This window comes from Streptomyces sp. NPDC093544, assembly GCF_040683495.1.
In the GTDB taxonomy this organism is placed as follows: Bacteria; Actinomycetota; Actinomycetes; order Streptomycetales; family Streptomycetaceae; genus Streptomyces.
Genome location: NZ_JBFBEA010000035.1, coordinates 1 through 57,671, shown reverse-complemented (window position 1 = coordinate 57,671; position 57,671 = coordinate 1). Strand labels below are relative to the sequence as shown.

The 57,671-nt window shown below is 67.9% G+C and carries 49 protein-coding genes and 7 pseudogenes (1 of these 56 running past the window's edge); 33 read left to right on the top strand and 23 right to left on the bottom strand.

Annotated features, from left to right (window positions below):
* The 4 genes from AB0N66_RS37395 to AB0N66_RS37380 all read left to right on the top strand — a co-directional run.
* Positions 1–689, top strand: partial view of an aromatic prenyltransferase gene (locus tag AB0N66_RS37395; protein WP_365443562.1) — the 3' portion only. Its footprint begins 226 nt before the window's first position; only the last 689 of its 915 coding nucleotides appear in the window; its start codon lies off the left edge, out of view; the stop codon is at positions 687–689.
* Positions 690–702: 13 nt separating this feature from the next.
* Positions 703–1,989 carry a cytochrome P450 gene (locus AB0N66_RS37390; protein WP_365443559.1) on the top strand — a complete coding sequence of 429 codons (1,287 nt, stop codon included), beginning with the start codon at positions 703–705 and terminating at the stop codon, positions 1,987–1,989.
* Between the two features lie 42 nt (positions 1,990–2,031).
* Positions 2,032–2,286 (top strand): hypothetical protein, encoded by a 255-nt coding sequence (locus AB0N66_RS37385; protein ID WP_365443556.1) that lies wholly within the window; start codon positions 2,032–2,034, stop codon positions 2,284–2,286.
* 384 nt (positions 2,287–2,670) lie between these two features.
* The gene (locus AB0N66_RS37380; protein ID WP_365443553.1) at positions 2,671–3,390 is read left to right on the top strand and encodes an RNA polymerase subunit sigma-24; all 720 of its coding nucleotides are present in this window, start codon (positions 2,671–2,673) and stop codon (positions 3,388–3,390) included.
* 236 nt (positions 3,391–3,626) lie between these two features.
* On the opposite strand, the gene AB0N66_RS37375 is transcribed toward AB0N66_RS37380, so the two are convergent.
* Positions 3,627–4,643: an alpha/beta hydrolase gene (locus AB0N66_RS37375; protein WP_365443550.1), complete on the bottom strand. Its 1,017-nt coding sequence runs from the start codon at positions 4,641–4,643 to the stop codon at positions 3,627–3,629.
* 412 nt (positions 4,644–5,055) lie between these two features.
* Between AB0N66_RS37375 and AB0N66_RS37370 the strand changes: the two genes are divergently transcribed.
* The 7 genes and pseudogenes from AB0N66_RS37370 (at position 5,056) to AB0N66_RS37340 (ending at position 9,232) form a co-directional block, all read left to right on the top strand.
* Entirely contained in the window at positions 5,056–5,505 is a 450-nt protein-coding gene (locus AB0N66_RS37370) for a helix-turn-helix domain-containing protein (protein ID WP_365443547.1), read from the top strand.
* A gap of 22 nt (positions 5,506–5,527) precedes the next feature.
* Positions 5,528–5,830: a hypothetical protein gene (locus AB0N66_RS37365; RefSeq protein WP_365443544.1), complete on the top strand. Its 303-nt coding sequence runs from the start codon at positions 5,528–5,530 to the stop codon at positions 5,828–5,830.
* A gap of 62 nt (positions 5,831–5,892) precedes the next feature.
* Entirely contained in the window at positions 5,893–6,462 is a 570-nt protein-coding gene (locus AB0N66_RS37360; protein ID WP_365443541.1) for an NUDIX hydrolase, read from the top strand.
* A 200-nt stretch (positions 6,463–6,662) separates the two neighbouring features.
* Positions 6,663–7,325: a haloacid dehalogenase-like hydrolase gene (locus tag AB0N66_RS37355; RefSeq protein ID WP_365443538.1), complete on the top strand. Its 663-nt coding sequence runs from the start codon at positions 6,663–6,665 to the stop codon at positions 7,323–7,325.
* A gap of 331 nt (positions 7,326–7,656) precedes the next feature.
* Positions 7,657–8,097 carry a hypothetical protein gene (locus AB0N66_RS37350; protein WP_365443535.1) on the top strand — a complete coding sequence of 147 codons (441 nt, stop codon included), beginning with the start codon at positions 7,657–7,659 and terminating at the stop codon, positions 8,095–8,097.
* A 28-nt stretch (positions 8,098–8,125) separates the two neighbouring features.
* Positions 8,126–8,530: pseudogene (locus AB0N66_RS37345) on the top strand (transposase); the annotation flags it as partial.
* A 36-nt stretch (positions 8,531–8,566) separates the two neighbouring features.
* Entirely contained in the window at positions 8,567–9,232 is a 666-nt protein-coding gene (locus AB0N66_RS37340; RefSeq protein WP_365443532.1) for a class I SAM-dependent methyltransferase, read from the top strand.
* Positions 9,233–9,913: 681 nt separating this feature from the next.
* On the opposite strand, the gene AB0N66_RS37335 is transcribed toward AB0N66_RS37340, so the two are convergent.
* Entirely contained in the window at positions 9,914–10,132 is a 219-nt protein-coding gene (locus AB0N66_RS37335) for a DUF397 domain-containing protein (protein ID WP_365443529.1), read from the bottom strand.
* A pseudogene (locus AB0N66_RS37330) lies at positions 10,116–10,618 on the bottom strand (DUF5753 domain-containing protein). Before AB0N66_RS37330 ends, AB0N66_RS37335 begins: the two are co-directional and overlap by 17 nt.
* Positions 10,619–11,073: 455 nt before the next feature.
* Between AB0N66_RS37330 and AB0N66_RS37325 the strand changes: the two are divergent.
* Entirely contained in the window at positions 11,074–11,250 is a 177-nt protein-coding gene (locus tag AB0N66_RS37325) for a hypothetical protein (protein WP_365443526.1), read from the top strand.
* Positions 11,251–11,845: 595 nt separating this feature from the next.
* Here the strand turns inward: AB0N66_RS37325 and AB0N66_RS37320 are convergent.
* Positions 11,846–12,454 carry a TetR/AcrR family transcriptional regulator gene (locus AB0N66_RS37320; protein ID WP_365443523.1) on the bottom strand — a complete coding sequence of 203 codons (609 nt, stop codon included), beginning with the start codon at positions 12,452–12,454 and terminating at the stop codon, positions 11,846–11,848.
* Between the two features lie 57 nt (positions 12,455–12,511).
* On the opposite strand from AB0N66_RS37320, the gene AB0N66_RS37315 reads away from it, so the two are divergent.
* The 7 genes and pseudogenes from AB0N66_RS37315 (at position 12,512) to AB0N66_RS37285 (ending at position 16,851) form a co-directional block, all read left to right on the top strand.
* Entirely contained in the window at positions 12,512–13,411 is a 900-nt protein-coding gene (locus AB0N66_RS37315) for an alpha/beta hydrolase (protein ID WP_365443520.1), read from the top strand.
* A gap of 48 nt (positions 13,412–13,459) precedes the next feature.
* Positions 13,460–13,615: pseudogene (locus tag AB0N66_RS37310) on the top strand (IS5/IS1182 family transposase); the annotation flags it as partial.
* Positions 13,616–13,700: 85 nt separating this feature from the next.
* On the top strand, positions 13,701–14,252 hold the full coding sequence (locus AB0N66_RS37305) for a methyltransferase domain-containing protein (protein ID WP_365443517.1): 552 nt from the start codon (positions 13,701–13,703) through the stop codon (positions 14,250–14,252).
* A gap of 52 nt (positions 14,253–14,304) precedes the next feature.
* Positions 14,305–15,477, top strand: a complete 1,173-nt coding sequence (locus tag AB0N66_RS37300) for a serine hydrolase domain-containing protein (protein WP_365443514.1) — start codon at positions 14,305–14,307, stop codon at positions 15,475–15,477.
* A 387-nt stretch (positions 15,478–15,864) separates the two neighbouring features.
* Positions 15,865–16,122, top strand: coding sequence for a hypothetical protein (locus AB0N66_RS37295; protein ID WP_365443511.1), 258 nt, complete (start codon positions 15,865–15,867; stop codon positions 16,120–16,122).
* Positions 16,119–16,496: a PIN domain-containing protein gene (locus tag AB0N66_RS37290; RefSeq protein ID WP_365443509.1), complete on the top strand. Its 378-nt coding sequence runs from the start codon at positions 16,119–16,121 to the stop codon at positions 16,494–16,496. The genes AB0N66_RS37295 and AB0N66_RS37290 overlap by 4 nt, the downstream gene beginning before the upstream one ends.
* Positions 16,497–16,659: 163 nt before the next feature.
* Complete coding sequence (locus AB0N66_RS37285) at positions 16,660–16,851, top strand: hypothetical protein (protein ID WP_365443619.1); 192 nt, start codon at positions 16,660–16,662, stop codon at positions 16,849–16,851.
* Between the two features lie 128 nt (positions 16,852–16,979).
* On the opposite strand, the gene AB0N66_RS37280 is transcribed toward AB0N66_RS37285, so the two are convergent.
* Entirely contained in the window at positions 16,980–17,237 is a 258-nt protein-coding gene (locus tag AB0N66_RS37280) for a hypothetical protein (RefSeq protein WP_365443506.1), read from the bottom strand.
* Between the two features lie 178 nt (positions 17,238–17,415).
* On the opposite strand from AB0N66_RS37280, the gene AB0N66_RS37275 reads away from it, so the two are divergent.
* Positions 17,416–17,664: a hypothetical protein gene (locus tag AB0N66_RS37275; RefSeq protein WP_365443613.1), complete on the top strand. Its 249-nt coding sequence runs from the start codon at positions 17,416–17,418 to the stop codon at positions 17,662–17,664.
* Positions 17,665–18,102: 438 nt separating this feature from the next.
* On the opposite strand, the pseudogene AB0N66_RS37270 reads toward AB0N66_RS37275, so the two are convergent.
* The 7 genes and pseudogenes from AB0N66_RS37270 to AB0N66_RS37240 form a co-directional block, all read right to left on the bottom strand.
* A pseudogene (locus tag AB0N66_RS37270) lies at positions 18,103–18,678 on the bottom strand (replication-relaxation family protein); the annotation flags it as partial.
* A 392-nt stretch (positions 18,679–19,070) separates the two neighbouring features.
* Positions 19,071–19,196 (bottom strand): ATP-dependent DNA ligase, encoded by a 126-nt coding sequence (locus tag AB0N66_RS37265; protein WP_365443503.1) that lies wholly within the window; start codon positions 19,194–19,196, stop codon positions 19,071–19,073.
* Between the two features lie 274 nt (positions 19,197–19,470).
* Positions 19,471–21,072: a hypothetical protein gene (locus tag AB0N66_RS37260; protein WP_365443500.1), complete on the bottom strand. Its 1,602-nt coding sequence runs from the start codon at positions 21,070–21,072 to the stop codon at positions 19,471–19,473.
* 25 nt (positions 21,073–21,097) lie between these two features.
* Positions 21,098–22,183, bottom strand: a complete 1,086-nt coding sequence (locus AB0N66_RS37255; RefSeq protein WP_365443497.1) for a hypothetical protein — start codon at positions 22,181–22,183, stop codon at positions 21,098–21,100.
* 229 nt (positions 22,184–22,412) lie between these two features.
* Positions 22,413–23,690, bottom strand: coding sequence for a hypothetical protein (locus tag AB0N66_RS37250; protein WP_365443494.1), 1,278 nt, complete (start codon positions 23,688–23,690; stop codon positions 22,413–22,415).
* Complete coding sequence (locus AB0N66_RS37245) at positions 23,683–26,025, bottom strand: hypothetical protein (protein ID WP_365443491.1); 2,343 nt, start codon at positions 26,023–26,025, stop codon at positions 23,683–23,685. The genes AB0N66_RS37250 and AB0N66_RS37245 overlap by 8 nt, the downstream gene beginning before the upstream one ends.
* Before the next feature lie 494 nt (positions 26,026–26,519).
* Positions 26,520–27,845: a pentapeptide repeat-containing protein gene (locus tag AB0N66_RS37240; protein ID WP_365443488.1), complete on the bottom strand. Its 1,326-nt coding sequence runs from the start codon at positions 27,843–27,845 to the stop codon at positions 26,520–26,522.
* Positions 27,846–28,293: 448 nt separating this feature from the next.
* Between AB0N66_RS37240 and AB0N66_RS37235 the strand changes: the two genes are divergently transcribed.
* A complete protein-coding gene (locus tag AB0N66_RS37235; protein ID WP_365443485.1) occupies positions 28,294–29,679 on the top strand; it encodes a hypothetical protein in 1,386 nt (461 codons plus the stop codon).
* 55 nt (positions 29,680–29,734) lie between these two features.
* Here AB0N66_RS37235 and AB0N66_RS37230 read toward each other — a convergent pair whose 3' ends face one another.
* Positions 29,735–29,869, bottom strand: a complete 135-nt coding sequence (locus tag AB0N66_RS37230) for a hypothetical protein (protein ID WP_365443482.1) — start codon at positions 29,867–29,869, stop codon at positions 29,735–29,737.
* 321 nt (positions 29,870–30,190) lie between these two features.
* On the opposite strand from AB0N66_RS37230, the gene AB0N66_RS37225 reads away from it, so the two are divergent.
* Positions 30,191–30,460, top strand: a complete 270-nt coding sequence (locus AB0N66_RS37225; RefSeq protein ID WP_365443479.1) for a hypothetical protein — start codon at positions 30,191–30,193, stop codon at positions 30,458–30,460.
* 315 nt (positions 30,461–30,775) lie between these two features.
* On the opposite strand, the gene AB0N66_RS37220 is transcribed toward AB0N66_RS37225, so the two are convergent.
* Positions 30,776–30,931, bottom strand: coding sequence for a hypothetical protein (locus tag AB0N66_RS37220; protein ID WP_365443476.1), 156 nt, complete (start codon positions 30,929–30,931; stop codon positions 30,776–30,778).
* 227 nt (positions 30,932–31,158) lie between these two features.
* Here AB0N66_RS37220 and AB0N66_RS37215 point away from each other — a divergent pair, with 227 nt between their 5' ends.
* The 5 genes and pseudogenes from AB0N66_RS37215 to AB0N66_RS37195 all read left to right on the top strand — a co-directional run bounded on the left by AB0N66_RS37215 (position 31,159) and on the right by AB0N66_RS37195 (position 35,978).
* Positions 31,159–32,316 (top strand): hypothetical protein, encoded by a 1,158-nt coding sequence (locus AB0N66_RS37215; RefSeq protein ID WP_365443473.1) that lies wholly within the window; start codon positions 31,159–31,161, stop codon positions 32,314–32,316.
* 202 nt (positions 32,317–32,518) lie between these two features.
* Entirely contained in the window at positions 32,519–33,301 is a 783-nt protein-coding gene (locus AB0N66_RS37210) for a DUF6083 domain-containing protein (protein WP_365443470.1), read from the top strand.
* A 3-nt stretch (positions 33,302–33,304) separates the two neighbouring features.
* Positions 33,305–33,781: a hypothetical protein gene (locus AB0N66_RS37205; protein WP_365443467.1), complete on the top strand. Its 477-nt coding sequence runs from the start codon at positions 33,305–33,307 to the stop codon at positions 33,779–33,781.
* Positions 33,778–35,270 (top strand): annotated as a pseudogene (locus tag AB0N66_RS37200) (UvrD-helicase domain-containing protein). The gene AB0N66_RS37205 and the pseudogene AB0N66_RS37200 overlap by 4 nt, the downstream one beginning before the upstream one ends.
* 333 nt (positions 35,271–35,603) lie before the next feature.
* Positions 35,604–35,978 carry a hypothetical protein gene (locus tag AB0N66_RS37195; protein ID WP_365443464.1) on the top strand — a complete coding sequence of 125 codons (375 nt, stop codon included), beginning with the start codon at positions 35,604–35,606 and terminating at the stop codon, positions 35,976–35,978.
* A gap of 191 nt (positions 35,979–36,169) precedes the next feature.
* Here AB0N66_RS37195 and AB0N66_RS37190 read toward each other — a convergent pair whose 3' ends face one another.
* Complete coding sequence (locus tag AB0N66_RS37190; protein WP_365443461.1) at positions 36,170–36,385, bottom strand: KTSC domain-containing protein; 216 nt, start codon at positions 36,383–36,385, stop codon at positions 36,170–36,172.
* Positions 36,386–36,747: 362 nt separating this feature from the next.
* Here AB0N66_RS37190 and AB0N66_RS37185 point away from each other — a divergent pair, with 362 nt between their 5' ends.
* A complete protein-coding gene (locus tag AB0N66_RS37185; RefSeq protein WP_365443458.1) occupies positions 36,748–39,315 on the top strand; it encodes a DnaB-like helicase C-terminal domain-containing protein in 2,568 nt (855 codons plus the stop codon).
* Positions 39,315–39,887 carry a hypothetical protein gene (locus AB0N66_RS37180; protein ID WP_365443455.1) on the top strand — a complete coding sequence of 191 codons (573 nt, stop codon included), beginning with the start codon at positions 39,315–39,317 and terminating at the stop codon, positions 39,885–39,887. Before AB0N66_RS37185 ends, AB0N66_RS37180 begins: the two co-directional genes overlap by 1 nt.
* 215 nt (positions 39,888–40,102) lie before the next feature.
* Here the strand turns inward: AB0N66_RS37180 and AB0N66_RS37175 are convergent, their stop codons facing one another.
* On the bottom strand, positions 40,103–40,876 hold the full coding sequence (locus tag AB0N66_RS37175) for a hypothetical protein (protein WP_365443452.1): 774 nt from the start codon (positions 40,874–40,876) through the stop codon (positions 40,103–40,105).
* A gap of 1,299 nt (positions 40,877–42,175) precedes the next feature.
* On the opposite strand from AB0N66_RS37175, the gene AB0N66_RS37170 reads away from it, so the two are divergent.
* Positions 42,176–42,952 (top strand): class I SAM-dependent methyltransferase, encoded by a 777-nt coding sequence (locus AB0N66_RS37170; RefSeq protein WP_365443449.1) that lies wholly within the window; start codon positions 42,176–42,178, stop codon positions 42,950–42,952.
* Between the two features lie 33 nt (positions 42,953–42,985).
* Here AB0N66_RS37170 and istB read toward each other — a convergent pair.
* From istB to AB0N66_RS37150, 4 genes and pseudogenes are all read right to left on the bottom strand, one after another.
* Positions 42,986–43,782, bottom strand: a pseudogene (istB, locus tag AB0N66_RS37165) (IS21-like element helper ATPase IstB).
* Between the two features lie 8 nt (positions 43,783–43,790).
* A pseudogene (gene istA, locus AB0N66_RS37160) lies at positions 43,791–45,414 on the bottom strand (IS21 family transposase).
* 580 nt (positions 45,415–45,994) lie between these two features.
* The gene (locus tag AB0N66_RS37155; RefSeq protein WP_365443446.1) at positions 45,995–46,915 is read right to left on the bottom strand and encodes a hypothetical protein; all 921 of its coding nucleotides are present in this window, start codon (positions 46,913–46,915) and stop codon (positions 45,995–45,997) included.
* Between the two features lie 303 nt (positions 46,916–47,218).
* A complete protein-coding gene (locus AB0N66_RS37150) occupies positions 47,219–47,761 on the bottom strand; it encodes a winged helix-turn-helix domain-containing protein (RefSeq protein WP_365443443.1) in 543 nt (180 codons plus the stop codon).
* Between the two features lie 57 nt (positions 47,762–47,818).
* Here AB0N66_RS37150 and AB0N66_RS37145 point away from each other — a divergent pair, with 57 nt between their 5' ends.
* Entirely contained in the window at positions 47,819–48,724 is a 906-nt protein-coding gene (locus AB0N66_RS37145; protein WP_365443441.1) for a S41 family peptidase, read from the top strand.
* 284 nt (positions 48,725–49,008) lie between these two features.
* On the opposite strand, the gene AB0N66_RS37140 is transcribed toward AB0N66_RS37145, so the two are convergent.
* The 3 genes from AB0N66_RS37140 to AB0N66_RS37130 are packed head-to-tail and all read right to left on the bottom strand — an operon-like array spanning position 49,009 to position 51,427.
* Positions 49,009–50,451 (bottom strand): M48 family metallopeptidase, encoded by a 1,443-nt coding sequence (locus tag AB0N66_RS37140; protein ID WP_365443439.1) that lies wholly within the window; start codon positions 50,449–50,451, stop codon positions 49,009–49,011.
* Positions 50,448–51,194, bottom strand: a complete 747-nt coding sequence (locus tag AB0N66_RS37135) for a sigma-70 family RNA polymerase sigma factor (protein WP_365443437.1) — start codon at positions 51,192–51,194, stop codon at positions 50,448–50,450. The genes AB0N66_RS37140 and AB0N66_RS37135 overlap by 4 nt, the downstream gene beginning before the upstream one ends.
* Positions 51,191–51,427: a hypothetical protein gene (locus tag AB0N66_RS37130; protein ID WP_365443435.1), complete on the bottom strand. Its 237-nt coding sequence runs from the start codon at positions 51,425–51,427 to the stop codon at positions 51,191–51,193. The genes AB0N66_RS37135 and AB0N66_RS37130 overlap by 4 nt, the downstream gene beginning before the upstream one ends.
* Before the next feature lie 595 nt (positions 51,428–52,022).
* Between AB0N66_RS37130 and AB0N66_RS37125 the strand changes: the two genes are divergently transcribed.
* Together AB0N66_RS37125 and AB0N66_RS37120 are read left to right on the top strand one after the other, a co-directional pair.
* On the top strand, positions 52,023–52,535 hold the full coding sequence (locus AB0N66_RS37125) for a hypothetical protein (RefSeq protein WP_365443433.1): 513 nt from the start codon (positions 52,023–52,025) through the stop codon (positions 52,533–52,535).
* Between the two features lie 1,627 nt (positions 52,536–54,162).
* Positions 54,163–56,844, top strand: a complete 2,682-nt coding sequence (locus AB0N66_RS37120) for an NACHT domain-containing protein (RefSeq protein WP_365443431.1) — start codon at positions 54,163–54,165, stop codon at positions 56,842–56,844.
* Positions 56,845–57,671 lie beyond the last annotated feature (827 nt).

Here is a 57,671-nt window from a genome sequence, read left to right as displayed (position 1 = left end):
CCCGCTCCCACGGCCTGATCACCGAGACCGGCCACCCCGCGGAATCCCTGCTCTCCGACATCCAGCAGCACTGCCCCATCGACAGCTACGGCATCGACTTCGGGATCGTCGGCGGATTCAGGAAGATCTGGGTCTACTTCCCCGGAGACGACCCCCAGAGCCTCACAAAACTCCGCGACCTCCCCTCGATGCCCCCCAGCCTCGCCCAGAACTTCGCCTTCTTCGCCGACCGGGGCCTGGACGAAAAAGCGGACGTCGTCGCGATCGACTACCGCAACGGCACCGCCAACCTGTACTTCACCGGATTCCCCGAACACCTGCGCCGGCCGGCCTCGGTCCTGGAGATGCACCACGCCCTGGGACTGCCCGCCCCGAGCGAACAGATGCTCAGGTTCTGCGAGAACGCCTTCGGCCTCTACGCCACGCTGAGCTGGAACTCCCCGAACGTCGAACGTATCGCCTTCAGCGTCAAGACACACGACCCGCTGTCACTTCCCGCCCGCCTCGGCCCCAAGATCGAGCACTTTCTGAAGAGCGTCCCCTACGGCACCGGCGACCCCAAAATGGTGTACGCGGCCATGACATCGTCCGGCGAGGAGTACTACAAACTCCAGTCCTACTACCGCTTCCGCACACGCAGCCGACTGGACCAGATGCCCTCGATCGACCATGCCGCCAGCGTCGCGTAGCGCGAGCGGGCCCATGGAATTCCGGTTCAGCCGGATGGAGAAACTGCTGCGAGGCCACCGGGTCCGCACAGTGTCGGTGGACGGCACCCCCGCCGAATTCGTCAACGATCCAGCCCTCGTCCGCCGCATCCTCGTCAAGGACGGCCAGAACTACGGCAAGGGCGACCTCTTCCAGAAGGCCAGGGTCCTCAGCAAAGCAGGGCTCCTCGCACAGGACGACACCCTGCACCGTCACTACCGCCGCCTGGCACACCCCTACCTGCGCCCGGCGGCGGTCACCGACCACACCCCGGCCATGGCGCAGATCGCCCGGAACGCGGTGGCCTCCTGGCGCCCCGGACAGGCCGTCGACATCCAGGCCCAGATGTGCCGGACAGCGAGCGCCATCGCCCTGAGCACCCTCTTCGGCGGCCTGCCGCACACGGTGTCCAGCGTGCTCGGCGAACACCTCGCCACCCTGTCCTGGGAGATGATCAGAAAACCGCTGCACGGCAAGGCGGCCTCACGCGCACAACAACAGACAACGTCCCAACGGCTGGTGAAGGCCCTCGCGGACTTCCGCTCGCTCCTCGCCTCATACATCGCCGACGCCGACCAGCTGAACCCCCCGGACCCCACGACGGATTACCTCTCGGCACTCCTGTCGGACACCGGACGGAACGGCACCCCTGACCTGAGCACCGACCAGATCTGCGGCGAGGCCGTCATGATGCTGACCGCAGCCACCGTCACCACGGCGTCCGTGATGTCCTGGGCCCTCTACGTGCTCTCCTCCCACCCCCTGATCGAGGAAAAAGTCCTCAAGGACCTGGCACAGACGACAGGCACAGACACCCCGCCCGCCCAGGCACACGGACATGAGCACGGACATGGGCCGCCCGGATACACCATGCGGTTCCTGACGGAAGTCCTGCGGCTCTACCCACCCGTGTGGATCACCTGCCGGAAAACCCTCTCGAACGCCACGCTGGGCGACCACACCCTCCCCACGGGCACACATGTGCTGTTCAGCTCCTACCTGCTGCACAGAGACCCCGACCGCTATCCGGACCCGCACCGCTTCGACCCGGATCGCTGGCTCTCCCTCAGACCGACCACACAGGACGCGTCCTACATCCCCTTCGGCACCGGAGCCAGAGGATGCGTCGGGGAATCGTTCGCCTGGAAGGAACTCCAGATCCTCCTCGGCGCGGTGACACAGGAATGGCAACTGGCCATCCAGCCCGGCACCAAAGTCCGCGCAGCAGCAGACACCACACTCCACCCGCGCCGACTCCTCATGATCCCCCAACCGCGGTAGCCCTCCACGACTTCGCACCCCGACAAGACAAGGAGCACCGCCATGCCGACCCCGACAACCCACGCACAGAAAACCGACATCACCTCTCAAGCCACGGCCCAGGCCCGCTCCATGGCAGGCCTCGACCCAACCCACAGCCAGCCCGGTTGCCCGGCAGCCGCCGCGCTGCGAGCACACAGCACGCTGTCCGCCGCCCTCGGACACAGCATCCCGTTCACCGCCCTCGGACCGACCGGCGCCGAAGTGCACGGACTCGCCGCCTTCCTCGCGGTCTACGCCACCCAAGCCCGACACTGACGCCCAGCCGGAGCCCGCCCCGCCTCACGTACACGACGCAACCGTGCGCGCTCGACCCCCACGCCAGCCACGCTCGAACTTCCCTAACACGCACGGGACATGCCCCCACACCACCCCTACGGTGGGAATGCAAGTCATCCCGCCCGCCTCCCTCCCCCCGGAGGCGGGCGGGCGTGTCGGCATACGCCCGCCCCGCGGCAGCCCACCCGCTTCCGCCCCTTCGCGACGACACCCCCGCTCCGGCCGCCGAACGGCCGCCCCGACCGACAACGCGGACAGAGCAGTCCTCGCGGCGCACCCGGCAAGCCGACCCCGCCACCACCCCGGAGACACGCGACTTCACCGGCGGCCCGACACCCGCTTCGGATCCAAGGAGGGGCATGCATGAGCCGGACCGAAGAGTTCGAGGAGGCACGGCCCCTGCTGCTCTCGATCGCCCACCGGATACTGGGCAGCACAGGCCGGCCCGAAGACGCGGTGCACCAGGCCTGGCTGCACTACGAGGCCACGCCCGAGGAACCCGCGTCGGGCCGCGAGTTCCTCACAGCCGCCGTCACCCGGATCTGCATCGACGCCCTGCACCAGGTCCACCCACGGCGGGACAAGCACCCCGAGCCATGGCTCCCCGGACCACTGCCGGACGACCCGGAGCGGCCGGCGGAACCGCCCTCGGCGGCGACCCTGTCACTGCTGGAACGGCTCTCCCCGCTGGAGTGCGCAGCATTCGTGCTGCGGGAGCTCTTCGAGTGCGGCCCCTCCCAGATCGCGTCCGCCGTAGGCTGCTCGGAAGAGGCGTGCCACCAGCTCACCACCGCCGCATCGAAAGCGAGCGACGACGACGACAAGGCCCCACCCTGGCCGCGACGCATCACCGGCGCGGACCACGTCGCCCGGGCCTTCGCCACAATCGTCCCGGCACTGGTCCGCATCGGCGTCACCATGGAGCCCCAACAAGTGAGCCACCGCCCAGGCGCAGTCTTCCGCGACCGCAACGGCACGCTCCTCGGCGCCCTGGCACTCGACATACGCGACGGGCGAATCCAGACAATCCGCTGGCTGATCAACCCCGACCTGCCCGCCACAGACACCCCCACACCGGCCTGACCCGACAACGACACGACACCCGCCCGGCCGCCCCCACTCCGCCCGTGGCCGCGACCCGGCCGGACAGGACCATGGAAAAAAGGAGCAGCCGGCGCGACACCGCCGCTATGGCCACGCGGGAACTCGACCAGCATCACCACACCGATCGGGCCGCGCCAGGGCCCGTTGCGAAAGCGAATCCCAGTCCTAGGCGATCACGTACCGTGAGGCGTGGTGATCTGACGAACAGCCAGGTTTTACGGAACGAGCACGGCCAGTGCGCTCGCCACCGGTGCCGGGTCCAGGGGGCCGATGTGCGGAGCGGCCGGGAAGTCATGGACCCGGAAGAGATTGTGAGGCGTCAGCGCATCGGCCTCCGCGATCATCCGGTCCTGGAGCTCCGTGGCGATCGTCCGGTCCTTGCCGAAGCGGAGATACGTGCGGGGCAGCCGTCCCCAGGTCTCCACCCTGCCAACGGCCCACCCCGCATAAGCCGTGGTCGACTCGTCCGTTTGCATGCTGCCGAGCCGCTGCCGGAACACATCGTCCGGATAGCCCGCGCACATCATTTCCCGGAGCGCCTTGAGGTCCCCCAAGTCACCCGTGCGGGGATTGAGCCGCATCACACCGAGCCGTTCCGGATCCCCGATGATCTGATCGAACGGTATGAGCGCGTTCTCGTTCTCCGGCGCCGCAGTGCAGGCGTCGGGGGTCGGCAGGGCGGGGCTGGGGCAGAAAGCCGCCATATAGCAGATGTGGTGGAGCAGTTCCGGTACGGCGTTGCTCACCCGGCTCACGGTCGCGCCGCCCAGGCTATGGCCAACCAAGATCACGGGGCCGTGCGCCGCCGCGCGGCGCACGATACGCGTCACGTGCTTCTCGTAATCGTCCAGAGAGAGGGCGGCGACAGGTGAGGACTCGGTGGCCATGGCCGCCAGATCCTGCCTCTGGTACGACTCCGGCACGAACGCCTGCGAGCCGTGCAACGGCAGATCCACCGCGACGACGCGATGACCGCGAAGCGTCAACTCCTGCGCGACGGGCAGCCAATACGCTCCCGCACTGTGCGTGCCATGCACCAGCACATACGTACACGGCCCTCTCCCGCTCCGGCTGTTGCCGTCACGCCCGGACGCGGCAGCAGACGCGGTCGCGACCGGGCCCACGCCCAAGGCAGTGCCACCCGCGGCGAGGCCAAGCCCCAGCAACACACCCCTGCGCGTCGTGCTCCCACGCCCAACACCGTCATCGCCCACCACATAGTCCTTCGTCATGCCTTGACGCTATGGGCGGCCGACGGCCTCCGGAATGAGGTTGAGTGCCGGAACGGGCTGCGCCAGACCCCCGGACGCGCACTCTGGTTACCCCCCCGGTCAGGTGAAATCGCGTTCTTCCTGGGCGGGTTCAGGGGCGCAGAACAGGGGTGGCGGCAAAGACGGGCCGCATCGTTCCGTATGGGACTTTGCGCCGCGTCTTTCCGCGCCTCCCCCATTGAGGCGGATACGGAACTGCCGTTGCCGACAGACGGGCCCGCGTTAAGTCCCTGATCCGGCCGACGCCGGACAGCCTCGCCGCCCTCACAGCTTCAGGAAGGCGACCAGGACGACGAACGCAGCGAGAACGATCGTCATCGCTGGTATCAGCGCCGGGTACGCCACGGCGATCAGTCCAGCGAGCGCCGACGCCGTGACCGTGCGGAATCAGGAAACAGTCCTCGTCCTGGACCGCGTCCCCATCCGCCTGCCCGCCCCTCTGCCCCGCCTCCTGAGCGAGTTCGCCAACCAGCCGCGGCCACCGGGCTGGGTAACGAACTACCCCAACCGCTGGCTCTTCCCCGCAGCCGAGCCAGGCCGTCATATCACCGGCAGCGCGCTGGCCCGCCGCCTCACCGACCACGGAATCCCCAGTCGTCCCGCCCGAGCAACCGCCCTGGTCCAGCTCGCTCAGGACATGCCTGCGGCCGTCCTCTCAGCCCTGCTCGGCCTCCACCTCAGCACCGTAACGCGATGGCGTTCCCGCGCGGTTACCGACTGGACTGCGTACCTGGAGGCCCGCACCTTCAGCCGGGCGGCGCCGGGCCGTGAACCCGGCGCTCGGGCGGTTCTCGGTAATGAACCCTCGGCCAGGGGCAGCTGATCGACTGCCATATTGTTCTGCCGTGGCGAACAGGTGGCGGTCCCTGAGCGAGGCGTTCTGGGCTCTGGATCGGGCCATGGGTGGGCAGCGGCGTCCAACTCGGGTGCAGAAATGGGTGGCCCGGCATCCGATCGGCGCCGGTCTCTGCGTCGCCGTTCCCTTCACGCTCTTCCTTTTGATGGTGTCGCGCGAGGAGGAGCCCGACGATCCCCTGTTCGCTGTGGTCTTCGGGCTGCTCATCGGACTTGTCTTCAGCCTCACGGCAGTCTCGGAGCGGCGCCGGCAGCGCAGGCTCAAGCGACTGGGGATATGGGACGGATCTTGAGGACCGGGGCGGGGGCGATCTCGTCGAACAGGTCGTCAACGAGTCTCGGCTAACGTCACGGCATGATCTCCGACGCATCGTTACCCGAGCATGAGCTCACAGCCGCCAGCTCGACCGTGGTCTACCAGAACCGCTGGATGACCGTTCGCGAGGACAGGACGGTGCGCCACGACGGCGCAGAGGGCTTGTACGGCGTGGTACACAAACCGGACTTTTCGTTGATCATTCCGCATGAGGACGGGGGCTTCCACCTCGTTGAGCAGTACCGGTATCCGGTGAAAGCCCGCTATTGGGAGTTCCCTCAGGGCACCTGGGAAGACAGACCGGACGCAGACCCGCTGGACTTGGCGCGCGGTGAACTTGCGGAGGAGACGGGCCTGGCCGCTCGAACGATGACGCCCCTGGGGCACCTCTTCGAGGCCTACGGATACTGTGACCAGGGGTTTCACGTCGTTCTTGCCACGGATCTCACCCGTGGCGAGCCTCACCTGGACGACGAAGAAGCCGGCTTGATCAGCCGCTGGTTTTCTGAGGCGGAGGTGTGGCAGCTGATCGCCGAAGGCCGATTCAAGGACGCTCCGTCAGTAGCGGCCCTGGCACTGTTCCAGCACTACCGCAAGGACAGCGGCTGAGACCGAGCGGCAGCAAACAGCACCTCGAGCGGTGTGCCGCCGGATCGCCGCGCGGTCAGCGCCATGACCCCACCAGGCGGACAGCGAACGCGCGATCTTGATCTCTCGTGATGGCTGGGTGGCGACGTTAGGGCGTGTATCGGAAGTGCGCGGGGACGCCCGCGATCCGTCGTCTCGCGTGCTGGTGACATCCTTGGCCGGTGTTCTCATCCGATCATGTGGGCGCTGTGTTCTTCGATGTCGACGGCACCCTCGTCCCAGGTACGAGTTCGTCGGTTTTCCTGGCTGGCTTCCTTGGCCATCGAGACGAGTTGGCCAAGGCCGAGGACGCCTACGCCTCCGGCGCCCTGGACAATCGGCAAGTTTCCGAGCTGGATGCCGCAGGTTGGACGGGCATGCCCGAAGGACAAGTCTCTGGCTGGCTCGACGGGCTTCCCTTGGTCTCGGGCATCACGGAGACCGTGGCCTGGTGCTGGCGGAACAAATTGGTACCCGTGCTGGCAACCCTCGCCTGGTCGCCGGTCGGCAGCTACCTGACCGACCGATTCGGCTTCCACGCGTTCAGCGGACCTCGGCTGGAGACCACGGACGGCCGGTTCACGGGCCGGGTCGCCCGCCACTTCGATGAGTACGGCAAACGAGATTTCGCCCTCGCCCAGGCGCGAGAGTTGGGGTTGGCTCTCCGCTCGTGCGGAGCCGTTGGGGACAGCCGCTCCGATCTGCCACTGTTCGCATCCGTGGGGTTGAGCGTGGCATTCAACGCCTCGGCAGGAGCGCGGGCGGCGGCGACCGCCACGGTGGACGACAGCGACCTGCGAGGCGTGCTTCCCGTATTGAGTCGCTTGGTCACAGCCACTCGTTGATGGCCGCAATGAAGACAGTCGCCTCGTAGCGCCCGTGGGGTCTGCCGGCTGCAGTCGTTTCCAGACCGGTGCATCTGAGCGGTGAAGCCGACCTCGCCCCTGGACCCGGACTCCGCCGCCCGCCCTGCTGCGCCGCCACGCTCACGGTGAAGGCCCGCCGGGCCCGTGCGGCCGGGCCGTCGGTCCGGTGGTGTCCTGGCCTGGGTGCCACCGTCGTGGAGCGGGCAGCCGAGAGATCAGGGCGTGGTGCCGGTGCCGGGTGCTGGCAGGCTGCCCCGTTCCTCGAGCACCTGGTGTGCGGGGTGGTGGCCGGGCAGGCTAGTTTGCTCGGGTGAGTCTCCTTGATGATGTGGCCGAGCGTGACGGCTGGCGCTGCTGGGTGTGTGACGAATCGGTCGACCCCGACGAATCGGTGAACGACCCGCGGGGGCCCAGCGTCGACGGCCGGACCGCCGACCGCAAGGCCAAGGTCGCCGAGCGGCTCGCGCACCGTGGGTGCAACACCCGTAAGGGCGCGGTCAAGGTGGTCATCGCCTGGCCGGACCGCCTGTACGTGGTCGAACCCGCGCCGCTGATCACCGTTGCCGGGAGGCTGGAGCGCAAGGGGGGCCGCGAGATGGTGGGCCGTTGTCCGACCAGGCGGGACGCCCAAGAGACGGCGGATTGGCTGGTGGACCGGTTCTCCCGACTGGTACCGGGGCTGCCGGTGACCGCCGACATCGAGGCGGGCGGCGGCCAGTTCCTCGTCATCCTGGCCACCGGCCGCCGCTGATCGCCTGCGGGGGCGGCCCGAAATCTCCAGCGCGCTGCAGGACATCTACAACGCCGAGGACCGCGAGCACGCGGTCAAGGCCGTCGCCGCATTCGAGAAGACCTACCGCGCGAAGTGGCCCAAGGCCGTCAAGAAGAACACCGACGACGTCGACGAACTGCTGGCGTTCTACGACTTCCCGGCCGAGCACCGGGTTCACCTACGCACGACGAATCCCATCGAATCGACCCTCGCGACAGTACGGCTGAGGACCAAGGTCACCAAGGGCGCCGGCAGCGCGGCCGCCGCGCTTGCCATGGTCTTCAAGCTCGTCGAATCCGCCCAGGCGCGCTGGAGGGCGGTCAACGCGCCCCACCTCGTGGCCCTCGTCCGCGCCGGAGCCCGCTTCGAACGCGGACACCTCGCCGAACGCCCCGAGACCGTGGAAGCGTGACCACTTTCCCCGAAACGCCCATGGGAGGCATCCGCCGTGTCCGACCTCGACAGCCAGACCGCCTACTGGGACGCCGCCGCGACGACGAAGCGATTCACGCACCCGCTGCGCACACCGTGGCTGGACAACGTCGAACGAAACGCCGCGATCCTCGACTACGGCTGCGGCCGAACCCTGGACGCGCTGGAACAGCAGGGCTTTGACAACCTCTCCGGCGTCGACACCTCACCGGGGATGATCGCCCGGGCCCGCAGCATGCATCCCGCGATGCGCTTCGCGGTGCTGGACACGCCGCCGACTGTGGCCTGCCCGGACGCGAGCATCGACGTGGTCGTGCTCTTCGCGGTGCTGACCTGCATCCCAAGCGACGGCGCACAGCGGCTGCTGATGGGCGAGCTGCACCGCGTGCTCAAGCCCGGCGCGCTGCTCTACCTCAGCGATCTGCTGCTACAAGACGACCAGCGCAACCGCGACCGCTACGCGAGGTTCGCCGAGCCCTACGGCAATTACGGGGTGTTCGAGACCGGCGACGGCGCAGTATGCCGCCACCATCCGAGCGGCTGGTTCACCTCCCTGCTCGCCGGTTTCGAGACCATCGACACCCGACGAACCACCGTGACCACCATGAACGGCAACACATCGGCGGGCCTTCAGATCCTGGCCCGCAAGCCGGCCCCACGTCACCAGACCCCTACCCACTGACGCTGCGGCCGGACAACACACCCACAGGTACTGACAATTACTCCCATCCCCCCGGGGACATCAAGGAAATGGTCCGCCTCGAGTGGCTCGTCTCTCACGGCGAAGCCCGGGGAAGGTACTACACAGCGGGACCCCGCATTGATGTGGTGCGGCAGCAGGCCGGGCAGACGACCACGCCTTACACAGAGCCGTACCGACGGCGCAAGACATGAGCCGCCCGGGTCAGCTCGCGGTAGGCGGCTCGGCAAGCTCTTTCGCCCGGTCAGCTCACCAACTCACTCCAGCCTCGTACCGCGCGGGCGCCGGTGAGAGTTCGTCCTTCTGACCGTCTCCGATGACGGTAGAACCTGGCACCACGCTGGTCCGTGACCGTTCCGGTCAGGTACTGACGTTGCTAACCCTTCTTGGCAACCCCTCGGTACTGGCGAGATGAAACGCGCAGGTCAACCGGGCTGTGGAACTGCTAACCCGTCTTGGTTGCCCCTCGGCACGGGTGGCAATCTCAAGGGAAGGGCGCACGGGGCACCCGCGTTTTGGTGCGTGGTCGCCGGCCCGTGCGCCCTCATGACAGGGGCGCGGCTGTCTGTCGAGGGCGGATCACTGGGTGGGGCTTCGCCCTGCCCGAACAACAGGAAGCCCCGACTTTCCTGCCTCTCAGGAAAGTCGGGGCTGCGGGGCGGGTTACGCGTCGGCGGCGCTGCGGGCGAACGCCACGAGACCGGCGAAGCCTTCGGGCGAGAGTATGAGCGTCGGCCCGGCGGGGGTCTTGCTGTCCCGCACCGGAACGACACCGTGGGCTATCGCGTAAGCGGGTGACCACTCGACGCACTGCCCTTCGTTGCCGCCGCTGTACGAAGACTTGACCCACTCGGCACGGGACAGGTCATGGGTGTTGCTCATCGGGTAGTTCCTCCATCAACGAACGAATGCGGGCGAGCGAGGCATCCGGTGAGAGGGCGTCGGCGCGAAGTCGATCGTAGGTCACCCTGTTCTCTGTGACCGCAGAAGCGGAGTCGACCACCTGGCCAGAGACCGGAGTCTCTACGTAGAGAACGGTTGCTTCGTCCTTGAATCCAGGAGAGTGAAGGCGAGATGCGTAGACGGGGCACCTGAGGTGTAGGGGAGCACCTGAAGCGTGATGTGTGGTGGCTCCGCGTCCTTGAGCAAGCTGCCCAGTTGCTCACGCATCGTCGCGGGCCCGCCTACCACTCGCTGTAGACAGGACTCGTCCAATACGCACCACAGAAGCGGGGGTTCGTCCCGATCCAAGGCTTCCCGCCGGTTGAGTCGCCGTGCCACCTTGTCGTTGATCGCCTCCACGCCGTCCCGTGGGCCCGAAGACCGGAAGACGGCCTTTGCGTACGTCTCCGTCTGTAGCGCACCCATGATCAGTCCGGGGCTGTAGTCAAGGATGACTGTGGCTCGTTGCTCGTACTGGATGTACGGCACGAACCGAGACGGGTAGCCCTGTTGGCTGATCCTGACCAGCAACCGCGCGAAGTATCCGCTGGTGTTGAAGAAGCGGTCGCATCCTGCTGCGAACTCTGGCGACGGCAGCGCCTTGCCGTTGTTCACCTTCGACACGTACGGGGCCTTGTAGCCGGTGAAGTCGGCCAACTCCTGCTGCGCGGCTCCCTTGTGCTCTAACGCTGCCTCCAGCTCTCGCCCGAACCACTCAAGGCCGTTCGCAGGCTCCGACTCGCTCACTTGTTCAACTCACCTGACTTTCCAAGCCTGTTGGAAACCCCTTGGCACTGTCGAGCCTCCGCGTCAGCGGCCATCGTGGAACCAGGAAGTCACGGAGCGAGCACACAGAGACGCGAAGGGTATGGCAACCGACCATGACCAGCACCACCACGACCAACAGCACGCCGGACGACGTGGCGCAGCTGGTCATGCAGCGCAGAGAGTTCGGGGACTGGGCGTTACTCGGCTGGCGCCCGCGCGGTGGCTTCGCCGATCCTCACGCCGTCGACCTTCGGGCCGTTCACGCCGGACTCAAGCGGCTGATCTCGTGAGGCCGCCCCCCGTCGGAGCCACGGCCCGAGACGCGAGCACAGGCAAGGTCGGCAAGGTCATTGACACGTGGGCCCGTACGTCCAGCTTCGCCCCCTCGAAGGTGGCAAGGAGTGGGACGTCTCGCCGGAACGCGTCGAGTTGGTGACGCTCTCAGAGGCACTGTCCGGCGCCATCGCCAATCTGAACGACCGTAGCCAGAGGGGGTTTTGATGAGCCGTGCCGTATTCCGATACGAGTTGTTCATGACTCGCCAGGATCCCACCGTTGAGCCCGAATATTCCGCGAACTGCGTAGCGGGCGAAGAAGAATCCTGCGGAGCCGACTCCGGCATTCACTCCGAAGCCAACGACGTTGACGATTGGATGAGAAGCCACATGTAAGAAACCGGGCACCGGAACTTCCGGCGTCGCTTCCATGACTTCGCGGAGCTGAGTCCCGCGAGCGGGCTTCCGGTTGAACTCGAACCGGCGCGTGCTGTGAGGGTGACGGTATGAGCCGATTACTGGCCCCCATCGCCCGGTTCACCGGTGTACTGATGATCGTCATGATCAGCAGCGCATGCGGATTCGTGGTCGGCGACGGAGTCGTTCCCGCCTATCGCGGCGCCGAGGGTTCGGCCGGCCGGTTCGGCACAGCCTTGGCATTCTTTGCGGCGGCTGCCGCGACGGTTGCCAGGTCTTCGCCCGAGAAACCGGCGCGGCTCAGCACTGCCAGAGATTTGTTCGTCGCCAGCGTGCACAACGCCAGCTCTGCCGCCTCCTGCTCACCGGCCCCCGCCGCCAGCAACGCCTGCTCCAGCATCGCCCGCAAACCGTCGATCATGGCGCGGACCATCGCCCGGCCCTCCGCGTCAAGCGCCGGGAACTGCGTTGCCGACACCGTGAGCAGGCAGCCATCCGGGACCGTCGGGTCGGCGATACGGTTCAGGGCGACCTGCAGGTAGGCGGCCACCACGGCGCTCGGGCTCGGGTGGGGGCCGGACAGTGCCTGCTCGTACAGCGGGTGGTAGGTCTGCGCGTACCGTTGGAGGCTTTTGCGGAAGAGGGCGCTCTTGTCGCCGAAGGTGCCGTAGAGCGAGCCCCGGCCCAGGCCCGTGCCCTCGGTCAGGCGATCGATCGAGGCCTCCGAATAACCCCAGCGCCAGAAGACGTGCATCGCACGTCGTAGCGCCTCGTCCACGTCGAATTGCTTGCGGCCTGCCATGGTCCGTCAGCCTACACATCTTGTACCGATCGTTCAAAGATGGGTAGGGTCGCCAGCATGACAAGCTTGAGTTCGCTGCGGCTGCCTGACGGATTCCTTGACGTCTTCACCAGCCGGCTCGTGGAGGTGAACGGACTGCGGCTGCACGCGGTCACCGGTGGGGACGGCCCGGCGCTGCTGCTGATCGGCGGGTGGCCCCAGACCTGGTACGCCTGGCGGGAGGTGATGCCCGCGCTCGCCCGCCGGCATACCGTCGTCGCCGTCGACTCGCGCGGGGCCGGGCTCTCCGACAAGCCCGACGACGGCTACGACGCCGGCACGCTCGCCGCCGATCTGGTCGCGTTGATGACCGCGCTCGGGCACGACCGGTTCGACGTGGTCGGCCACGACATCGGCACGTGGACCGGATACGCCCTCGCCGCCGATCACCCCGAGCGGGTGGGCCGGCTCGCCATCCTCGAAGCAGTGATCCCCGGCCTCACGCCGTCCCCGCCGTTCTTCGGCCCGGCCGCGGCCAACCTGAAGCTCTGGCAGTTCGGCTTCAACCGGCTCACCGACCTCAACGAGGAACTGGTCCGGGGACGGGAACGGCTCTTCTTCGGCTGGCAGTTCGCCACCAAGGCCGCCACGCAGACCGCGATCCCCGCGTACGCCGTCGACGTCTACGTCGACGCGATCACTGCGGATCCTCGCGCACTGCGGGCGAGCTTCGCGTACTACCGGGCGCTGGACGAGACGATCGCGCAGAACGAGCAGCGCAGCAAGACCCGGCTGACGCTGCCGGTGCTCGCCCTAGGCGGCGCGCTGTGGAGCGGCGCGAATGCCGCCCAGACGATGCGGCTGGCGGCCGACGACGTCACGGGGGTCGTCCTTGACGACTGCGGCCACTACCCGGCCGAGGAGCAGCCGGCGCGGTTTGTCGAGATCCTGGAGAACTTCCTCGTGGCCAACCGGTAGCAGGCACGCCGCACGGCTGAACTTTGCGAACGACAGGCGGAGCTTCACAAACTCCGCCACGTCGTCGAGCAGGCCCTCGCCCTCCTCCACCAGTTCAAACGCCTCGCCATCCGATGGGAACGACGCCTCGGACTCCACGACGGCTTCGTCTCCCTGGCGTGCAGCCTCATCTGCCGGCGACGCCTCAAGAAGGCCCACCCGTGATCCTGTTACGAGCTCTCAGGACGGGGAAAGCGATCCCGACGCGTGGCGGAAAGCCGCGTACGCGAACCGGTCACTGATCACCCGTGTGGGCACACTGCACGCCGATCACGCCATGCCCGGTGACCAGGCCGAGGGACTGCCCACGTCGTCCGCCACCCTGCCGAGTCTCGTCGTCCGGATGCTGCGGCACGGACGCCTCGGTGACGGGCTGGACACACTCGACCTCGGCACCGGGGCAGGCGGCCTTACCGCGTACGCGGCGCACCGGCTCGGGGACCAGCGCGTGACAAGCCTCGACGTCGACCCCTATCTGACGAGCGCGGCATCCGGACGGCTCGGACGGCTCGGGCTGCATCCGAAGTTCGTCACCGCGGACGCGACCAGGGACATCCCCGGGACCTATGACCGGATCGTCTCCACGGTCGCGCTGGCTCCTGGCCCTGGTCTCTGTCCGGTGCTCGGGGCTCTGCGGGTGGGTGGACGGCTCGTCACGATCCTTGCCCGGACGATGCTGATCGTCACCGGCTGGAAGGACACGAACGGGGAAGTGGTCGGACAGATCGAACGGGACTGGGCCGGGGCATCGCCCGCGTACCGCTCTCGGCTGGTTGGAGCAGAGCCGCGCGCAGGTTCCTGACCGACGGGTGAAGCTGGACGTCCCACTGCGCTCATGCTTCAGGAGTCCTTCCGTGCTAGTGCCCAGTTCCCCGCAGGTCCGCCTACCTCTTGTCGCGCTGCTGGTCGCTGCCTGCATCTCCGGGCTGGTGCATGCCTCGGCCCAAGCCGCGGATGTCCCCGCCGACGACGACCGCGCACTGCGACGGCAGTTGCAGGAACTGACCACCGCGCCCGGCGGACCGCCCGGAGCGATTGCCGTCCTCAAACGCGGGTCGGGCACCGAGGTGTACCGGGCCGGCGTTGCCGAGACCGGCACCGACCGCCCGATCGAGGTCACCGACCACATGCGCATCGCCAGTACGGCCAAGGCGTACAGCGGCGCGGTCTCCCTCCAGCTCGTCGACCGCGGGAAGCTACGTCTGAACGACACCATCGGCAAGGTGCTTCCCCGGCTGCCTCGTGCATGGCATCGGGTGACGCTGCGGCAGCTCCTGAACCACACCAGCGGACTGCCGGACTTCAGCGCGGACCCGGAGTTCCTGGCCCTGGTGACCGAGAATCCGCGCCGCCGTTTCGACTCGCGCCGACTGCTGGACTTCGTGGCCGACAAGCCGTTGGTGTTCCGTCCGGGGTCCCGGTACACCTACTCCAACTCCGACAACATCGCTGTGGCACTGATGGCGGAGGCGGTGACAGGCCGGCGCTACGAAGATCTGCTCGCCCAGCTCGTGTATCGCCCGTTGGATCTGCGCAGCACCAGCCTGCCCCAGGGCTACCGGATGCCCGAGCCGTACATGCACGGCTACGACGTCACTCCGCCGGACCCGCCCGAGGACATCAGCGAGGTACTGAGTGCGTCGGGCGTGTGGGCATCGGGCGGAATCATCTCGACGCCGAAGGACATGACGGCCTTCATCCGCGGCTACGCCGGCGGAAAGCTGATCTCCGACCGGACACGCCATCAGCAACTGAACTGGGTGAACGGCGCATCCGAACCCGCGGGTCCCGGCACGAACAACGCCGGTCTGGCTATCTTCCAGTACTCCACCCGCTGCGGCGTGGTGTACGGCCACACGGGCAACTTCCCCGGCTACACGCAGCTGGTCGCAGCCACCCCGGACGGCAAGCGGTCGCTGGCCCTCTCCCTCACCACCCAGATCAACAAGACGAACAAACCGGAACTGCTGGAGCGGCTGCGGAGGGTGGAGGAGAACTTCGTCTGCGCGCTGTTGCGTAAGCAGTAAGCAGTAAGCAGTAAGCAGTAAGCAGTAAGCAGGACGCGGGCGGAACTGCCGGGCTCGGCTATGCGCCGTTGGACTGTCCTCGAACTTCAGGCGGCGCGCGTTCATGTGACAACCAGCGAGAGATCACCGGGCGTCGTACGTCTGGGCCAGGCACAATGCACCGCGTGGATGCAGGACTTGCCGGCCTCATCGGTACCCTTGGGGGCGGAGCCGCGGAGGCATGGGGTGCCGCCTTGATTGCCCTGCACGGCGCGCGGTACCAAGCTGATCGAAGACCCACTGACACGCCCTCTTCAACCACGCCGGCACCGGTCCTGCCCCACACGTTCAGCCCGCCGTCCGCAGATCTCCACGTCACCGGCGCTCTACCGCTGGTAGAGCGACGTTATGGGAGAGCAGGACACCAGCATCAAGACCACCAGGCAGGTACGCGACCGCCTGCGGACACTGGCCGGTGAGCGCAATACCACCATGAACGACCTCCTGGCCGAACTCGTCTCACGCGAGCTGACCGAGGCCGAGAAGCAACAGCGTGTCCAGCAAGCCATGGAGGAAGTGCGGCACGCCACCGGCGTCACCGTGTCCGACGACGCCCGCGCCCGAGCCCTCCTGCAGCGCCTCGGACAGGAGCACCACGCCGCGTGATGCGCGTTCTGCTCGACCACACCTGCATCCGAGCCCTCGCCGAAGGCGACGAATTCCTCAACGGCCTCTACGTGGAGGCCAGTTACGGTCACGCGGAGATCGTTATCCCCGCCCTGTCCGCCACCGTCGCCGACCGCGACAAACCCGGAGCCGGGGCAGACATCCTCGGACGCCGCTTCACCACGATCGCCGACTTCACCCACGCCCACGCCCTGGTCGCCGGAAGCTGGCGGCAGGCCGACTGGCGGATCCTGCACCCCGCAGCCGCCATCATCGTGGCCCGCCAGACCGGTGACGACGCCGCCCTGCTGTCCCTGAACGCCGACTTGTATGCCGGGACCGGCGTCAGCCCCCTGAACCCCATGAGCCCCTGACACACGGCACAACCCCGGCATACGCAACGCAACAGCCCAACTCCTGCCACCTCAAGTGCTGCGTCGGCTGCACGACCCCCGGCACACCCACAGGGACGAGGGCATCGCAACGACAACCGCAGCTCCTCCACCTGCACACAAGCCACTCCCCAGCGACGACGAGATGCCCACCGCGACAGCGACCACACCGCAGCGCCGCAGGGCTCATGCCGGCGCCCCTGCCGTTGCCGAGCAGCTCAGCCTCGATCCCGGCCGCGAAGCCCGGCTGGTCATGGAGAAGGCAGCCGACCGGGTCCGCGCCAAGTTCGGGCCCGAGGTGATCGGCCCGGCCGGCGCGGCCCTGCGCGCCTCCTGACCGTCATGGTCGGGGCGACCAGGAGGCCGACCACGGGTGCGGCCGCACCGCGCTCAGCCCCGACCACAGCTGGTTGTCCCGTGCCGTCCAAGGCCGGGCGTGTGTCATTGAATCTTGAGGGCACACCCTCAGCTGCCAGGCGAGGAGTGTCGGGCGACGTTGTAGATCGTCTGGGAGGCGGGTGCCGGGTGCGGGGCGTTGTGCCAGCCGATCTCCTCGGCGCGCTTCTCGATCGCCCCTCGTGCAGCTTGAGCTGCGGCTTCGTCCTCAAAGAAGGCAATAGACAGTCCGTTGCCAGTTGCAGGATCGATCAGGTGATACGCACCGTGGACGCCGGGCACGGTAGCGGCGGCCTCCAGCACCCAGTCACGGTCATCGGTCGGCATCGGCTCCCAAACGGCCACTCTCGCGATCATCGCTGTCTCCCTTGTCCGCTTGCTGAGCCTTCAGGATGAAGCAGCCTTCGGCGACAGCGCTCAGCTTTCGATGACACCGAACACTGGTCAGCGCATCCGGAAGCGTGTCAGCGTGACAGAAGATTCGAACAAGCGATCTAATTAAGAGATGGACTCCACCGACCTCCCCGACGACCTGGTCCAGACGCAGCACGCCTGGAACGCCGCCTACGACGCACTCGCCACGACCCACCCCCGTGACACCACGGACCTGCGCCGCCGCCTGCTGCACCTGTCCGTACGCCTGTGGTGGCACCCCTACTGGAAGACCGCCCCCTCGGCACCTGCGGCGCGCACCGAGCTGCGGCAACTGGCCCGCACCCGAGGCCTGGCCGGGGGAGTTCGGATGCGCGGCTGACCACGGCGACAACGGGTAGATACGCGCGGGCCTGGTGGCCGACCACTTCGCCGCGAGGGTCTCCGGAGCGAAGCGAAGTGCAGACCGGGTCCGGACGCCGGCGGCCGCACGCCACGTCTGCCGGCGTCCGGACCCGGTCCAGTGGACTCGCTGGTCGGGATCGCGTACGGGGCGCCGCACAGGGGCGGAGGGGCCGTGGTGGACCAGGTCGCCCAGCGACGCCGCGAAGACGGGGACGTCGTACACGAAACCCGACGCCGCCAGCAGCCCGGCCCCCGCGCGCAGGGCCCTGATCCGGTTCTCGACACCGGTGGAGCCGGTGCCGTCCAGGACGAACAGGATGCGGGGGAAGAACGGATAGCGCCGCCGCCACTCCTCCTGCGCCGGTTCCTGGAAGGTCGGTCGGCGCCCCGGGGCGATGGGCACATATTGGTAGAGCCGTTCGTAGGCGGGCAGCTTGGCGGCGAGGCGTTCGGGTCCCATGGTGGCCCGGTCGACTTCCACGAACGCCCGCAGCATCGACCCGTCGTCGCCGTCGGCGGAGCCGCGCCGGTAGTACATGAGCGCGTCGGGAATGACGGCCTCGCCGCTCCCGGTCGGATGGTGGACCTCGGGGATCCAGTCCAGCGGCCCGCATAGGTCGCCGCGACGACGGGCGTCCTCGAGGAAGGCGAGCGCGGTCTCGGCCACCGTCAGCGTGTGGCCGACCTTCAGCCGTACGGCGATCGGATCGGACACGGTCCTGGAGGACCGACGCCCGCGCATCTCGGGCCACTCGCAGGCGAGTTGCACGCCGTACGCGGTGGGGAACCACACCCGGGTCCGTCCGGCCTGCGGCAGGGTGATCCGGTCGACCAGCCCCTCGACACGCAGCCGGGCCAGCCGCCGCCGGGTCTGCTCGATCCGCACCTCGGGGGCGATCACCCGGTGCATCTGCTCGGTGGTGGCCATCCGGTACTGCGTCAGCACCGCCAGCGCCAGCCGGTCCCCGCTGCCCGCGTCCACGCCGATCATCACGGATCTGCTCGCTTCCTGTCCGGTACGGCGCCGTCCTGGCGCCGCGCGTACCGGACAGCCCAGCAGCCGGCCCCGACCGGAACGTCGACCGCGAAGGCCCGACCACGGTCACGAAGCGACAACACCGCTGTGGACCGGGCCGGTATCCCCTCCGACAACCCGGCCGACAACCGCCCGGGCTCTCTGCCGCACCTTCCTGTGAACCCCGCAGGTCACCATGCCGGTCGGGCTGTGGTCGCGAGGCCGACATCCCCTCTACGCCCCCGGCCCACCCACCGCAGGAAGAACAAGGAAAGTGGGTGGTGGGACAGGGCCCGGCGGCGGGTGAGGGGATCGGGTGCCGGCGGTGCTCCTCGCGCGTCGGCCGGGGCCGCCGCGCTGCGCCGCCGTCACTGCGGCGACGTCAGGTGGGGGATATCGGCGGGGGAGAGGTCGGGGCGGGCGCGGTGCAGACGTGCGGGGTAGCGCCACCGGCTGGAGGCGTCGCGGGCGACGTCGACGCTGACTTCCACCACCAGCTCGGGCTGCACCAGCGTGACGTTCAGCGTCTCCCTGGTGCCCCACCCGGCGGAGAACGATCAAGCCCGTCCAGGGATGGCCGCGCCGGGCCGGAGCGAGTAGGCCGGCGAACGTGCTGCTGGCCGTCCGGGCGAGGTTGGTGGTGCGGCCGTTGGGGACGTCGGATTCCAGTCCGGTCAGTGTGGTCACGAGGGCGATGGCCGATGCCGCCGACCAGGCTTGTGGGCGGCAGGAGGCCGGGTAGGGGACGAGGCATTCCCTCTCTCCGAGTCAGGAGGCGAGGCAGGGGTGTCCCGCCCGCACGCGATGCCGGCCGTCGCGGGCCAGAATGTCCCCGAGCCCTCCAACCCGGGCGTCGAAGTGCATGATGTCGCCGCTCTCTTCCGCACCGAAGTCCACCGCCCCCCAGCACAGGCAGGCTTTATCTCGCAGTGCGACCACGAGGTCCGCGGAAAGGTTCAGGAAGCCGTCCGTCGGCTCCCACCTGCCGGACCTCAACTTCGCGTAGTCCGTTTTGATCAACCCCAGCCAGCGGGCCGCCGCCGCTTCAATGCCTGCTGTCTCGCCCGCCTGGCGTTCGGCGGGCTCGAACGCGGCAGCCCAGTCCTCTGCTGCCCAGCGCTGCGCCAGCGTGCGGCGTATCCCCTCGAGCCGGTCCCGCAAGGCCAGGTAGTCGAGCAGGTCGCTGTTGCGGCGTGCCAGCGACCCGTGGATCTGCGAGGTGGTGAGAGACGGATGGGTGCCGAGCCGGTCGAAGGATGCGGCCGCGGTACCGTCCAGGGGAGTACGGCCCAGCAGCGCGGCCGCGTTCTGCAGCGCGCAGGTGAACGGCGACCGCAGGCTTTTCTCTGAGACGTGCGGGTTCGTCTGCTTCCGGATGTCCAGCCCGAGCCCGAACGTGTGCATGCTGTTCGAATCGGGATCAACGCTCGTTCCGTCCGGACGGTGGCCCTTGTGGGTCGGATCGTGCTCACGGTCTGTCGGCGTGTCCAGATTGAAGGCCCGGCCGAGTTCCACCGGCGTCATCCCCTGGTACGCCGGCAGCCCGAGGAGCCAGCGCTCCGCGACGCGCAGCCTGCGGGCCAGCTCGACATGGATCCCCCGGTTGAAGGGTCGGCCGAGGAACGTCGGGTTGACGATGTGGTCGAACCAGCCCGTGTAGTCGCCGCCTGTCGTTTCGCGGATCAGCCGCGCGGCTTCCTCCGCCTGTTGTGCCGCGGCCTTCAGCCGAGCCAGCGCCCGTGAGTTGACGCGGTTGACCTTGCGCAGTCCGCGTCGGGTGATGAATCCGAGGCTGTCCAGGGTGCTCTCGCCAGCGAGCCCGTCGACCTGGTCGGGTTCGAGATAGCACTTGGCTTGGAACTGGTGTACCGCCTCCACGAACACTGCATCGACGGGTGGGGTGCCGAGTTCGACGGGATCGGTCGGGTGGTCCTTGTTGTAGAAGTGGATCGCCACGGCTACGACTGTGAGGTTGACGTACTGGGAGAGCTGACGGCGGATCTGCTCCGGGTCGACTCCCGAAACCGCGGGGTGCCACTGCTGGTTGTTTGTCCTCCTGGCTGCGCTCTGGGTTCTCGACAGCAGAGGGACAGGCATCGGCACGCGCTTGAGGAAGTTGAACGGCGGTACGGCGGCCCTCTCGTCAGCGACGGGGGACGGGTCTTCCGCCTCCCACAACTCGGCCTCGATGGCGAGAGGCGTCGGCAAGGTGACCGTCTGTGTCTCGGATTCGGCAGCCGTCTCCGGCTGCATAGCCGCAATCTGCGCGAACGGCGTTTCCGCAGCCAGGAACGACACGGCGGGCGGCACCGCCTCGGCCCGTCCGCCAGGCTCCGCCTCCAGGAACGGCGAGTACGGCTGTTCCGTCATGCGCGCCTCCCTTCCGGCCGGCGGTTCAGCCCGCCGTGACCTTGCCGGCCTTCATGTCACGACCTGAGATGAGGGACCAGTGCGTGATGATCGTGCGCATGTCGTCCTCCGGTCCGCCCGGGGCGGGCGTGTACAGCGCGGGCACCTGCGCGGGGGTGGAGACCGCGTCGCTCTCGATGAGGATCAGGATCCGGGAGACCGGGTCAGCGATGTCGAAGAAGCTTTTGGACAGTCCGTGCGCGGGCAGTCCCACCCGTTCGGCGATCTTGAACAGGCGTTGCTCGGGACTCATCGCCTCGGCGCGCAGCGTCAAGACGATGGGCGAGTCGTATTGCAGGGTGAGGTGGAACCAGGACATCGTCGAGACGAAGACGTACTCCTCCCGCGACAAGTTGCCGTAGAGCCTCCGGGCTAGCAGCATGTCGCGGAGCCTCGTCACCAGCATGGCGATCTTGCCGTTGTCCGTGGGATTGGGCCCCGTGGCGTTGCGTACGTTCACCGAGCCGATCCAGACCTCGCGCAGTAACTCTTCGAAGGTAGTGACGAACTCCCGGTTGGCCGCCTCCGCCTTCGGATACGGGTACGGGTGGTTGTCGTCCGTGCCGTGGTTGAGTTCCATCCCGAGCAGCCGCTGGTAGGTGCTGCGGCGCGTAGCGTCGAGGTCGGGACGGAGCCGACTGGTGACGGCGGAGATCGTGAACGGCGCGGGCTCACGGTAGAACAGTTCTTCGGTGTTGCGCAGCCAATGCTGACTGGCGGCGGTGCCGTTCGGTACGCCCAGCCGCTCACCCGAGGTGAACTCCTCGACGACCCGCCGGAATATGCGGAAGGCGCGGGTGTTCTCGATCATGTACGCGTAGATCAGGTGGTCCCACTGCACGGCTCTAGGCAGCCCGCGGATGAACGCCGCAAGCGGTCCGGCGGGCGCTCCGAGGCCGAAGGCCGACGTCAGCCCGGGAAGGGCACTACGGTGGCCCGGCCGGCCCGGCACACCGCCTGAGTTCAGCCGCCGGTCCCAGGCGAGTTCCAGCAGGAACGAGAGCTCGGCCGGGTGCAACTGGAAAAGTGCGTTCGCCCCGCCAGGGATGCTGCCCGCGAATCGCCTGAACATCGTCGCCGCCCCTACTCGGTGGCAGGAGCATGTGGGGCTGGCGATGGCGGGGCCGACGATCCGGCGCTCGGCGCTGGGCTCGCGGCCCCTGGCGCACTCCCCGGCAGCGTCCAGGTGCGGTCCGCGGGCAGAGCCTTCTCGTTCCTGGCGACTTGCAGGGCTTTCACCAGTTCCACGTAACTCTTGATCACGGCATCAACCTCTGAGGTATTCGACGTTTTGCTGGCGTTCATCTGACTTCTCCTCCGGTTCCCACGTTCGGCGTGCTCCCGCCCAGCCGGAGCATCCACTCCTCCTGTGCGCGCCGGGTGTCCGCGACCCGCTCCGGCCGGGTCGCCGCGTGCAGCCCGGTCAGGGCCAGCAGGCGCAGTGCCTCCGTCCAGATCCAGTGCATGGAGTGGTACAGCGCGGGCCCCAAACGCTGTTCCAGGTCCTCCAGTGCTTTCGGGTGGGTGCGGGCGGGCGGGGCCAGGGCACTAAGGGTTCGTCCCGCGAACGCCCTCATCGGCGTGTCGGTGCTCAGCCGTACGACGTCTGCCAGCGCTGGCAGGCTGTTCCGCAGCAGGGCGTCGTCGTCCGAGGTCCTGGAGTCCCGCACCGGGTGGGCGTCGGCCCATGCCTCTGCCAGTTCGTCCCAGGGGCCGGCGCCATAGTGCGTGCGGCACATCTGGACACCCAGCAGCACCCGCAGATACGCGGGCGGATGGGGATCCCCGGGGATCACCCGCTGCACGTCGCTAGTATCGCCAGCCACCACGTCGTGGAGCGCCGCGACCGAGGCGTATCCGGTGTGGACGAACGCGAACGCGTCGGCGGCCACCTCCGACGCCCAGCCCGCCCACGCGTCCGCGATGTCGGCGGGCAGGCCCTGCCGCAGTGCCGCCGCGAACTCGCCGGTCCAGGCGCAGGTGTGGGCGAACTGGTGCCCGGTCTCGTGGATCAGCGCGGTGGGCCGGAGCAGATTATGCCGGGCGATCTTGATCGTAGCCGCGGGGCTTTCGCTGGCGCCGTCCCACAGCCGCAAGCCTGCCTTCAGGATGGCCGCACCACGACCGGAGTCGACGTACGACAGGACCACGGGCGCCGGCCTGCCGAGCTGGTCCAGGCACTGGACCAGGCTGCGGTGAGCGAGGATGTCGCAAGCGCGCAGCAGCGCGGCCACGCGCGGACTGGTCCTGGCCCGCACGGCGTCCGTGTAGAAGTCGACAGTGATCTCGGCACGCAGATACCGCTGGGCGAACGTCACCAGGCGCCGCCGTACTCGCTCGAGTTCGTCGGCCGACCGCGCGGCCGCCAGCTCGGCCCGCAGGATGGCGGCCTGGGCCAGCAGCCGCTCTACGACTTCCGTGAGATGGCGGCGCACGGCGATGCCGAGATAGCTCTCCAGCCCTGCCCACGCCTGGGCCGAGGCCATGTCGTCGAGGTCCCGCAGCCCCTCCGCCGCCGCAGACCAGTGGGCGACCTGCCGTGCTACCTGAGTGCGCAGGGCCGCCGCCGGTTCAGCCATGGTCGTAGCCGGGCACGACCGTCACCGTGACGGAGGGCGTGCCCGTACCAGGCGCCATCGACGCTCCTGCCCCGCCCTTCAACGCCTCGCGCAGCGCTCCGAGTCCGGGCACACCGCGCAGAGCGCACACGACGGTGACTCCGTCCCGTGTGTCCTCGGTGGCTGTGACGAACCGCGCGCCGTGATCCCTGAAGAATCCGGTGAGAGCGGTGGCCAGCCAGGTCTGCAGCTTGCCAGCCAATGCCTCCCCGGCGGCCGGGGCGAGGGCGCGCAGCCCGGTCCCCAGCGCCTGCTCCGGGGTCAGGGCCTCGTGGACCAGCCGCACCCGGCCGCGCACCCGGCCGCTCAGCGCGGCCCGCAGTCCCCGGGCGAGGAAGGCGTTCAACGAGGCCGCGGCAGTCCCCGCGTGGCCCGCCTGGCGCAGGTGGATGGCGAGCTTCTGGGCACGCGACTCGCCCAGGAAGAGCCGGACGGTGACTGTGCCGGCCGGGAAATCGACGACCACGTGCACAGAGCTGTGCCGTCGGATTACTGCTCGCCCGCCAGCCCCCTGCACTAGCAGCGGTCGCCGTCCGGGGACGGCCAGGTGGTACATCCGCTGGCCCAAGTCGAGCACACGGCGGCTGCCCATCGCCTTCGCCGACACCGGGCGGCCCAGGCGCGGCTCCCCAAGCAGCAGACCGGCGGCGTCGGGGGTGAGCGGGTGGAGCTGCGCCGTCGCCTGCTCCCCGCCAGCGAGGCCGGGCACGGTGGCCGCCTCAGTCGCGGCGAGTTCGGACAAAGTGGTGCCGGGCACGGCCTCATACACATGCACGTCGGCCTCCACCGTGTCCCCAGGCGCCACGCCCAGTTGCTCATGCAGGAAGTCGGCCAGCGTCGCACCGCCGACGGTGACGACTGCCTCGGCCTGCTGCGGGGTCAGTGTCGTGGCGAAGGTACTGCTGAACTTCTTGTACCGCCGCCCCGGCAGCCAGCAGCCGCGTACGGTGCCGGTGGGCCGCAGATCCGGGCGTTCCCGATACACGGCGTCCGGCAGTACGGGCGGCAGGTTGGCCGCGGCTGCCTGCTCGAACGCCTCCAGGGCGAAGGCCTCCAGCAACGCGGGATCGTCCAGCACTTCCGCCGGCAGCGCTGCCACCTGCCGGACCGTGTCCACGACGGTCGCCGCGACGGCGGCTGGCGCCGCCCGCTCCTCATCGGCCGCCACCTCGAGACCCATCAGCCGCAGACCAACGTCCACGATCGCCTTCGACAGTGCCGGCGCGTACTGCGGGCCGACGAATCTGCCGATCAACTTGCCGACCAGCCGGGCAAGGAAGTCCACCACCGGCTTGCGCCCGCCCAGCTGAAATCCCATCCGGATCACGGGAAGCAAGGCCGGCAGGAAGCCCTCGACCAGCGGAGTCGGATCCTCGCCCTCCTTGAGAGCGCGCAGCTCGGCAATGAACTCCTCCTGCGCCTTTTCGAATCCGCCGATCGTCGCCGATGCCGGCTGCGGCGGGGCGACCGCGTGCGCGACCTCCAGTTCCAGCGCCGCCTCGTTCTCGGCGAAAACCAGGTCGGCCACCTGCTGGTCGAACGCCAACTGCAGCTCGGTCACGTCGTATCCGGCATCGCCCTGCGAGACGGGCTCGTCCGGAAGCTCCCGCAAGAAGGGTAGCCGCTGGGCCAGCGTACGGGCAGCCGGCTGCAGCGCGAGCGGAAGCTTCTCGACGGCGGCCTTGAGCACCTTCTGCAGCAGAGGCTTGACCAGGGACCGGAGGCGTTCCAGGACCTTCCGCAGACCCAGCTTCGCCAGCGCGCCTACACCTTTCCTGGCGGCACTCGCGACCTTCCCCGCAAGCTTCTTCAGCCCTCCGAAGAGATGCTCGAAGCCGGGAGTGAAACGGTCGGAAGGCTCGTAGCCGTCCAGCAGCGACTCGAACTCGCTCTCGCCGAGCCCGGTTCCCTCCCGCGATTCCAGTTCGGCCGCAAGGCGGCCGAACATCCCCTCCAACTCGTCGACCATCGGGGCGAAGTGCTGGTCGAGAACCCGCTGCGCGAACTGCGGGTCATCGCCCATGGGCTGCGCCGCGACCTGCCCGTACGCCGCCGCGGCTTCCTCGGCGAGCTCGAAGAGCGCCTGGTCGATCTCCTCGTCGTACAGCTCCTGGAGGAAAGTCAGGTACGAGTCGGCAGCAGGTTCGGACGGCATGCCGGACACCCCGACCTCGTACACCGACAGGAAGGGGGAGCCACGTGTCTCCACCTCGGGGGCGGACTGCTCGGGCAGACGCGCGGCGAAGCTCTCGACGTCCAGGAAGGGCGTTCCCACGCCCTCGGCCGATGCCGACATGAGCGGCTCCTCTCACGTGGGCCCCTCGCCACCGTCGTCCGCCTTCACCTCATGTGCGCTTGGCCGACAGCTCGCCGGGAGACCAGTGAATAGACGAATTTACTACGCCCAAGTACCTGAAAACTAGGTGCATTTGGTGCCGAACTGGCTTGCGAAGCCCTCGGGAGTCAACAGGGGTCGTGGACCTGGGTGCGTGTGGTCGCTGCAGTCATACAGTTCGCGCGCCGCCTCGATGGTCGCAGTCGTTGCGGGAGAACAGCCATCGCACCGTGGCAGCGTTCTGAGCCAACCAGTTGGACAACGGACAGCTTCCAGCCCTGTCCATAACTTCGGCTCGCCCGCCCAACCCGGGCGCAGATCGGGCCCGGGCAAGGCACGGGCGTGGTCAGCATCGGCTCCGGCAGCGTCCACGTCACACCGGATCCCTTCCACCAAGAACTCCGCTGCTGTCCTGCTCGCTATGACCTGCCCTCGGTCAGCTGACTCATCGTCACTTACCAGCCTGTGGCCAGAGTCAGCCCCGTCGGAATCGGTGATCCCGCGAGGCCCGGCAGGCCGGTCGGAGCGTTACCGGTGACGTGTTCGAACGAGACGGTGCCCCCGTCGAATGTCGTGCTGTTAAAGATGATGGTGCTCCCCATGAATCTCGCGTGACCGAAGGTGAGGGTGCCGCCGTTGAAGGTCGTGCCCTTGAAGGTGAGGGTGCCACCATTGAACTTTGCGCTCTTGAAGCGGATGGCACCGCTGTTGAGCGTCGTTCTCGCAAAGTGCACCGTGCTGCTGTTGAACGTCGCGTCTGTGAAGTTGATCGCGATGCCGTTGAAGGTCGCGCCCTTGAAGTTGACGGTCCCGCCGTTGAGGGTCGCACGGACGAAGTTGATCGCGATGCCGTTGAGCGTCGCAGTGTTGAAGTCGACGGTGCCGCCAGTGAACGTGGCCCCGGTGAAGTTGAGCGTGGTGCCGTTGAAGGTCGTACGGACGAAGTTGACGGTGCTGCCGCTGAACGTCGCAGTGTTGAATCCGACGGTGCCGCCGGTGAACGTGGCCCCGGTGAAGTTGACCGTGCCGCCGCTGAAGGTCACGTCGAGGAAGCGGACGGTTCCACTCGCGAACGTTGCGTCGCTGAAGTTGACGGTTCCACTGGAGAAGGTTGCGCCACTGAGGTCGCCTCCGTCGAACACGGCACAGGTGAAGTCGAGGTCGTGGCCTTGCCAGGAGTGGGGGTTGTCGGCTGGGCGGCGGAGGTGGTCCCGGATGAGGCGGATGATGGTGTGCCGGACTTCACGCAGGGCGAGGTAGTTGTGCTGGGCGTCTGTGTCACCGGTGGGGAGGTCGGTTTCGGCGGTGTAGGGGAGGCGGAGGTAGGCGCACAGGACGTCGATGCAGGTTTGACGCAGGTCGCGGGTTGGGGCGTCATCGGCGAGTCCGGCCAGGGCGTGGACGCCGCCGAGGCGGACGGCGGGAGAACTGTCGCCGAGCTGGGAGACGGCGGTGGTGAAGCGTTCGGTGTGCAGGCGGGTGGCGTCACGGAGGGCGCCATCCTCGTTGACGCGCTGGCGTCGGTAAGCGACGACCAGGGCGACGAGGGCGCCGGCTCCGGCCACGACTCCGAAGGACAGTTTCACGAGGTTGAACAGGGTCTTGGAGTCGATCTTTGCCTGGGTCTTCATCTCCTGGGCGCCGAGGAAGTGCCAGCCGGCGTAGAAGGCTGCGGAGGCGACGGTCATGGCAGTGATGAACGCGAGGGTGAGGACAGTGCCGACCGGCCACAGGCGCAGGCCGCGCCGCTCAGTCTGGCGGCGGGGGAGACGGGGACTCATGACCGTCAAGACTGCACGTTGTTGCCTGTGGTTGCAGCGGATCGAGGGGAGCCAACGAACGCTTCCGCCGCGCCCGAAACTGCCTGCCCTGCGGCCCGCGTGTGACAGGACGACCCACAGCAGCCACTCGCGCACGGTGTCCGTGTCCGTGGTCGACGGGCACAGCGCCCTGGTCCCGGCAACAGCCGGGCGGCGAAGCGTGATCCTGCGCCGCCAGTGGGCGGGACAGGTTTCGGGCGGCGGGTGAGGGGATCGGGCGCCGCTGGATGTGGCTCGCGCGCGACGGCCAGGACCGCGCGCAACCCCGGGCGGACAAGCCGCCCAGCCTCAGGGGAAAAAGTGCGGCTGCGGTGTCGTACCCGGCGGATACGGTGCCGCTATGGCTGCGCACTCCCAAGGCCCGAACGGGCTCGTTCCTGTCCATGTTGCTGTTCACGACCCCGCGACCATGGCGGAGCCCGATCCGGAGGCGGCCGACTACGCGCTCGATCTCTTCGCGGCCTCGGCCAAGTACGCAGCCATCTCCTGGAGCGAGTCGGGAGCTGAACCGCGCTGGCTCGGTATGGACACCAGCACGTGCGCCGTGGCCATCAACCCGAGTCTTTTCCACAGCCAAGGTGCAGGCGAGTTCAAGCGGTTCCTGTCCGGAGCGGCCTCGCGCGGCGAGCCCGCGCTGATCATCGCGACCATGGGCAACGCCGACGATGGCGGCCACCGGTCGGTCTTCGGCCCCTATACAGCCAATATCCCCTTCCCCGACTTCACCGGCTCGATCGGCGGGAAGCGCCTGCCCGCAGGGGCGGAGATCTCTCTGGCTCCCGATCTGGACGCAGCCGACCGTGACCTGGGCCTGCGACTGCGCAATCGTCCGGCCGACGCTCCATGGTGGGCTATGGCCCTGAAGTCGTACGGCTTGGAGGGCCCGCAGGGGACTACTGTCCACAAGCCTGAAGGGGAGCTGGTGCCGATCCTGGTGGACAGCTTGGGCGAGCCGGTCGTGGCCCGCTGGACACCCAGCGACCGCCAAGAGATCTGGTACGTGATCCCTGATGCGGTCGACTGGAACACCATGGTCGACTGGATCATCCAGAAGGCTCTGCCCGCGCACGTCCCGGCCGCGCTGCGCCGCGTCCGATCCCCGCACAGCATCAATGCTGACCTGGAGACCCCCGCAGAGACGAAAGCCCGCGCCGCCCTCGATGAACTGGAGCGCCGCTACAACGACGACAAGGCCCGCCTCCAGACGGACCTCGAACAGGCGCGGCAGGAAGCCGAACCCGTGCGATCGGGCCTGCTGTACGGCACTGGCCGTGAACTGGAAGTCGCGGTCGCGTTCGTGCTGCGCGCCGCCGGCTTCACCGTCACCGATCTGGACGCGGAGCTGGGCACTACATCGGCTGACCTGCTCGCTGTACTGGATCAGGAGACGTGCCTGATCGAGGTGAAAGCCGCATCCGGCGCAGCCCCGGAGAACTTGGTCTCCTACCTTCAGAGGCACCTGTTGAAGTGGCCGCGGCTACGCCCTGACCAGCCGGTGACCTGCTCCGCCTTGGTCGTCAACCATCAGCACCGACTCGATCCCGCTCAGCGTTCCACCGAGGTGTACCAGCGCAACCAGCACAAAGAGTTCGTGGATGCCCTCACCTTCCCAGTGCTCGCCACTGGTCAGCTTTTCGACTGGTGGCGAGCTCAAGACTGGCCCGCCGTGCGGACCGCCGTGCTCGGACGTCCCCAGCCCAGTCAGCCGAGCAAACCATCCATGGCGCAGAGCACTGTGACCTCCCCGCGGCAGCGCAGGTTGTGGTTCCGCTCAGGCGGTGGCAACCCCGCATAGTGGAAGAACAGATGGATCTGGTGAGTCTTCGGGTTCGCTGATCCGGCACAGTCGCTCACGTTTTGAACGGCCCGGTCGATTTCAGCGGCTGGCACAGCTCGCTGCGGCGGCGGCCGTCTTCGAGGAAGACGAGCACGGTCACGGTCAGCGTGTGGCTGGCCTTCAGCCGCACGGCGGTGGGATCGGACACGGTCCTGGAGGGCCGGTGCCCGCGCGAGCTACCGAGAGGCCCTGTCTTCATGCCCGTGACCAGCCACGGTCACCCGATCGAGACTCCCGTTCGACGCACACCCCTCAAGATCGGAACGACAACAGCCACTCAGACCCGTGGCACGAGTTGGAACACGCGCGATGGCTGCGTCCAACCTCTGGGAACGCAGCCACCGAGATCACCGTCGAACTGCTCGATGTCACCCTGCTCAGCCAAGCCCCAGCTGGCCCCGACCGACGACGTGCCGCGGACTGGGCACTGCGCGTCGGCTCCTCCTCTGCAACAGGGGCAGCCGAGCCGTTGCCCCGACTGGCAGGCGTCTCCCTAGCCGCACACACGGACCCCAAATCCGGCAGTGGCCTGGGCGAACTCGACCGGATGGCGCGCGCCTGCGGTGCCCAGCCCGCAGAACTGACCGGCACGCTTGACCAGTTGGCGGCAGCAGGACTGCTGGGGGCATGGCAGGCCTGCCCGGACTCGGGAGATCTGCAGTGGATCTTCGCACGCGGCACGGGAATCCCCACCGGTGATCCCCGGCGGGAAGCGGTCCGAGGAAACGTGCGGGGATAGGCCGGTGCCTCTGCACAAGCGACGCCGGCTACGACGGACCAGGCTCCGCGACATGCAGCCGTCACGCGTCCCCGCCCATGGCTTCGTTCACGAGAATGAGGCTCTGGCATCGATCTTGGGGATCGGTTGCGGAGGGCGATCGCGGAGCTTCTCGTAAACGACGGCTGCTGCGACGGACCAGTTCCGGGGAGTGCAGCCGTCACGCGTACCTGTCAATGTCCCGACGTGGGTGACCGGTTCTGGATCTGTGACCGGCGGGTGGAAGTCCTCTTGCCTGCCATGGAACCGGTCGATGATGCCGCTCGGCCGGGAATGTCAGCGGCCGAACCACATGGCCCCGCCAGCAGAGCCCGCGATTCCGGTGAGGAACGTCAGCAGCGGATACGGCAGGCGTTGGATCGTCAGACGCAAGCCGCCCAGACGCAGGTCGACAGCAGGCGTGTTGGGGAGGGGGCGGGACGTATACGGCATGGTGTCTGTCCGTTCGTTGGTCGGGCAGTGGCGGTAATGCCACCATGAGGGAACGGAGGGGGAGCGGGACGTTTTCCGTGCCGGGAAAAGCCTCCGCGAGCGGCTTTCCGGCAGTTGGCAACAGCGTGGATGCAGCCGGGTTCACGAAACCCGTCCATGGCGTGACAATTGCTCCTCTGCTGCGCTTCCCCCGGACGCGCAGCCCAGAGGATCGGGGAGGGCTGGGGGTGGCGGAAGAGAAGGCTGTGTCGCCGCGGCGGACGAAAGTCGGCCCACAGGCTCGGGCCTATGGGGCGGCACTGGCTGCGTGTCTTCAGCAGACGGGTGCCACGCAGCGGGACCTCGCCGCATTCACCTACCTCTCCGATTCTGCGGTCAGCAACTACCTGAGCGGCGTGCGCATCGCTCCGAAGGACTTCGTCGGCAGGATCGAGGACTTCGTCATAGGGCATACCGGGGCATGCGCACCGCAGGACATCGAGCAGCTGCATGATTTGAGGCGCGCTGCTCAGACGGCCAGTAAGTCGGCGGAGGTACGGCTGGCGGTGGCGAAGGAGGAGGTCGAGCGGCTGACGAAGGAGCTGAATGACGTTCAGCAAAAGTACAACGCCAGCCCGCGCAGCTCCGTCCATGACCTGGAGCAGAGGCTGAAGGAGAGCGCACGCGAGGTAGGTGACCTGAAGCGGCAGTTGGAGAAGGTCAAGCGCGACCTGGAAGCTGAGCGTCTCCGTGCGGCACGAGCCGAGCAGGAGAGCGCCGGCATGGGCAAGGCCCTCGTGACAGCCAGGCCGTCACGAGGGAACGCTGTGCCCCGGCCCCGGCAAGCCATCGCGCACGATCAGCAGCAGACTGACGAATTGCTCGGACAAATCGACGTGTTGCGAAACCTCGTGCACCAGCTGGGACCCGATCTTGACAGCAGTACCCGCACCGACTCCGCCGCCGAAGGCGCGGATTCCGCGGCAGGCGCGAACCGTGTCAAATACGGCCTGTTCCGCCGCCCGATATCGGCATCCGGCGCTCTGCGTTGGACGCAGCAGAGGCCTCTGCAGGTCTACAGCTGGAGCGCCGCCGTGCTCAGTTCCGCCGTGCTCTGCCTCAATCTGGCCGCGTTTGTCGCCACTTGCCGCGCCGACACAGGCCTGACCCTCGGCCAGCTCAACGCCTACGCCGTCCTCGTTTTCCCTCTTGCTCTGGGTCTCTGTCTGATGTTGGTCTGGCCCGGCATATGTTGGGCCCGCCACAGGCGTATGCAGACAGACGTGTACCGCGTGCTGGCCGTCTGCGCAGCAGCCGCTGTATTCATCGCAATCGCCGGCTCACTCGTGCTACCCCAGGTGTCCTGGGCGGGACGGGCCTGGGCTCGTTCTCTCGGTCTGCTCTAGCGCTGGGCAGCAGCACGCCGAGGATGTCCTCTTTTACGCCTGGCCTGGTAGTAGAGACCGGCGACTCACCGCACCGGACCTGCGAGCAGCCCGCTTCCAGCGCGGCGTACCAAACCCCCGAACTTGCCCCCGGATTACCGTGTCGGCGCTGGGGGCCGCAAGGTCGACAAGCGGCACCGCGCACCCCCGGCGCCCGCTGCGAGTGACCGCCGCCAGCCCCAGGCGCCTGCTGCGCGCCGGCCAGAGCGGCCACTGCCGCCGGTGCGGCAACCGCATCGACGTCTACCAGCGCACTGACCAGCGGCCCATCGGCCTGCATCCTGCCGAACTGACCGCCGCCGACGTCCCTGAACGCTGCCGCTGGCACCTGAGCAGCGGCATCGCCCACCCGCACGGCGACGGCAGCGCCTGGTGCCGCATCCCGCACGCCGTGCTCTGCCCGGACCGCACCCCCACCACCCGGACCGGACCGCACATCGAGGAGGTACGCCGCCAACTCGCCGTCCGCACCCGACGCCTCATCGACGCAGGCGCCTTCACCCCCAGCCCGCCCACCGCATGCGCCCCGCCCACTGGCAGCGACTGTCCCACCCTGCCCGTCGTGCAACTGCTCCTGGGCCATTACCTTGCTGACGCGCCCATCGAGGACATCCGGTGTGTGGCCCAGACCCGACACCGCAACCGCTGCCCGCATGCCGTGCTCGCCCCCAACACCCCCCAAGGAAAGTGGACGCTGCTGCCCGCGAGCCCGCAGCGCGGCCAACTCGCCCTGCCCGCCGGGCTGATGGCCGTCTACGACCTCAGCCGCCTGCCCTACGCCGAGCAGCTGCGCTGGCGCACCCAACGCTGCCCCGCCCACGCCGCAGCCCCGGGCGCCGCCGACCTCGCCCTGGCCGGGTGGCAGGTCTTCGACCCCCTCCTCCACGCGGCGCACATCCACACCCGCCTCCCGCACTCCCCAGCCAGCCGTCACGGGGAGGCCTGACCGGTGCCGCACCACGCGCTGGAAATCACCCTGACCCGGCCCCTCACCCTGGCCGAACTCCACCACGCCGCCCGCACATGGCCGCTCGCGGCCAACCACGACGCCACCCGCCTGATCGCCCTCCAGAGCGCCAAAACCCCAGGCAGAGCAGCACACCGACTGCGCCGCCGCCTCAACAAGCGGCTGCCCATCGACGTGATCACCACCCACTACCCCGACGCGAGCGGGCAGATCCTGCTCAGCCTCGTCTTCCCGCCCGCCACCCGCACCGCCCTCAACACTGCTGCCGACCGCGCGGGCCAAAGCCCCGAACGTTTCGTACAGCTGACCCTCCGCCGCGCCCTGGCCCAGCACGCCAGCCAGGAATCCGACCGGCTCGACCAGGCAGTGAGGCACCTCCTCGCCCACACCACCGCCACTCACCTCTTGCCGGCCGTGGGGCGCGCTCTCACCCAGACTCCCGGAGCACCGCACCTGTGAACCCGACCGACGAACAGCGCGCCGCAGCAGACGCCTTCCACTCCGGCGACCACCTGGCCCTCCAAGCCGGAGCCGGCACAGGCAAGACCACCACCCTGGCCCTGCTCGCCCACGCCACCAAACGCCGCGGCCGCTACCTCGCCTACAACCGGGCCATCGCCCAGGACGCCCGCAGTCGTTTCCCGTCCACTGTCACCTGCAAGACCGCCCACGCCCTGGCCTACGCCGGCATCGGCCACCGCTACACCCGCCGCCTCAACGCCCCCCGCCGCCCCGCCTGGCAGACAGGACAGGCCCTCGGCATCACGAAACCGGTCCGTATCGGGGAACGCGAGGTGTCCCAGAAGTCCCTGTCGAACGCCACGCTGCGCACCGTGGCCCGCTTCTGCCACACCGCCGACGCGGCGATCACCCACCACCACGTGCCCCGCATGCGCGGCCTCGAAGACAAGGTGCTCCACACCCAACTCGCCGCCCACATCCTGCCGTTCGCCCGCAAAGCCTGGACCGACCTGCAGCACCCCGACGACGGCGCGGTCCGCTTCGAGCACGACCACTACCTGAAGATCTGGGCCCTCACCCAGCCGAAACTCGACACCGACTTCCTGCTGTTGGACGAGGCCCAGGACACCAACCCCGTCGTCGAGCAGATCTTCCTCGACCAGCGCGGCCACGCCCAGCTGGTGATGGTCGGCGACTCCGCCCAGGCCATCTACGACTGGCGCGGCGCCAAAGACGTCATGACCGGCTTCGACGGCACCCAGCTCGCCCTCTCGGAGTCCTTCCGCTTCGGCCCTCAACTCGCCGAAGAAGCCAACCGGTGGCTGGCCATCGCCGACGCTCCATCCGCCTCACCGGCACCGAGACCGTGCCCACCGAACTCGGTCCCCTCACCCGGCCCGACGCTGTGCTTTGCCGCACCAACGTCGGCGCCATGGCCCAGGTCATGGAACTGCTGGCCACCAGATACCGGGTGGCCCTGGTCGGAGGAGGAGACAGCCTGCGCGCCCTGGCCCTGGCCGCCCGGGACCTGAAGGAAGGCCGCCCCACCACTCACCCCGAACTCGTCCTGTTCCCCACCTGGGGTGACCTGCAGGACTACGCCACCCACGACCCGGCCGGACGAGATCTGCAGCCGCTGGTCGACCTCGTCGACACCCACGGCACCGACGCCATCCTCAACGCCGTTGCTCAACTCGTCCCTGAGCAACAGGCCGAAGTCACCGTCTCCACCGTTCACAAAGCCAAGGGCCGTGAATGGGCGCGGGTGAAAATCGCCGACGACTTCACCCCGCCGAAGGACAGCGACCAGCTGGACGACACCGGCCGCGCGGTGCCCGGCCCGATCGACGACGGCGAAGCCCGCCTTGCCTACGTCGCCGTTACCCGTACCCGCCGCCGCCTCGACATCGGAGGCCTGGCCTGGATTGAGGATCACCCGGATGCATCCCCGCCACCGTCACAGCGGGCAAGGGATGGGCGTACGTAGACCTCGCCTGGCTGGACCAACCAAACCCGGGAAAGGGCAAGGCTGGCGAACTGCTCATCTGGTGGCCGTGAAGCAGTGTGCTGCTGCGATCTTGAGAAGTTGGCGGGCTGGCGCACCGCCCGATCAACCAGCCAGGCATTCTCCCTGCTCACCATCGTTCACTCGCCCGCTCGGCTCAGAAGTTCCAGAACCGGCGCCTGGGCTGCCGTGGTATCGGCTGTGCCAAGGACTCCAGCAAGATGGCGGCCGGGACTTCCGGGAAGGGCATCCCGGCTGCTTCGTGGAGTGTGCGAGACCGTCACCGCGAACTCGGCAGCTACGCAGTTTCCGCACTTGGCCAACTCCGTGACCAGCAGTTACGGGACAACCCTTAGCATTCGCCTGCCCGACTGGCTCGACCCCGTGAGCGGCCGCGAGCTCTTTCAGCCCCGGCAGCTTCACGGCCGCCAGGTCACGCAGTTGAGGGTCTTGGCAGACACGGCTATGGACCTCCAGGAACATGCCAGCCTCCGGCCGGAAACGCCGCCGGATTCGTACCTGCTCGGGCAGCTCGAGACGCAGCTGCTCCTCGGTGCTGAGACTGAAGCTGCCCGTTACGACCGTCTGGGGCACACGCGCGTGCGGAGCGGCTGCGTGGCCCGCCAGTTCTTGGAGGTCGCCGTCGCCGACGTAGGTGAGATCGTGCTCGATCAGCGCTGTTCCGTGTAGCAGGAAGTTTAGCGCGTCCAGAAGAGCGGTCTTCCCGCCCTCGTTCTGCCCGGTCAGAATCGTCTGGGAAAGGACCGGAACCCCGGCGACGTCCGCAAGGCAGCGAAAGCCCTCGACGGAAACGGAACAGATCTGCACGCGTGCCTCAACTCGACAATGATGGACGGGGCGTGGATGGAACGACGGGCGTATCAGCCCGAGATACGGCGGTAGACGTAGCGGCCTTTGACGTAGCGGGCCAGGAAACCGCCCACGCTGGAGGCAGTCATCAAGGCCGCGTGCATGTCGGCAGGCACGTCGTCGTAGCGGTACACCCCTCCGCCGTGAAAGGCGATTTCAAGCACGCGCTCCTGCTGGCTATAGCCCACTGACCGGACATGCGAGGAGCGAACCTGCTCATGCAACAAGACGTCTCCTGCGGCCAATGTTTCAGACGTTGCGTGACCGACCGATACTAACGCCGCTCGGGCGGAGTTGGCAGAAAACGCCCGCCTTCGACCCGTCCTGAGGGGACGAATGCGCAGCGACTCATCGGAGTGAACGCAGAGATCTGACCGCTTACCCGTCAGCGGCATACAGGCACAGGCGCTTGCCACGCCGAGGGCGCCGCTTACACCGTCAGCGGCGCGTTGTCGTGTTCTTCGCGGCTACTGGGCGCCAACCATCGATGCCCTCGAAAAGTATTACTTTAGGCGTCGATAGTTATTAACTTGCGTCTGGAAATGGTGACTTAATGTTAGGGTGATGGCGAGTTGGGGAGGTTGAGGCGATGGCGCAGACACCTGAAAGTGGGCATGCTCGGGCCGTCAAGAATGTGACGGAGGCCCGTGAAGAGCTGCACGCCCTGGTGAAGCTGACCGAGGGTTCAGGCGGCCGATCGACGCTGATCGACAATCGCGGCGTACGTGCCCTGCTGGCGCCACTGGACCGGTTCCCCGCGGCCCGCCACCCGGACAGTAACGGGCTGCCCACGCACCCCCTCGGCTCAGCGCAGAAGGACCTCGGTGACCTCATCACACTGGCCGCCAACGGGCAGCCCCAGGTACTGAAGCGATACAAGACCCCGGTCGCCGTCCTGCTTCCCGTCGACGGCCCGATCAGCAGTACCCCATCCACCCCGGCCGCGCAGGACGCGGCACCCGCAGGAGGCGCGGTGAACAACCAGCCCACCCCCAGCCGTGAGCGCGGACGCCGGCTCGCCACACTCGGCGACGCCATCGGCAACGTCCTTTCCTCCGGCACGGTCCCCGGCCTCTCGTTCGGGCTGGCAGGCCTGGACGAAGCGACCGGCGGCCTGCACCCCGGCCGCCTGGTCCTGGTCGCGGCCGAACCACAAGTGGGCGGCAGCCTGATCGGCCTTGCAGCAGCCCGGCACACCGCGTTCGCCGGTAACGGCCGTGTCCTGTACGCGGCTTCAGGCCCCAACAGCGACGACATCACCCGCCGCATCATCGCGGCAGAGGCCGACGGCGACTACGCCCGCCTCAAGACCGGCGTCCTCACCCCGCACGAACAGGAAGTCGTCGACCGGCTCCGCCACGCACCGCTGCTCATCGACGACGGCAGCGACCTGACCGCGCAGGCCATCGCGGACACCGCGCCGCTCGCCGACGACCTCGCGCTGGTGGTCGTGGACCGTCTGCAGCGAGCCCGCAACCCGCGCCTGCCACTGTCCGGCGAGAACCTCCCGGCCGCCAGCCAGATCCTGCGCGAGCTGGCCCGCACCCAGCACGTACCGGTCCTCGTGGTCCTGGACACCGACGACCCCGCCATCGTGAACCTGCTGGACGCAGACGTCATCCTCACCCTCACCGCGGCCGCGGGCGCACCGGTGACGACCGTGACGGTCGCGGAACGGGACCTGGGCATCATCGGCAGCACACGCCTGCGGCCCGACCTCGCCCACGCCCGCTTCCTCGACACCGCCGCGCCCACAGCCGCGGCCGGCACTACCGCAGACGCCGACACCGTCCCGGACACGGTGGGCAGCACTGTCGACCGCGAACTGGCTGATGCCGCCCTACCCTTCACCTCCGGCGCCGTCAGGGGCCTGCCCGCGGAGGCAACCCGCCTCCTCGCGGCACTGCGCACCGCGCTCGCCGACGGCCATACGAAGGACCTCGACGAACTCCGCACCCCGCTGCAGACCATGGCCGCCACCGGACCACACCTGCCGGACACCGCCGAGGGGCACCGCCTCGCCACCGCGCTGCGCGCCTACAGCACCGCCGCGCCCGCCGACGCCACCGGGATGCCCGCCGCTGCTGCTGTCCAGCCCACCGCAGGCAGTGGTCAAGTCCCCGCCGACGCCGACGCCGACGCCGACGCCGACGAGGAAGGCGATGAGGACGGTCTGGTGCCGGGCGACGAAGAGGACGAGCCGGAGGGAGCGGTCTTCCCCGCCCTCAAGATCCTCAAGGATGCGGTGAAGCGCTCGAAGATGCATCCGATCCCGGTCATCCGTACCGAGGACAGGGACAGCGGGCCGTGGCCGCTGATCAGTGAGGACATGGACGGCGAGCCGGGCTGGGTCCACCCCGGCGTCACCAGCACCCGCGTCGCGCACATCCGGGACAACGGCAGGCGCGTGCGGCGAGACCAGCTCGACGTGCCGGCGTCCTTCGGCGACGGCGTGATGTGTCTGATCGACCGCAACGGCAGCTACCCCTCCGCCTGTTCAGCCGTCCCGCTCGCCCCGAACAAGCTCCTGCACACCGGTCCCCTCGACGCGTTCGACAAGACCCAGGCCGGTATCTACTTCATCGACATCCCGGAATGGAACTTCCCGGGCATGCCGCACCCACTCGGGCGGCTCATCGAGAGGCCCGACGACCAGGGGCGCGTGTGGGTGACCACCCCGCACATCAGGCAGCTCGAACGCCTCTACCGCGACGGCCACCTCTCCGCACCCCTGACCATCCACGACTCGTGGACAGGGAAGGCCAACGAGTCCCTCTTCAAGCCCTTCTACGCTGCAGCCCGCGAGGCCCGCACCGAACTCGTCCAGATCGGCGGCGACCCCTACAAGAACTACAAGACCCGCCTGTCGATCGCCCTGCGCCTGCTCTGGCCCAAGCGGCAGGAACAACGGTCCCCCTTCTGGCGGCCGGACTGGCGCATGAGCATGGTCGCCGAAGCCTCGGTCCGCCACTGGACCGTCGCCTTCAAGGCCGTCAGGGAAGGCCACACGCTCATCGCGCTGCGCAACGTGGACGCCGCGGTCTTCTGGACGCCGCCCGGTACGCCGCCCGCGACCTACCGGATCGGGACCGGGTTCGGCGAAGTAAAGGCCAAGTACCTCCAGCGCGGCGAGTTCATCCCCGAAGGTGACGACTGATGGCCGGACCCACAGGCCGCGGAAACTCCCTCGGCGCCGCCCTCAACGACCTCCTGCGCACCCAGGTCACCCCCCGCCACCGCCTGTCCTCCTACAGCGCCAAGCACTGGCACGCCCAACTCAGCCAGCTCACCGGAACCCACCGCGGATACCAGACCCTGGAAGCCGCCGGGCTCGACGTGACTGCCAAGACCCTTCTCAACTGGCTGTCCGACCCTGAGTACAACATCCGCCGCAGCTACCGCGACCTCATCCACACTGCCTACGAAAACGTCGCCATCGTCCCCGCCGAACCTATCCCCGACCACGTCAGAGACGGCCAGTTCGAGATCAGCGGCACCGTCAAAACCGGCAACGACGAACGCGAACGCGGCACCCGCCGCGCAGCACCCCTGCGCATCGACGGAGGCCGGGGCGACTGGACCGAGATCGAGGCGCGCTGGGCCGCCAGCGACCTCGCCGACCAGGATTTCGAAGACCACTTCATCGACGACGTCATCGTGGCCGACATCGGCGAAGGCACCGACGGATGGGACTTCCCCGGAAGCTCGTACTCCGTCGAGCTCAGGTGACGCACCCCCTTCCGGGGTCCTTCAAGAGCAGCCAGTTCGAGATCAACTGCCGAAGCCCGCCGGAGCCCGTATATAAGCCGCCGCCGTGTACGAGCCGGGCTCAGCCGACGGCCGCGGATCCCGCTCCTGACGGCGTGCGGCTATGAGCTGTTCGCCGGGGATCGCCCGTCCGAGTGCAGTGGCGGCTGCGGGCAGAATCAGCTCGGGTCGATGGGTCAGTTGCGGCGTAGGAGTACGGCCGCGGCTCCGACGGCGACGCTGGTTGCCAGGATCCAGCCGGTGAAGGCAAGGACGACGGCGATCCACATGGAGATGCCTTCGGTGTGCCACTGTGTCTCCTGGCCCAGGTCCAGGATGGGGAGCAGGAGATCGAGGGTGAAGATGGGGGCGCTCCATGCCGGACCTTCGCCGGCCTTCATGGGGTCGGGGGGCCAGAGGGTGAACCAGAGCGAGCCCAGGCCCCAGATCACGGCGAGCCAGACTGCGGCGCGCCCCGGGCGGTAGCCGTAGCCGAATGTGACGTCTTGAACTGCGTCCCATAGTTTTGCCGCTCCGCCCAGTGTCTGTCGGCGACTGCGCATGCGAGCGAGGAGGACGGTGTCCGCATCCTGCGGTTCGCCCTCGGCCCGCAGCACCCTGGCGAGCTGCTCGTAGGGCTCTGGGTCGTACTCGCCCAAAGTTGCTGCCATCAGCCAAGCAAGTCTTTCCGGCAGTGGGAACGGTCCACTGGGAGCGAGTCGTTTGTAGACGAAGCCGGACAGTACGGGGCGGGACATCGACCAGGCCGACATCGAGTCGACCAAGGTGCCGACTGTAGCTTCCGTCAACACCACCCGGCCGATGTCGATCTCGTCAGGGCAGAAGCGCAGTTCCGGGGCTTGCATGCGGCGCATGGAGAACGTTCCGCCGCCAAGAAGCAGGCGGGCGTGGTCGAGGTCGACGAGATCTCCGATCCGGGCATCGTCGAGCCGTACGTCGCCTTCGAACACTGTGGGCTGTTCCCTGGGCCCGGCCACGTGCTCTTGTTCCACGGCAGCGGGGGAGAAGTCGAGAGAGCGTTCCACCTGCAGGCGGGGCGCAGTCAGCACGTATGGGCCGGGCCCATTGCGCAGTTGGCTCCCACGAAAGCTGCAGGATATTCCGACTTTTGCGTCTGCGAGTGATATCCGCCCGGTCGACTGAATGCATTCTGCCCGGAAATCTTGCACTACCACGAGCCCATCGGCTATCAGGCTGAACCCGCGCCTGTCCGGGTTCAGTTTTGCTCGGTTGAGCAGTAGGTCGGTTTCGAGGCGTGCATTCCTCAGAAGGAGGCCGTTTGGGAACTCGCACCGTGGTAGCTGGAGATCACCCGAAACACGCAGCCCCTCCGCGCTCAGCCCCGGCAGGACGCAGCCGACGAGACGGAGAGTGAACATGCGAGTTCCCGTAAGTATCACGGGGCGGTCGAAAGTGCATTCAACGAGTTCCACGTAGGTGTTCACCTCCAGCCCTGACAGGTCAAGGCTTCCAGTGATCTGCAAACCCCTCAGTCTGAGGGATGCGACCCTTCCGGGGAGGGCCGGCGGCCCGTCAACCAGTAGCCGTGTCAGGACGTCGGCACGCACCTGCAAGCCAGTTGAGGGAGGACGATCGGCGCCTTGTGTTTCTGGTCGGGCATCAAAGGCTTGGCCGTGACGAAAGGCGGCCCATATCGCCCGCTCGTTGGGCGAAAGATCGGCGGGTTCCTCCGTGCTGTCACTCAACGGGTGCCTCCTGGTCAGGTCATGGTCATTGTCACGGTCCCTGGAGCCCTGCGTGATGCTGATCAGAAGGGTCGTTCTCGTACTGGGCGGTGGGTCTGCTGAGTGGCCGACACCAACTGGTGCCCAAGGCGGTACCTGAACGGGTAGGGGTCAGCCTGGGCTCTTTGCGCTGACGCCTGGTCAACCCACCTTGGCGGGTCTGATGTGGTTCTGAGATCCCTTCCCGTTCCCACTGGTGTGGACAACGCCACCCTGTGGAGGTTCTTTCCGGCTTCGAGCGTGAAGGTGCAGCGGCGGCTGTTGGGTCGGACTGCTGAACCTGGTTCCCGGTCAGGGCGGCGTTGCCGCCCTTGTACGCCGTCGACGGTTTGGCTTCGTTCACGTTCAGCAGCAGCGTTTGTCGATGAGTTTCAACAGCAGTTGGCGATCAACGCACTCACAGATGTTCACGGGAAATGACGGTGCTGCCGTCAGTGAGTGCGTTCGCACCGATCACGGGGGTGACCGGTGCCTCCGGGGAAGCAGGCACGGTAACCTCGGGCCATGCCCGAGACATCGGTGGCGCACTTCTACGACAAACTGGCTGACGACTACCACCTGATCTATTCAGACTGGGATGCGAGCATCCGTCGGCAGGGGGGTGCCTTGGACGCCCTGATCGGCCAGGATCGCGCGGCGGTACTCGACTGTTCCTGCGGCATCGGGACGCAGGCCATCGGCCTGGCACTGTGCGGGCACCAGGTCACCGGGACGGACATCAGCCCCCGTGCCGCCGCCCGCGCTGCCCGTGAGGCCGCCCGCCGGAACCTGAGCCTGCGCACGGCCGCTGCCGACATGCGACGCCTCCCGTTCCCTGACGGCCGGTTCGACACGGTCGTCTGTGCCGACAACTCGCTGCCTCACCTGCTGACTGAGCAGGATGTGCACGCCGCCCTGGCCGAGATGCGCCGCGTGCTGCGTCCCGACGGCCTGCTGCTGGTCAGCACACGCCATTACGATGACCTGCTGCGCGACCGCCCGATTTCGGCGCCTCCACAAGTTCACAGGAACGTCGACTGCGGCGGCGGAGAAGAACGAACCGTCACCTTCCAGCTCTGGCACTGGCACGACGACGCCGAGCACTACGACCTGGAGCACTTCCAACTCCTTCCGGCAGGCGGGGAATGGCGCGTCCAGGTCCGCCGTACTACTTACTGGGCACTCGGCCGGGAGCGGCTGGCTGGCCTCGCAGCCGACGCCGGGTTCGTCGACCCCGAGTGGCGGATGCCGCAGGAGACGGGCTTTTTCCAGCCGCTGCTCGTGGCCCGCTCCGGTGAGTAGGTGACTCCACGTCTCGGCGTGGGAGGGCAGGTGTCAGCCAGCCTTGGCGGGTTCTTCAGCGCGTGCTCGGGTGGTGGCGAGGCGATGGGAGTCGGTCCCGGTCTCGATGATGGTGCCGTTGAAGGTGAGGCGGTCGACGATGGCCGCGCAGAGTCGGGGGTCGGTGAAAGTCTTGGTCCAACCGCCGAAAGACTCGTTAGAGGCGATCGCGACGCTGTTCTTCTCCTCGCGTTTGGTCAGAACCTGGAAGAGGAGTTCGGCGCCGCGGCGGTCGAGTTCCATGTAGCCGAGTTCGTCGATGCAGAGCAGGTCGACGCGGCCGTAGCGGGCGATGGTCTTGTTCAGCTGCTTCTCATCGGCGGCCTCGACCAGTTCGTTCACCAGCTTGGTGGCGAGGGTGTAGCGGACGCGGTAGCCCTTCATCGCCGCCTCGGTTCCCAAGGCGATGAGCATGTGGGACTTGCCGGTGCCGGAGTCCCCGATCAGGCAAAGCGGCTGGCTCTTCTTGATCCACTCGCAGCTGGCCAGGGTGTGGACGGTTGCCGCGTCAATGTTCGGGTTGGCGTCGAAGTCGAACGCCCGAAGCGACTTCTCCCGCGGGAAGCCCGCCGCCTTGATCCGTCGTTCCGAGCGTCGCCGGGCCCGGTCGTCGCACTCGGTCATCAGCAGCTCGGCGAGGAACCCCGGTAGGTCATCTGGTCCTTGACCGCCCGGTCGGCGATGTCGGTGAACTCGTTGCGGATCGACGGCAGCCGAAGCAGGCGGCAGGCGGTGTCGATCGCGGCGTCGGCGGCCTGCTCGGTCAAGCCTCGCTGGTGGGGCAGGGTCACTGGGCTTCTCACTCACGTTGGTCGCCACCGCTGGTGCGGCGGCTTCGGAGCAGTTGGTCATAGGGGGTCACCGACGGCAGAGGTCTGGTGTCCGGCGGAAGGTGCGCCAGCCGCCACTCATGCAGGGATGTGACGGTTGCCGGCGCCTGCCCGGAAACCGCCGAGATGGGCGCGCCGACGTTTGGCTCGTCCTCTGCCTGGGCGGCCTTGCGTGCCTCCAGGGCGACCGCGTCGGCGGTCAGGGCGCCGGCCCGCAGCGCGGTGGCCAGCCCGGCGACCACGTGTTCGTGGGTGAGGTGGCGGTTCAGCAGCAGGACCTCGATCAACGCCCGGGTGCCGTCCCGCTCGCCGTGAACCTTGCGGGCCTGTGCCCACCAGGCGTCGTGGACCGGGGTGAACTTGCCGGCGGAGCGGGCCTGTTCCAGGGCCGTGGCACCAGGGAAAGCTCCCGGCTTGCGAATGAGAGCTTCGAGATAGTGGTCCAGGTCCAAGCGGCAGCTGCCCTTCGCGATCAGCCTCTCGTGCCGGGCCACCTCTACGTTCCCGTCGTAAACAACCAGGTGAGAGGCGTGCAGGACGACGCGCACCCGCTTGCCGATCAGACGGGTCGGGACCGAGTAGCGGTTAGTCCGAACGGCGATCTGGCTGTAGCGGTCGACCCGCGGCGTGAACAGCCGGCCGGTCTCGAACGGCTCCTGCGGCAGTGGCATCAGCAGTGGCTGCTCGACGACGAAGTACTCGTCGACGGTCCGCGGCCGTGAACCGATCCGGCGATGCCCGTCGTGCAGGTCCCACTGGTCGACCATCTCGTTCAGCTCAGTGAGGGAGTCGACTTCCGGGACCGGAGTGAAGTGGTTGCGGCGGAAGTAGCCGATCATCCCTTCGACACCGCCCTTCTCATGGGCGCCTTCAATTCCGGGGCGGCAGTAGAAGCTCTCGATGTTGAAGTGCGAGCGGAAGGCGATCCATCGGTCGGCCTCGACCCTGGCCCTGTTCAGGCCCAGCACCTGGGCGACGGCGGACTTCAGGTTGTCGTAGCGGATCTTGGTTCGCGGGACACCGCCCAGCGTGCGAAGCGCGTGCACGTGTCCTTCGAAGAAGGCTTCCTGGCCGCAGGAGGCGAAGACCCGGTGGATGGCCTTGCCCGAGTAGGACAGGCGGAGCGAGAACAGGTAGCAGGTCACCAGCTCGCCGGCCAAGCGCACGGTCACGTCGCCGAAGTCGACCTCTGCCTCATGGCCGGGCAGGTGGGTCTGCGGCACGAACGCTTCCACCGGGGCTTTGCCCGAGGCCGTGAGAATCTCCGGCTTCGGTCGGAGACGTAGCGCCGGACCATCTGGTAGGACACATCGGCGCTGTGTTCCTCGTGAGTCGGTGGAAAATCCGCGTGATCGTGTGGCGCTGTTTGCGCGGCGCGTCGAGGTCCGTCCGCAGCATCTCGTCGATCACCGGCTTGTACGGATCCAGCGCAGTCGGCCGCGGCGGCAGCTTCTTCCGGGGCTCCGGCCAGACGGAGTCCACGGCCTTCTTGACCGTTCGCCACGACACGTTGTACTTGCGCTCAAGCTCGCGCATCTTCATGCCAGCACGGTGATCACGCCGGATCGCCGCGTACAGCTCGACCTTGGACATCTGCGGCATGACCAGGACCTTTCACCAGGAGCATCCCGATGCTGTCCTGGCAAGTACCGCAGTGCTGTCAAAACTCGTGAACATCACCCGATCGTGGATCTGGGTGCCTCCCAAACCCGTGAACAACTGACGTCACTACTCGTGAATAAAGCCAATCGGTCCTGGTTGCCGTGTCCAGGGCCACGTCGGACGGCAACGGCGCAAACCCAACTCGCTGTTCGCGGAACACAGCTAAGACCACAGACCGAGGCCAGGTCCGTGATCGCGACATCGAGAGCATCATCGGCGTCGGCAGCCCCCTGCACCCTCGACCGCATCATGTTCGACACAAGCCTGGCTCATCTGCCCGCACTTGACCGCTGAGAGCAGGGGAGGGGCTCTCTGTGGATCGGCGGGGAACAGCCGGTCAGTTCCGGGCGAACGCCGAGGAGGGACCCCGATCTTGCGGTTGCCGGTGTTGTCCTCCAGGACCGGCCAACCGACGGAATTCGCTGGCCTGCTGAAACGCAGCTCCCGGAGCATGGGCATCCCGCGAACGCGTGCGGAATCTCCCGGTGAACCGCGGTACGTACGGTGCCGGTCAGGGGCCGAACTCGCGGCCGGGCAGGTGAGGGGACGTCGAACCCGGGGTGTGCGGAGGCTCCGGCAACGGCTCCTCCTCCCGGGTCGCGCGAGCACGTCCGGGGCGAGCCATGTTTCCGTCCTCCGACACAAGGCGGCGAGGGAGCCCGAGGACTTTCCTGCGCCTTTTCGGCTGGCTGAAAGGCTCGAACATGCGCCGCTTTGGCTTGGGTTGTTCCAGCGGCATCGGCGGGTTCGCAGGGTTGGGCTCAGGCTCTGGTACCTCGACGGCTGGGGTCGGATCCGTTGCTGGGTGGGATGGTTCGGCGGCGCCCGCGAAGTTTCGCACCGAGTCGGCCAGCTCCTGCAGCCTGTCCACGTTGATGTGGTGCACGGCCTCGCCGACGACACGGGTCGCGTCGTCGGCGAGGGTCAGGAAGGTGGGGTGCAGGATGTACTTGCCCAGCTTGACCACCGCCTCCCACGTCTCGTCGCCGCGGGCCAGTTCGGTGCAAATGGTGGCGGCCCAGCCCTCAGGTGAGGCGTGCGGGAGCATCAGCCGCCCAAGCACGTCGAAGGCATCGGCCGTCCGGCGCTCGCCAAGATGCGGTACCTCGGCCTGACCCGCCAGGCCGAGGTCGGCCTCTGTCCATCGGTGTGCCAGCGCGTGTACGGCGAGTTGAAGAGAGCTACAGACGAATTCCCTCTGCGCTGCGGCCCCGACCGGCGGGTGGGCCGGCCGGTCGAGACCCAGCATCGCCTGCGTCTGCCCCGCCAGGACACCGAGAGCCCATGCCAGCCGTTCCTGGTCTGGAGAGCGGCGCCGCAGTTCCCGGGCGGCGTCGCGGGCGGCCCTCAGCACCCCGCGAGCCAGCTGGTCGAAATGCTCAAGCGACGTGGCGGCCCACTGATTGGGGCCCGTCGGGTCGTCGGAGTTCACGCTGCTCCCCCTCCTCGGCCAGTCCGACAGTACGAGCGGGAAAGGCCGGTAAGCCCAGGATGCCCCGCCTGATGCCGTTGCAGCCACATCGGCAGCGTCGGAACGGCGGATAGCACGCCCCGGACCGTCACCGCTTCAGTTCTGCACGGTCCGGCGCTCAGACTTCAGCGAGAAGCGCTCAGTGTCCTTCGACATCGAAGATAGTCGCCTGCAACGCGCCGATCTGGGGCGACTGGGTTGGATGTCAATGAGTGCGGTTCGTCTCGTGTGAGCCAGGTGTGCTGTCTCGTGAGGTTGGTGCCACTAGGCGGAACTGGTGGTGCTGGTCGGCAGGGCCTGCTGATAGAGCGCCACCAACACACCGTGCAGGGGCTGGTCCTCTGCATCTTCCTCGGCCTCGTCGACCAGTCGGGCGAGGGTCTCACCGAGTTCTCTTGCCTTCGCGGGGCTGAGACGCAGGTGGCGCAGTGTCAGGTGGGTCTCGGCGGGAGAGCGGTCCAGCTCCTGGGCGACCGCGGCGAGCATCGCGGCGGTGCCTGCTGCTTGGGGTTCGGCGACGACCATGTGACGGGCCGTGCGCTGGTAGTACTGCTCGATGCCGCCGCGGACCTGGCGGGTCTCGGCGATGTGGACCAGCCCGGCTTCGCGGAGCACTTTGAGGTGGTGGGCCACGTTGCCCTTCTTCGCGTCGAGCTGCGCCGCGAGCTGGCTGGTGGTGGCAGGCCGGTGGCCCAGGGCGAAGAGCAACCGTTGACGCAACGGGTGGGCGAGCGCCGCGAACTGGTCGGGCGCACCGATCTCCAGAACATCCTCAGGGGGTGGCAGGTGGGAAGGCTGATCACGCATACCGAAAGTGTCTAATCTCGTTGACGCTTTCGCAAGGGCAGTGCTCTACTCCCTGCCATGACGACTCCGACGACGCTTGCGCCGGCCCCTGTCATCGACGAGACAGCCCGGCTGCTGACCGAGCACTACGTTTTCCCCGAGATAGCCGAGCAGCTCGCCGGCCTGCTGCAACGACGCCTGGCCGAGGGGGCCTACAACATCGAGGGTGCCGAGGAGCTCGCTCGCGTGGTCACCGCGGACCTGCAGTCCGTCAACGGCGACCGGCACCTGAGACTGAAGCACCACGCCGACCCGGTCTCCCCGAAGCAGGGGGTGGCCACCCGGGACGCCATGCGCCGGGACTTCGACACCTCGCTGGGCGGTGCGCCCCGGGTGCAGTTGCTCGACGGAGGGGTCGCCGTGGTGGAGCTGGCACCGATGCTGTTTCCGCTGGAGTGGGCCGCCGAACCGCTGAGTGCCGCGCTCACCCTGGCCTCCCGCGCCCAGGCGCTGATCGTGGACCTTCGCGCCAACCGGGGCGGCGACCCGGACACGGTCGCCTTCGTCTGCAGCTACCTACTCGACGAGCGCACCCACCTCAACACCATGCACTGGCGCGGCAGCGAGCGCACCGAGCAGTCCTGGAGCCTGCCGCACGTTCCCGGCGCGCGCTTCGGCGGCAGCAAGCCGTTGTATGTGCTGTCCAGCAACAGCACCTTCTCCGCCGCCGAAGAGCTGGCGTACGACCTCCAACAGCTCGGCCGCGCCACAGTCGTCGGCGAGCCCACCCGCGGCGGCGCACACCCGTGCAACGGCTGGACCCTGCACCCACACCTGGAAGCCACAGTCCCCGTCGGCCGCGCCATCAATCCCGTCTCCGGCACGAACTGGGAGGGCACCGGTGTGCAGCCGGACATCCCTTGCGCTGCTGCCGACTCCCTCGACCGCGCGCACGCACTGACCCTCGCCCGACTGGCAGGCTGACCCAGTCCAGCTCATCGACAGCATTGCGCGCAGCGCCTCCCCTATCCACATCGGCGGCTGAGTCTCCGTCGGCCTCCAGCGCGCTCACCCCGCACGACCAGGTTCACTGTCATAGAAGCCGAAAGGGCTGGGTTCGCTGTCAAACGCCTGGATTGGATGACAAGGGACAACCCGGCTCCGCGCATTCCGTCACCTCGGTAGCCACATTTCGTCGGTTCTCCGGACCTGGGACGCGTCGTGGATCCCGTCCATGGCGGCGACGCCTCCGGCCTGCCTGCGCCGGTCTACTTCAACGGCAGGAGCGGCAGAGTGGTGAGCCCGCCGGGCGGCGGGACAGGAGGGAGGGTGAACGTCGGAAGGGTCCGCGGCGGGAGCGACGCCTCGGGCCAGACGGTCTGCGCGCTGGGCGGTGGGGAGATCGGTGGCGGATCGGTGCGGGGCGGGGAGATGACGGTGTGGACGAAGGCGCTCGCCGCCAGGACCAGGAATGTTCCGATCAGCATGGTCTTGGCTTTGAACAGCAGGAACGCCCTGTTGAGCTGGGGCGGTTTCAACACTGTGGCGTCGGCATGTGCGGGGGTCGCGCCACCGACCGGGCGCATGGCGTCCTGTAGGGCCTCGGCCAGCTCGGGGAGGTCCCGCAGAAGACCCGCGGCGGGAGGGCGTGCGCTCACGGTCGGTCGGTGGGCGCTGTCCGGGCTGCTGTCGGGGCACAGGGCCGCCAGCCGGACCGCCAGCGGCGGGTGACTGCCGAGCCCGTCCTTGGAGACGACGTTCAGTGCCGAGGTTCCCCTGCCGTCCGTGAAGGGCCGGCCCACCGGACCGGCGAGCCGGTCCGCGAAGTCCCGGAACACGCCGTCGGGAAGCATCAACCGGGGCAGCGACCCGGCGCCGCCCTTCCCGGCCGCCGGTGCCGATGGTCCCTCCGGCCGGGCCCGGTTCTCGATGAACTCGTCCCAGAGCGGTGCCAGGGCGTGCACTGTCCCCAGGGCCTGCGCGAACGTGCGCGCGCCGGCGATCCGGGCCGCCGCGGCGTCCGCTTCGAGCTCCTGACTGCGCCGTACGGCCAAGGTCTGGCGCAGGTACGCACCGTTGTACGCCTTGGTGAGCTTCAGGAGCAGTCGCACCGGCGGTTTGACGCTGGTCTGGTCGGTCTCCATGACCTCCAGAAGGCGGACCGTGCGTTCCAGGGCGACGCTGCCGCGGTGGCTGACAGCCGCCAGTCGGGTGTGCCGGCCCGCGTAGTGCCCCAGTTCGTGGCACAGGACGGCGCGCAGCTCGTCCCTGGTGAGCCCGAGGAGCAGGGGCAGGCCCAGGTCCAGGGTGCGGGGGCCTCCGACCAGGCCCAGAAGCTTGCTGCGTTCGCTGGCGTAGGCGTTGACGGTGTCGGCCAGGCGCATCGTGGCGGGTGCGGCGGTGTCTAGCTCGCCAGCGAGTTGCAGGGTCAGAGCCCACAGTTCGGGCTGCTGTTGCGGGGTCAGCACGATCCGGGGGCCTTCGGCCACGTCGGCGGATGTCGCGGCGAGCAGCCCGTAGGCCAGGGTGGAGACGGGGACCACGGTGAGGGAGCCCAGCAGGGCGAACTGCCAGATTTCTGTGGTCAGGATGGCGATGAGCAGCAGGAGTTGGGTGGCCAGGACGGCGACGGCGAGCAGGTGGACTCCGGCCAGCAGGGCGCAGCCGAGCAGGGCGCGCGACGTGGTCGCCGCCTGGTTCGTCCCTGTCACCTGCGCCCCGTTCCTTCGCGTTGCCGACCGGCAAGGTCGGCCCGGGCCTGCCGTGGTGCCTGTTCGTCCTCCTCGAAGGCCGAGCAGAGCCAGGACTCGGCGGTACTCAGGGCCGCGGCGAGCTGGTCTCCGGGCGCGGGGCCGCCGGTGCCCACCAGCGGTACCTCGCCCAGGGGATCGGTGTCCGGGTCGAGGTCGAGCATGCGCCGGAGGTTGTCGCGCCCCTTGCGGAGGTTCCCCCGCGCCGTGGAGGCCGCGATGTTCAGGTCCTCGGCGATCTCCTGGTGGGTCATGGCGCAGAGGCTGTACATGACCAGCACCATCCGCTGGCGCGGCGGCAGGGCGGCCATCGCGGTCAGCACCCGCCGGGCCTGCGCCGTCTCGTCCGCCAGCGCTTGGCGGGGCAGGGCCACGTCCAGCGCCGCGCGCTTAGCCTTGAGGCGCAGACGCAGCGCGCGCCACAGTTTTCTCCGCATCACCAGACTCACCCACGCGTTGGGCTGCTCGTAGCCGCTGATCCGGTCCCAGTTCTCCAGCGCCGCGAGGAAGGCGTCCTGGACGGCGTCCTCCGCGTCCTGACGGTTACCGCACAGCATCACCGCCCGGGCCAGCAGGGCCGGACGATGAGCCGTGAAGAACGCGTCGAAGTCGACGGGAACGCGTCCGTCCTCCGCTGCCTCGTCGCCACCCCGCGATGCGGGCTCCTGCGCACCGGCCCGGACACTGCCCGTCCCACCGCTCAACGTGCTTCCCCTTCCTGGCCGCTCGACGCGGCCAGGCCATCGCCCCGCACGGTCAGGACGCCCCCGTCCGGGCGGCGGTCCTCCACCTGGACACCGTGACCCGCCAGGCGCAGCGCGGCGAGCACCAGCCGGCCCCGTTCACGTTCACGGGCCAACTCTCGCCGCCAGGCCACCACCTGGAGGGCGATTCTGACCGTAGCGGCCAGTACCGCGAGCACCACCGATTCCCACATACCCGATCACGTCCCCTGCCGACCGCGTAACGTCAGCAGATGCCCTGCCGACTGCAACACCGCTGAACACCCTTGGCGGGAACTTGCGTTTACCCGTCGGCCGGAATCTTTTTCCGGCAGTCGATTACGGGCGTACGGACACCCCGCGCCGCACAGCCGAGGGCGGTGGTCACGCGCCGGCGATCGGGAAGCCGCCACTGGCCGCGGCGAGCCCGATACCGGCGGCCACCCGTCGTTCATGGAGCAGAACCCGCCAGCCCGGCTGGCTACCAGTGGTCTGTGATGGTCTTCGCGGCCTGTTCGATGCCGGGGTCGAGGTCTGCATGGTGGGTGCGGTGTGTGTGCGGCCAGGTCGTGGTCGCTGACGTGGACGTGTCCCAGGAGTGGGATGCCGGCGGCGGCCATGTTGGCTTCGACCGCGTGGACGAAGCCGGGTTCAGGTTCGGCGGCGGGGAGTTCGCGGCTGCCGGTGATCATTCCGAGGAATGAGGTCGGGCGGTGGTAGAGGAAGTTGAGGTGCCGCTCGCGCAGCAGCGCGGCACTCTGTTCGGGGATGAGCGGTTGTTCTCGGCGTTCTTCCGGTACCGCGCCGTGGGTGAGGGTCTCGGTGACGGGGGTGGTTGCTGGCGGCGAGTACGACGAAGTGGTCCACGAGCTTGCGGTGCGGCCAGGTCGGGCGGCCCATGAGTACGACGGTGTCGAAGTGGCGGCGCCCCAACTGCAGTGCGTCGTGGAGCGGGTTGTCGTCATGGGTGAGGAGATTGGGTTCGGTGGGCGGAGTCGACCATGGGGTGTGCTGTTCGACCAGCAGTCCGCCCTGTTTCCGGCCGGTGCCGGCCGTCCACAGCAGGGTGCTGCGGTGCCCCCGGGCCAGGCCTGCTGCCGCCGCCGCTCGGCGGCCTTGCGTTCCTTCACCCGGCGGGAGTGCAGCGCCATGTTGATCCCGTACGGCTTGTACTCATGCACCAGCAGTACCAGCATCCCCTGCCGCGCCCAGGCGGCCGCGATCTGCACCGTGAGCGTGCCGAGCTCGTACCGGTCCTCCAGCAGGAACTGCACCGTGCTCCCGCTGCGCGAGGACGGTGCCGTGCGGCGGACCTGGGTGTAGCGGCCGCCGGCCGCCTGCTGGGCCTTGGGGCCGCTGGCACCGGACTTGGTCATGAGGATCGATCTCCGCTCCAGGGCCCCCGCTGCCCCGCAGAGTCGATGACGCGCGGGCATGGGCGAAACGGTGCGGGACCGTCCCTGGAACCGAGTCGGTTCCGGTGTCCTTCGCCTGGTGCATGACCGGTGCGGGGTACCGGACGCAGGCTCGCGGCGTGCGCATCCTGCCGCAGCCCAGAACCATAGCGGCAGAGCAGATCAACGAGACGGCACGACACCCGCACCTGACGAAGCCGTCCGCAGAACCCGCCCCCGTCCAGCCCGTACGTGCAGTGCGCTGCTGGCGGTGCAACCACTCGCCGGCTCACCTGCTCCGTTGGTATGCCCGCCATCTGCCCGTGAAGCCGCGCGGTCCTGAAGTCCGTCTCGTCGACGGCCGTGACCAGATCGTCAGCTGACCAGGGGCCGGGTGACGATGCGGGCGAGGACGGCCTGGTCAGCGGCGGGGCTGGGTGCCGGGGCGTAGTTCGATCCGGATGGTTTCGTCGTCGATGACGTAGGTGGGGTCCGTGTCGTGGTTCCAGCCCAGCGGCAGCAGGTAGTAGCGGTGGTCTCGTTCGACCAGGAGCCGTAGGCCAGCCGCAGACCGATCGGCCGCGCCGGTGGTGGAGCGGCCGACGTCAGTAGCGGGACTCGGCCGACGCGAGGCGGCGATCCCCGGCGCACGGCATCGTGCTCGCAGACTTCCTGAACTACTGCGCTCCCGAGCGCCTTACGCCGTACTCGGAGGCCGACCGTCTTGGGCTTCCGGCAGCGGCTACGGCATCTCGCACTGGAACTGGTTGACACGCCAGTGCGCGGACGAATAGGTCGGCGCCGGCAGCGACGAGGTCGTACAGGGACAACCCGTCAGTGGTCAGGGGTAGTCCGGCTGGGTGGGAAGGACTCACGGGCGCCTGTCGTGCGGACATAGTGGGGATTGTCGACGACGTGACTTGTGGGGATTCCCCAGGACCACCACACGGCGCGCCTGATCCGGGACGGCGGCATGTCGTGGAGGAATATCACTTCGCGTTCGTTACGGAAGAGATATCCGTAGCCCAAGGCCCGGTTTACGTCGATTCCTGTTCCGGGCCGGTCTACTTCGTACACCCAGGTGCTGCCTCGCGCCGTCTGCGGGAACATGGCCGCCTGGTTCTCCTTTTTGGAATATCCGACCCAAGGGGAACGCGTATTGCGCAATCCGTACGACTTGAGGTCTACGTTCGCGCAGATGGAGGGAATGCGGAATCCGTCCGCGAAGACGGCTGGAGGGTTCTTGTCGTCTCCCCGGAAGACCCGGGCGGGTGCGACGACTGATCTGGCCGGTACGACGAGGTGGGTCCCTGCGGCGGTGGGGAGGGACGTGTTTGTGCGCGGTGCGTACACCTGGGGTGCTCCCGGACTCGCGCCGTGCCGGGCTGGCACGGCTGAGGAGCCGAGGAGGCAGGTCAGGCGGCGGTCGGTGCGGTGTACGACTGGGCTGTTGACGGGTACGTAGCTGGTCGGGGACGCCAGGCGAGTGGTTCGCTGGCGGTTCGCTCCGAACTCCGGAAACGGTGGAGGGCGGGGCCTACAGGGGAGGCGCGAGGATGACTGACGGAGCCTCCGGCGAGGAGCACGCCGGACTCTCGGACGAGGAAGTGCAGTTCTTCGAGGCACTGACCGAAATACGCCGTCGAGCCGGCAATCCGAAGGCTGCGAGCCTGATACAGCTGGGCCTTTCCTCGAAAGGCGACACACTCCTCAACAAGGCTTCCTTGAGCGACTGGTTCGGCGGGAAAACCGTGCCGGGCGATACTGAATCGTTCCGCTGGCTGGTCTCCTACTTACTGGAACGGGCCGCACAGAAAGGGGGGAAAGGCCTCATGGGGCGCAAGCACTTCGAGTTACTACGTGCCAGGGCGGCCGCCGCGAAAACGGGGCGCATGGGCGGAGAAAAGGCCGCTGGCCAACTCGAGGTGTATCTCCGGGCAGCAGGCGAAGCCGCCTTCCACCACCCCAACCCCGGGACCAGGAGGTGGACAACACCGAGCCTCACTGACGTCTACCAACCGCAGATCGTCATCAGGGCGTCTCCCGGCGGAGCAGGGGCTATCAAGGGGTTCTCGGCGCCCGCGGACGGTTCTCCGTGGGACCCCGTCGATGTACTGCACGGCGGGAGCTGTGTTCTCGTAGCGGGGCCCGGCGGCGGAAAGTCGAGCCTCCTGCGTCAGGTGTTGAGGGCCGGCCTGGAGGATGCCAGGCCCGGTTCCCCGGTCCCCGTGCTGCTGCCCGCGTGGGCGTTGACCGGTTCCCGGCCGCTGTGGCATTCAGTCGCCCAGTACGTCGTTGAGGAACTGGGTCCACTCGCCGGGGCCCATGAACTCTTCGTCGGCCGACCCGGACCCCACGCGCGATGGCTCCTGCTGGTCGACGGTCTGGACGAGATCATCGATCCGGGCCAGCGCAAGCGGGTGCTGGAGATCCTCAGCGGCCCGCTGCAAGGCGCGGATCCGGCCTGTGTTGCCGTGGTGGCGAGCCGCCCTCTTCCCGAGGCCGAGTTTGAGGTCCTGGGGAACGGTGTGCCGCGGTTCGAACTGCAGCCATTCGACAGGAAGAGCTTCAACGCCTTCACGCACGCGTGGTTCTCGGCCCAGGGCGCGGCCGACCCCGCAGGCAAGTCTGCCGGCCTGGCTCGCTCGGTATTCCGATCGGGGCACGCCACACTGGCCCGCACCCCCCTGATGGCCACCATGCTCTGCTATCTGTTCCAGCCGCATGACCAGACGGAGGAGCCCGTCGGCGGACGCAGCGACCTGTACGGGCGGTTCACAGACCTACTCTGGGAGCGCCAGTTCCACTCGGGACTGCGGCAACGGATCGAAGCAGCGTTGAACCTCTACGGAGAGAACCTCTCCGAGCATGTGGTGGAAGAGACCCAGAAGATCGTTGAACTGCTGGCATCGAACGCTGTTTCCGCCGAACCCGAGCCTCTCCCCGCGAACTTGGGACAATGCCCGCCCGCGGTGCCGGAAACGGTGTGGCGCGTAGTGGTGCGGGACTCCTTGCGGAGTACCGGGCTTCTTGTCGAGAGGGCTGGCAAATGGGAGTTCATTCACCAAACACTGGCTGAGTTCCTCGCTGTCCGGAGTCTCGCACGCGACCCCGCCGTTCTGCGAAATCAAGCCCTTGCCATTCTCAACACCGGTCCGCTGCTCCGCCTCGGGAGACTATTCGGCCCCGGTATGCCCTGGGAGGCGCCGACATTGGGCGACTCGTATGCAGGATTCGTCCTGGACCGAGCACGGGAAACGGGGGTGGAACTCGACCGTTTCCTCCGTCGGCTGACTGTGCGCGGAGGTACCAAAGCGCGCTCGTTCATCGTGAGGCAGCACATATTGGGCACTCGTGTCGCATCCCAGTTCGTGGATGCCGCCATGGAGCAACTGACGGATACAGCGCTGCTGGGCGGGGCGCAGGGGGAGGACCGCATTGATGCCTTGTACGTACTCCTCGCGTTGGAGGATCCCCGTGCCGAGCTGGCCATGGCCGAGGTGGCGGCTGCTCCCCACCAGCTCCGCGTCGACATAGTCGTCGACCTGCCCATCGACACCAGTGCCGGTCCGGTGGGTGAAGGGGCGAGATCCATGGCGCTCAAAGAGTTGTGGGAACGAAAAAAGCTAGTGACCGCCCTTGCCAGGATCGCCCACAACCGAGATATGCCGGACATGGCGCGGGTGTACGCGGCATGGACGATGGTGGTCATGGGATGGGACGAGGACCGACAACGAGGACTTGACGCCCTGGAGAGTCTCACCCGCAGCGGTCTCGACGCGCCGGCCCACCGTCTCGCCCTGCAGAACCTGGCGGCCCTGAGGCGCCGCAACACCGCGATCGTCGGCGCAGTCACGGGACTCGCCAGCTCTCCCGACACCGTGCTGCTCGGCCGCTTCGACTCGGCGGGACGCTTCCGCTGGGTCGGCCGGACCAATCCTGTGGAGGAAGCAGCCGGAAGGGAACTAGGCGCGCTACTCACCCCCGCAAACGCCGATCATCCATGGGCACGAAAAGCTTTCCGCTCAGGGTGGAGGAGACGGCGCCTCCAGGACGTTGCGCGGGTCGAGCTGACCGTCGTGGTCGAAGTGGACTCTGCCCCCTCCTACGGCCGCTGGTTCGAGCCGATTGGCCTACTACGAGTTCGCTACGATCTCACGTCCTCAGACGTGCCTTCGACGGACGAGACACCCTCCATGAGCGGCCTTGCAGGGGACCCGCCGCATCCCGCGCCATAGGGCGACGCTCGCCCGGTCCCACACCTCCACCTCGACCGCCAGCCCAGCACCCGCACCCGGTCCTCGGCCTCCACACCGGGTATGGCACGAGGAGCGCCGAGTCCTGGCGTGCCTCAGTCCGCTGATGGACGAGCTGTACGAGGCGCTCATAGAGCAGCTCGCGGCCGGCCCGGGCATCTTTCGTATCCGGGGGGACGAGAGCGGGGCGGCCGGCTTCATGAGCACCTGGATGGGCACCCTGCGCAAGCTGACCGAGGCCAAGAAGAAGCGCCGTCGACATGGCCCAGCCTCGTGCTGGCTGTTGGGGGTGCTGCGGGAGCCTCGGGGCGGTGCTGGTGCCCGGAGGGAGCCACAGCCCCTTCAGGGGCGTTCTGACTCTCCGTCATGGCGCTGTCTGCCGGGGTGGGTTGGGCCCGGAGGGCCCAACCCACCCCGGTATTGCGTGGGTTACCTTTCTCCACGGAATACCAATTCAGTTATTCTCACATTTCAGGGAATCGGAGATTCCCTGAAATGCCTTCAAAAGGGAATGGAATTCCCGCCAAACACCTGACATCGCCTCAACATAAAACCCCAACTCCGTAAATTCACACCGCTTTTCCGTTCCGGAGGAACGCAGTTTATGAATTAAGGCCGGAGGCCGCAATTCATAAACCCCAGCCGGAGGCTGGCAATTCGCGCGGGGACGCGCGAAACGGAGCGCAGCGGAGTGTTCGGCTTCCGGAGGAAGAGCGAAGCGGCGGCCGGGTGAGCGCGGTCGGTGTGCCCGGCACGGAGCCGGGGGCCACTGCGGTGGTGTCGGCGGCAGGCCGCCTGGTGACCCCCGG

Bases quoted from the DNA above. Each gene is read 5' to 3' on its own strand.
- AB0N66_RS37255 (WP_365443497.1), bottom strand. From the start codon at position 22,183: ATGTTCAGGCGATTCGCGGGCAGCATCCCTGGCGGGGCGAACGCACTT.
- AB0N66_RS37380 (WP_365443553.1), top strand. From the start codon at position 2,671: ATGAGCCGGACCGAAGAGTTCGAGGAGGCACGGCCCCTGCTGCTCTCG.
- AB0N66_RS37120 (WP_365443431.1), top strand. From the start codon at position 54,163: ATGACTGACGGAGCCTCCGGCGAGGAGCACGCCGGACTCTCGGACGAG.
- AB0N66_RS37260 (WP_365443500.1), bottom strand. From the start codon at position 21,072: ATGACGGAACAGCCGTACTCGCCGTTCCTGGAGGCGGAGCCTGGCGGA.
- AB0N66_RS37390 (WP_365443559.1), top strand. From the start codon at position 703: ATGGAATTCCGGTTCAGCCGGATGGAGAAACTGCTGCGAGGCCACCGG.
- AB0N66_RS37150 (WP_365443443.1), bottom strand. From the start codon at position 47,761: ATGCGTGATCAGCCTTCCCACCTGCCACCCCCTGAGGATGTTCTGGAG.
- AB0N66_RS37250 (WP_365443494.1), bottom strand. From the start codon at position 23,690: ATGGCTGAACCGGCGGCGGCCCTGCGCACTCAGGTAGCACGGCAGGTC.
- AB0N66_RS37275 (WP_365443613.1), top strand. From the start codon at position 17,416: ATGGACTCCACCGACCTCCCCGACGACCTGGTCCAGACGCAGCACGCC.
- AB0N66_RS37245 (WP_365443491.1), bottom strand. From the start codon at position 26,025: ATGTCGGCATCGGCCGAGGGCGTGGGAACGCCCTTCCTGGACGTCGAG.
- AB0N66_RS37360 (WP_365443541.1), top strand. From the start codon at position 5,893: ATGATCTCCGACGCATCGTTACCCGAGCATGAGCTCACAGCCGCCAGC.
- AB0N66_RS37285 (WP_365443619.1), top strand. From the start codon at position 16,660: ATGCCCACCGCGACAGCGACCACACCGCAGCGCCGCAGGGCTCATGCC.
- AB0N66_RS37385 (WP_365443556.1), top strand. From the start codon at position 2,032: ATGCCGACCCCGACAACCCACGCACAGAAAACCGACATCACCTCTCAA.
- AB0N66_RS37320 (WP_365443523.1), bottom strand. From the start codon at position 12,454: ATGGCAGGCCGCAAGCAATTCGACGTGGACGAGGCGCTACGACGTGCG.
- AB0N66_RS37235 (WP_365443485.1), top strand. From the start codon at position 28,294: ATGGCGGAGCCCGATCCGGAGGCGGCCGACTACGCGCTCGATCTCTTC.
- AB0N66_RS37145 (WP_365443441.1), top strand. From the start codon at position 47,819: ATGACGACTCCGACGACGCTTGCGCCGGCCCCTGTCATCGACGAGACA.
- AB0N66_RS37315 (WP_365443520.1), top strand. From the start codon at position 12,512: ATGACAAGCTTGAGTTCGCTGCGGCTGCCTGACGGATTCCTTGACGTC.
- AB0N66_RS37185 (WP_365443458.1), top strand. From the start codon at position 36,748: ATGGCGCAGACACCTGAAAGTGGGCATGCTCGGGCCGTCAAGAATGTG.
- AB0N66_RS37170 (WP_365443449.1), top strand. From the start codon at position 42,176: ATGCCCGAGACATCGGTGGCGCACTTCTACGACAAACTGGCTGACGAC.
- AB0N66_RS37220 (WP_365443476.1), bottom strand. From the start codon at position 30,931: ATGCCGTATACGTCCCGCCCCCTCCCCAACACGCCTGCTGTCGACCTG.
- AB0N66_RS37130 (WP_365443435.1), bottom strand. From the start codon at position 51,427: ATGTGGGAATCGGTGGTGCTCGCGGTACTGGCCGCTACGGTCAGAATC.
- AB0N66_RS37295 (WP_365443511.1), top strand. From the start codon at position 15,865: ATGGGAGAGCAGGACACCAGCATCAAGACCACCAGGCAGGTACGCGAC.
- AB0N66_RS37335 (WP_365443529.1), bottom strand. From the start codon at position 10,132: ATGAGCAACACCCATGACCTGTCCCGTGCCGAGTGGGTCAAGTCTTCG.
- AB0N66_RS37325 (WP_365443526.1), top strand. From the start codon at position 11,074: ATGACCAGCACCACCACGACCAACAGCACGCCGGACGACGTGGCGCAG.
- AB0N66_RS37375 (WP_365443550.1), bottom strand. From the start codon at position 4,643: ATGACGAAGGACTATGTGGTGGGCGATGACGGTGTTGGGCGTGGGAGC.
- AB0N66_RS37180 (WP_365443455.1), top strand. From the start codon at position 39,315: ATGGCCGGACCCACAGGCCGCGGAAACTCCCTCGGCGCCGCCCTCAAC.
- AB0N66_RS37280 (WP_365443506.1), bottom strand. From the start codon at position 17,237: ATGCCGACCGATGACCGTGACTGGGTGCTGGAGGCCGCCGCTACCGTG.
- AB0N66_RS37240 (WP_365443488.1), bottom strand. From the start codon at position 27,845: ATGAGTCCCCGTCTCCCCCGCCGCCAGACTGAGCGGCGCGGCCTGCGC.